This is a genomic window from Streptomyces sp. CA-288835, from assembly GCF_050936385.1.
Classification (GTDB): Bacteria; Actinomycetota; Actinomycetes; order Streptomycetales; family Streptomycetaceae; genus Streptomyces.
This window is the reverse complement of record NZ_JBNJMW010000001.1, coordinates 2,571,565-2,626,756: the sequence shown is the minus strand read 5'-3', so window position 1 is coordinate 2,626,756 and position 55,192 is coordinate 2,571,565. Positions and strand designations below refer to the sequence as shown.

The following is a 55,192-nucleotide window of genomic DNA, read 5'->3' as shown; positions in this document are numbered from 1 at the left end:
CGAACGGGGCCGGCGAGGACGAAGTGATCGTCGAGACCGAGGACTTCACCGTCGACCTGTCCGCCAAGAAGGTCAACCGGGCAGGGCGGGACGTGCGCTTGACCCCGACCGAGTGGCACCTCTTGGAGGTGCTGGTGCGCAACACGGGCCGGCTGGTCAGCCAGAAGCAGCTTCTGCAGGAGGTCTGGGGGCCCTCGTACGGGACGGAGACGAACTACCTGCGGGTCTACATGGCCCAGTTGCGGAGGAAGCTGGAGGGGGATCCTTCGCATCCGCGGCACTTCATTACTGAGCCGGGGATGGGGTACCGGTTTGAGAGGTGAATCGATTCGAGCGTTAGTTCTATGGGTAAGTCCAGGGGGTACGAAGCTGTCAGCGGCCCCCGGTACGCTTCAGACATGAGTGCTGTTCCCCGTTCCGAAAGGCCGCCGGGCCGGTTCCGGCGGATGCTCGACCGGCTCTCCTCGTCGCAGGAGGACCTCGAGTCGGAGGAGCTGCGCGAAGACACCGAGACCGCCGGCTGTACGCGTATCGGTGACGCACATGACCGACAGATAGTGACCGTTACTGGTACCTTGCGCACGGTCACGCTGCGCCCGAGGGCCGGTGTCCCGGCTCTGGAGGCCGAACTGTTCGACGGTTCGGCCGCCCTGGACGTGGTGTGGCTCGGCAGGCGCTCCATCGTGGGAATCGAACCGGGGCGCAAGCTGATCGCATCGGGCCGGATCTCGATGAGCCGGGGCCGCCGGGTGCTGTTCAATCCGAAGTACGAACTCAGACCCCTCGGACGGGAGTAGCCGGTGACGTCGCTCGACAAGCCGACCGAAGACGACGCCCATGACTCGCGGGCGGTGACGGAGGCCGCGCTCTTCGAGGCGTTCGGCGGTCTGCGGGGCATGATCGAGACGGTCTTGCCCGGCCTGCTCTTCGTCACGATCTACACGGTCAACAAGGATCTGCACTCCGCGGCCATCGCGGCGCTCGGGGTCTCCGTGCTGCTCGTCGTGGTGCGGCTGGTCATGAAGGACACCGTCAAGCACGCCTTCAGTGGCGTCTTCGGGGTGGCCTTCGGTGTCGTCTTCGCGATGATGACCGGCAACGCCAAGGACTTCTATCTGCCGGGCATGCTCTACACGTTGGGGCTGGGGCTCGCGTACATCATCACGACGCTTGCCGGTGTGCCGCTGATCGGGCTGATCCTTGGGCCGGTGTTCAAGGAGAATCTGTCCTGGCGGACGCGTAATCCTGGGCGTAAGAAGGCGTACGCGAAGGCCAGTTACGCGTGGGGGGCGATTCTGCTTGCCAAGTGCGCGATTCTGTTTCCGCTGTACTGGTGGGCGGATACCACGCAACTGGGCTGGGTGCTCGTTGCGTTGAAGATTCCGCCGTTCCTGTTGGCGGTTTGGCTGACCTGGGTCTTCCTGGCGAAGGCGCCCGCGCCTATTGATGTGTTCGCCGAGATGGAGGCGGAGGAGCGGGCGGAGAAGGAACGCCAGGCTGCGCAGCGGGCTGGCGTCGAGAAGTAGATCGCCCCCGCCGCCCCTACCCGTCCCATCCCCGGGGCTCCGCCCCTGGACCCCACTGGGGCTGCGCCCCCAGGCCCCCTCGGGGCTGCGCCCCCAGGCCCCCTCGGGGCTGCGCCCCCAGGCCCCCTCGGGGCTGCGCCCCGGACCCCACTCGGGCTCTGCCCGGACCACACTGGGGGCTCCGCCCGTGGACCCGGCTCGGGGCTCCGCCCCGGACCCGCTCGGGCTCTGCCCGGAAACCACTCGGGGCAGCGCCCGAACCCCACTCGGGGCTCCGCCCCTGGACTCCGCTGGGGCTGCGCCCCAGACCCCCATCGGCCTGAACGGCCTCGTCCTCAAACGCCGGACGGGCTGAAAAGAACGCCAGACGGGCCGAATCGGGCCCCCGGGAGAACACTGAATGGGGGCGCCCGGAGAACTCAGGGCGCCCCCATCCACGTACCGCCGGCAATCAGCCGACCGCATCCTCCCGCCGGACCGACAGCAGATCCTCCAGCTGTTCCTCCCTGGCCTGGGCCGCAACGAACAGCAGCTCGTCGCCTGCCTCCAGGGAGTCTTCCCTTGTCGGGGTCAGGACTCGGGTGCCGCGGATGATCGTGACCAAGGACGTGTCCTCGGGCCATTCCACGTCGCCTACCCGGGTGCCTGCCAGGGCCGACTCCGGGGGGAGCGTCAGCTCTACCAGGTTGGCGTCGCCGTGGCTGAAGCGGAGGAGGCGGACCAGGTCGCCTACGCTGACCGCCTCCTCTACCAGGGCCGACATCAGGCGGGGGGTCGAGACGGCTACGTCGACGCCCCAGGACTCGTTGAACAGCCACTCGTTCTTGGGGTTGTTGACGCGGGCGACGACGCGTGGAACGCCGTACTCCGTCTTTGCGAGCAGGGAGACGACGAGGTTCACCTTGTCGTCGCCCGTGGCGGCGATGACGACGTTGCAGCGCTGAAGTGCTGCCTCGTCCAGCGAAGTGATCTCGCAGGCGTCGGCCAGCAGCCACTCCGCCTGCGGCACGCGCTCGACCGAGATCGCGGTCGGCGCCTTGTCGATCAGCAGGATCTCGTGCCCGTTCTCCAGCAGTTCGCCCGCGATCGAGCGGCCCACCGCACCGGCACCGGCAATGGCGACCCTCATCAGTGACCGCCCTCCTCGTCAGGGCCCTTGGCGAACGCCGCCTCGACCTTGTCCACGTCGTCCGTACGCATCATCACGTGCACCAGATCGCCCTCCTGGAGCACCGTTTGGGAGCTCGGCAGGATCGCCTCGCCGAGGCGGGTGAGGAAGGCGACGCGTACGCCGGTCTCGTCCTGGAGCTTGCTGATCCGCTGGCCCACCCATGCCGTCGAGGCGTGTACCTCGGCAAGCTGCACCCCGCCGGTGGGGTCGCGCCACAGCGGCTCGGAGCCCGCCGGGAGCAGCCGGCGCAGCATCTGGTCGGCGGTCCAGCGGACGGTGGCGACGGTCGGGATGCCCAGGCGCTGGTAGACCTCGGCGCGGCGAGGGTCGTAGATGCGCGCCGCGACGTTCTCGATGCCGAACATCTCGCGGGCCACCCGGGCGGCGATGATGTTCGAGTTGTCGCCGCTGGAGACGGCGGCGAAGGCGCCCGCCTCCTCGATGCCCGCCTCGCGCAGGGTGTCCTGGTCGAAGCCGACTCCGGTGACACGACGGCCGCCGAACCCGGAGCCCAGTCGTCGGAAGGCGGTGGGGTCCTGGTCGACCACGGCGACCGTGTGCCCCTGTTGCTCCAGGGTCTGGGCGAGAGCGGAACCGACTCTCCCGCAGCCCATGATGACGATGTGCACGACCGTCCTTCCGATGTCAATTGTTACTGCTCATGGAGTTACTGCTCAAGCTGAACAAGGTCTCCAACAGGGTCTCAGACCGATGCCCAAGCTACACACGCGCGGTCCGCGGAGGGCACCCCTGTGCACGCTCGCCCATGGCCCGTCGTGATCAGCGGCGGCTGATGCTTCGGATGCTGACGACGGTCAGGACACCGAGGCCGAGGAGCGCGGCGGCGGCACCGATGAGTTCCGCGGTGGCAGGCGTCATGAGGTCTCCAGGAGGGCTGGTAGGCGAGGTTTTGTCATATAGACATGGGGATGCCGTCGGTGCCGGAACCCGCTGCATCACTCGTATCTCAATTCACTCGTAGGGCAGACGTCGGGTGGCGGGTGGGCACCCCGTACCCCGACCGCTTACGATCCTCAGCGTGTCCAAACTGACCGACGTGCCCAAACGCATCCTCATCGGGCGCGCACTGCGCAGTGACCGGCTGGGGGAAACACTCCTGCCGAAGCGCATCGCCCTCCCCGTGTTCGCCTCCGACCCGCTGTCCTCCGTGGCGTACGCGCCGGGCGAGGTGCTGCTGGTCCTGTCCATCGCGGGCGTGTCGGCCTACCACTTCAGCCCCTGGATCGCGGCCGCGGTCGTGGTGCTGATGTTCACGGTGGTCGCTTCGTACCGGCAGAACGTGCACGCGTACCCGAGCGGCGGCGGCGACTACGAGGTGGCCAACACCAACCTCGGTCCCAAGGCCGGACTCACCGTGGCCAGCGCGCTGCTCGTCGACTATGTGCTCACCGTCGCCGTGTCGATCTCCTCCGGCATCGAGAACCTCGGTTCCGCGATCCCCTTCGTGGTCGAGAACAAGGTGCCGTGCGCGATCGCCGTCATCGTGCTGCTCACGCTGATGAACCTGCGCGGGGTCAGGGAGTCCGGGAAGCTCTTCGCGATTCCGACGTACGTCTTCGTCGTGGGCGTCTTCTCGATGATCGCCTGGGGCGCGTACCGCGGTCTGGTCCTCGACGACACCATGAAGGCACCCACCGCCGGCTTCGAGATCAAGGCGGAGGAGGAAGGCCTCGCGGGCTTCGCGCTCGTGTTCCTGCTGCTGCGGGCCTTCTCCTCCGGCTGTGCTGCGCTCACCGGCGTCGAGGCGATCAGCAACGGCGTCCCGGCGTTCCGCAAGCCCAAGTCCAAGAACGCCGGGACCACGCTGGCGTTGATGGGTCTGTTCGCGGTCACCATGTTCTGCGGCATCATCGGCCTGGCCATGGCGTCCAACGTACGCATGGCCGAGCACCCGGCGACCGACCTGCTGGAGAACGGCGTCGCGGTCGGCGCCGACTACGTCCAGAACCCGGTGATCTCGCAGGTCGCCGAGGCCGTCTTCGGTGGCGGCAGCTTCATGTTCGTGCTGCTCGCCGCGGCCACCGCGCTGGTGCTCTTCCTCGCGGCCAACACCGCGTACAACGGCTTCCCGCTGCTGGGCTCGATCCTCGCGCAGGACCGCTACCTGCCCCGCCAGCTGCACACCCGCGGCGACCGCCTCGCCTTCTCCAACGGCATCGTGCTGCTGGCGGGCGCCGCCGGTCTGCTGGTGTGGGTCTACGGCGCCGACTCGACCCGGTTGATCCAGCTTTACATCGTCGGCGTCTTCGTCTCGTTCACGCTCAGCCAGACCGGCATGGTCCGGCACTGGAACCGCCACCTGGCCACCGAGCGGGACCAGGCCGTCCGCCGCCGCATGTACCGATCCCGGGCGATCAACACCTTCGGCGCCTTCTTCACCGGGCTCGTTCTGGTCGTCGTACTCGTCACCAAGTTCACGCACGGCGCCTGGGTCGCGCTGCTCGGCATGGTGATCTTCTACGCGATCATGTCCGCGATCCGTAAGCACTATGACCGCGTCGCCGAGGAGATCGCCGCGCCGGAAGGGCCGAGCGACGATGTCGTACGCCCCTCGCGCGTCCACTCCGTCGTCCTGATCTCCAAGATCCACCGCCCGACGCTGCGCGCCCTCGCCTACGCCAAGCTGATGCGCTCGCACACCCTGGAGGCGCTCAGCGTCAACGTCGACCCGGCCGAGACCAAGGCACTGCGGGAGGAGTGGGAACGGCGCGGCATCGACGTACCGCTGAAGGTCCTCGACTCCCCGTACCGCGAGATCACACGGCCGGTCATCGAGTACGTGAAGAACCTGCGCAAGGAGTCCCCGCGTGACGCGGTCAGCGTGATCATCCCCGAGTACGTGGTGGGCCACTGGTACGAGCAACTGCTGCACAACCAGAGCGCCCTCAGGCTCAAGGGACGGCTGCTGTTCACACCGGGCGTGATGGTGACCTCCGTGCCGTACCAGCTGGAGTCCTCCGAGGTGGCCAAGAGGCGGGCCCGGAAGCAGCAGGAGTGGAACGCGCCGGGTGCCGTGCGGCGCGGTCCCGCGGAACAACGGCCCAAGGAGCCCAGCACCCCCAAGGGCTGACAGGGTCGTACGGAGTCGTACGGACTCAGTGTCGAACGGCCGGGCGGGGCCCACGTAGACTGGTGGGCTGTTGTCCGGCCGTTCCCCCTTTTCGCATCTGGAGTCACCCCGCCATGCAGGCAGAACCGAAGAAAACGCCGGCGGGGTCGCTCGTGGGGCAGGAGTACGAGGTCGAGATCGGGCCCGTCGCCCATGGCGGGCACTGCATCGCCCGTACGTCGGAGGGGCAGGTGCTCTTCGTACGGCACGCGCTGCCCGGTGAGCGGGTCGTCGCGCGGGTGACGGAGGGCGAGGAGGACTCGCGCTTCCTGCGCGCGGACGCGGTCACGATCCTGGACGCGTCCAAGGACCGAGTCGAGGCGCCCTGCCCGTACGCGGGCCCCGGCCGCTGCGGCGGCTGCGACTGGCAGCACGCCAAGCCGGGCGCTCAGCGGCGCCTGAAGGGCGAGGTGATCGCCGAGCAGCTGCAGCGGCTCGCGGGCCTGACGCCCGAGGAGGCCGGCTGGGACGGCACGGTGATGCCGGCCGAGGGTGACAAGGTGCCCGCCGGTGAGGTGCCCGCCTGGCGTACGCGCGTGCAGTACGCGGTGGACGATGCCGGGCACGCCGGTCTGCGGCGGCACCGTTCGCACGAGGTCGAGCCGATCGAGCACTGCATGATCGCCGCGCCGGGCGTCAGCGAGCTGGGCATCGAGCGGCGAGAGTGGCCCGGGATGGAGTCGATCGAGGCGATCGCCGCGACGGGCTCCCAGGACCGGCAGGTGATCCTCACGCCACGGCCCGGCGCCCGCCTGCCGATCGTGGAGCTGGACCGGCCGGTGTCGGTGATGCGCGTGGAGGAGAAGGACGGGGGCGTGCACCGCGTCCACGGCCGCCCCTTCGTCCGCGAGCGCGCGGACGACCGCACGTACCGGGTCGGCAGCGGCGGCTTCTGGCAGGTCCACCCGAAGTCCGCGGACACGCTGGTCAAGGCGGTCATGCAGGGCCTGCTACCGCGCAAGGGCGAGACGGCCCTCGACCTGTACTGCGGCGTCGGCCTCTTCGCGGGCGCCCTCGCCGACCGCCTCGGCGACAAGGGCGCCGTGCTCGGCATCGAGTCCGGTAAGCGCGCGGTGGAGGACGCCCGCCACAACCTCGCCGCCTTCGACCGCGTCCGCATCGAACAGGGCAAGGTCGAGACGGTGCTGCCACGCACCGGCATCACCGAGGCCGACCTGATCGTCCTAGACCCACCGCGTGCTGGCGCCGGCAAGAAGACGGTCGGGCTTCTGACGGGGCTCGGGGCGCGGCGCATCGCGTATGTGGCGTGCGATCCGGCGGCGCTGGCACGGGACTTGGGGTACTTCCGGGACGGGGGGTATCGGGTGCGGACGCTTCGGGCGTTTGATTTGTTTCCGATGACGCATCACGTGGAGTGCGTGGCGATTCTGGAGCCAGCCGGGAAGGGCTCCTGACCTCACTCGCTCCCTACATCCGGCAAGGTCCACCGAACCAGGTGATTGCTCTTGCGACGAAGATGCCCGTGTTGCCCATGTCACCTTTCCTTCCTGGGAGTTCGGCATGTTCGGGGGATGCGGGCCGGTAACGTTTCGGCGTCGGTACGAGCAAGACGTCCGGGGGTCCGGTGGTGATGCGGCGCATGACGGCAGCAGCCGTGCTGCTGGCTGCTGCCGTCATGCTGCACTTCGGACTGCCCCACCACTCCTCGGCCACTCCGAGCGCGGTGTCCGCCGGGGCACCCGCCATCGAATCGGAGTACAGGAAGGCGCAGGGTCCGGAGTTGGCCGCGGCTCACGCCGGTACCGAATCGCAGCACCACGAGGCCGCCGACGACGCTCTCGCCATGCCGCCCCGGGCAGTTCACCTCGTCGAGCCGCCGTCGCTCGCCGAGGACGCGACCGCGAACGAGACGCTTGCGTCCCTCGTCATCGTGTCCGGCATGCCGCATCCCCGTGCCGCGAGAGACGTCTGGAACCCCGGCGGCGGACTCGCGCCCGAGCCCGCCACCCTGCAGACCTTCCGCTGCTGATCGGCAGCGTGCTCCGCGCACCGTCCCCACCGTCGGTACGCACCACCGTGGCCGACCGAGCAGTCAACCGACCGCTCACCACGGCTCGTTGACGCGTACCGGACGCGCGCAGCACGCACTCTTCGCGCCCTTCCCTCCCCGAGAGCCCCACGAAGAGTCACGAGGCCGATATTCATGCACACGCTCATTGAGCACGCCCGTACGTTCCCCGAGAAAATCGCCGACCAGCGGGTGCCACAGCATCCCGAGCATCCCGAGCAGTCAGGGCAGTCAGGGCAGTCAGGGCAGTCAGAGCAACCGGAGCGAGGACGCGCCGGCCGCAGCCTGCCCACCGCCCGCTTTGTACGCCGCGCCGCGCTGGCCGTAGGCCTGGCCCTTCTTCCTCTGGCCACGGCCTGCAGCGGGGGTGAGGACGGCGCTGCGGTGGACCGCAGGCCCTCGACCAGCCCCGTTGCTGACGTCGTGGCCCCGGCGAAGGTCGAGGTGATCGCCAACCTGACCGGCTGCAAGCCCAAGATCCGCATCGAGGCGGACCAACTGCGTCAGGGCCTCTGCCACACGAAGAAGGTGGACTACCTCATCACCACCTTCCCCGAGGAGAAGTACAAGCAGACCTGGCTGGACTCCGCCGCCATCTACGGGGGCAAGTACCTGGTCGGCTCCCGCTGGATCCTCAGCGCGAAAGAGCCGGAGATGCTGGAGCAGTTCCGTACCAAGCTCGGCGGGACGATCAAACAACTGAGCGGCATCGGCCCGAATCCGGCCCCGAGCGCGTCGTAGCGGCGGCCGCGTCCCGGCCCGCCCTCGCACCCCCCACACCCCTGCACCCCACACTCCTACGCCCCCACACCGCGGTCCTCGACCGCGACGTACGAGCCCCTGCCCTGGAGGCTGCTTCATGCCCATCGCGTCATGCCGGGCCAGGAAACCGCTGAGCGTCCTGCTCCTGGCCGGAGCCGTGCTGGCCTTCCTGCTCGGCGGTGCCGGAACCGCTTCCGCCCACGCCACCTTGACCGGGAACGAACCGGCCGACGTCTCGGTCCTCAAGACGGCCCCGAAGCAGGTCACGCTCACCTTCAGCGAAGGCGTCAGCCTCTCCGGCGGCTCGCTGCGCGTCCTGTCCCCGAAGAACCTGCGGGTCGACCGGGGTACGGTCACGCGGGCGGGCGGGAAGGCCGACACCGCACGAGTGACGCTGAGTGGCAAGCTGCCCGAGGGCACCTACACGGTGTCCTGGCGGGTCGTCTCCGCGGACGGTCACCCGATCTCCGGCGCGTTCACCTTCTCCATCGGCGAACCATCCGCCGGCTCCGCCATCGCGCCGTCGGCCGAGCCCCCGGACGACACCGCCGCCTCCCGCCTCTACGACACCGTCCGCTACGTCGCGTACGGCGGCCTCGCCCTGCTCATCGGCGTCGCCCTGTTCATCCTCGGGTGCTGGCCGGCCGGCGCGGGTCTGCGCCCGCTGCGCAGGCTGCTGCTTGTCGGGTGGAGGGCGCTGTTCGTCTCCACCGTCGTCCTGCTGCTCCTCCGCGGTCCGTACGAGACCGGCCGGGGGCTCACCGCCGTGTTCGACCTGTCGCTCCTGGGTCAGACCATCACCGGCAGGAGTGGGCTGGCCCTGGGGGCACGGCTGTTGCTGCTCGCCGTGGCGGCCATCCTTGCCGCGCGGTGGGCGACCCGGCTCCGCGGCGGTTCCGACGGGTCGGGTGAGAGCGCGGCCGCTGACGCCGCTGCACCGACGTACGCCCCGTCAGCTCCCCGTGCCGACGCAGCTGATCGGCCCGCCGGGGAACGGCAGTTCGGGTCCGGGGTGTACGGAGCGGGGGTGCTGTTCGCCGTGGGTCTGACCCTCACCTGGGCCGTGGCCGAGCACGCCGCCACCGGTCTCCAGGTCCCGCTGGCGATCCCCGTTTCCGTGCTGCACCTGCTTGCCATGGCGGTGTGGCTGGGTGGTCTGCTCGCGCTGGCCGTCGCCCTGTTCCGGGCACCCGCGGGCACGGTGATCCCGGCAGCGGCGGTCGCGCGCTTCTCCCGGCTGGCGTTCACCGCGGTCGTCGTCCTGGTCGCCACCGGCGTCTATCAGTCCTGGCGTCAGATCGGCTCCATGGAGGCCCTGGCCACCACGGAGTACGGCAGGCTCCTCACCTACAAAATCGCCGCCGTGATCCTCGTGTTGACCGCGGCGGCGTTCTCCCGCCAGTGGACCGCGCAGCTCGGCCACCAGACGCAACCGTCGGAAGCCCTTCCGGCGGGGGTACCTGAGCGCGTCCGCGTCGCGCAGACCGTCGGCGCGGGTGCCTCCTCCGACGGCGACGCGTCCGCGGGCACCGACAACGCCGGACCGCCCGCTCCACGAGACCCCGCCGACAGTCCCGCCGCCTCTGACTCCTCGTCCGGGTCCGACCGCCACCTGCGTGGCCTGCGCCGATCGGTCGCCGTCGAGGCCGTCCTCGGCGTGGTGGTCCTGGCGATCACCACGGTGCTCACCGGCACCCAGCCCAGCCGTGCCGCCGTCCAGAGCGCCGCCGCGACCGCCGCAGCCCAGGAGCCCACGGCGCGGGTGGTGACCATCCCGTTCGACGTCGGCACCCCGAACGGACAGGGCACAGCGCAGATCACCTTCGCACCGGGACGCGTCGGCGACAACACCGTGGAGGCCCTGGTGTACGGGCCCGACGGGGGCCCCTCCTCGGTCCCCGAACTCCGTCTCACCCTCACCCAACGCGCCCAGCGGATCGGCCCGCTGGATGCGAAACTCACTGACCGGGGAGGCTATTGGGCCACCGACCGCCTGCGGCTTCCGCTGCCCGGCACCTGGACCCTGCGGGTCACGGTGCGCACCACCGACATCGACCAGGTCACCGTCTCCGAGAACGTGAACATCAGGCCGTTGCCTCCGACCTGACCCGCTGTTGGTGGTGAGCACGGGTCAGGAACGGGCGCGGGCCGCGATTCCTTGGGCCTGAGGTTCGCATCACCACGCCGAGGGTGCGCAATCAGCCATCGGCGGGTTCGTAGGCGCTGATGACGTACAGGGCCTCGTCGTCGATCGCGTCCTTCTCCCAGTCCAGTGAGATCCGTACCGGGTGCCCGTCGGCCGCGTACTCGGCTTCCGCCGTGTCCGCCTTGTCGCGCCTGGCCTGCTCCAGCTCCTCCAACAGCTCGCCGATGGTGGGCACTTCGCCAGGCAACTGCTTCACCACACGCCGGCCGCTCTCGTCGAGACCGACCGCCTCCGCCACCTTGCCGTCCCGGACCGTCACCCGGAAGGTCCCGATCAGCGACCTTTCCCCTTCGCTGGACTTCAGCGTGTACATGTACGAGGAGGGCTCCTCCCAGGTGGTCTCGCTCTTCGGCTCGGTCCCCTCGGTGGCGCCCGAGGACGTGGGCGTCTCGGTGCCGCAGGCTACAGCCGCACACATCAGTCCACCGATCAGCGCGGCAGCGGAGACAGAGCGGGCACGGGAGCGTACGGCAGTCATGGCGGCCCCTTCGAAGACGGCTACTGCTATGACGCCGGTCGGCCCGCGGACGTTCGCCGGGGCATGCGGCTCCTGCGTCCGCGCGTCCGGGGGCGGATGCGGCTCCGCCCCCGGACACAGTGGTGCGAGGTCAGCTCTGCGACGCCGCGGTGCGCCGCTTCACCAGCCACCACGCGCCGCCGCCCACGGCGAGCAGCGCCACGACGACCCCGCCGATGACCAAGCCCGCCGAGCTACTCTCGTCCTCCTCGGCGGCCGTGGGGTCGGTCTCGGAGCCCGCAGCCTCAGCGGGCGGCTCGGTGGCCGACGGGGTCGGGCTGGTCGTCGCGCTCTCACTGGGGCTGGGACTGGCCGGCTTGGCGCCCGGGGCCGCGGCCTTCAACGTCAGGACCGGCGCGGGCTGTTCGGGCTCCTCGCCGCCGCTGGGCAGCTCGATCCAGCGGGAGACCTCGCCGTCGCTGTATGTCTCGACGGTCTTGAACGCGACCTCCTTCGCATCCGGGAGCTGCCGGACCTTGATCTTGTGCTCGGCGTCGACGCCGGTCTTCAGGGCGGGGCCGCCGACGGTGTATCCGTCGCTGGTGGCCTTCAGCTTCCAGCCCTTGGGCGCCTCGTCGAGCGCCACGTCACCGGGAGCGATGCCTTCGGGCAGTACGACGCGCAGTTCGGTGAAGCCCGCTGAGTCGGACTCGGCCTCGGAGACGAAGCTGAAGGTGACGTTCTCGGCCAGGGCCTGCGGGGTGTCGGCCTCGACCTCCGCGTGCGCGGCGGCCGGTGCGGCCAGGGCGAGCGTGGCCGTCAACGCGGCGGCACCGGCGAGTGCGACACGGCGGCCCGCACGGGCCACCCGGTGGTGGTAGATGGACACAGGGGAACTCCTTGCTGGTACGGGAAGAGCCGGCCCCGCAGACGTCAGGGACCGGTGAGGGACTGGAGGCGCTCCCGCCGCGGTGGTCCCCTGCGCACCACCGCGTGCTCGAGTACGTCATCCCATGCGTGCGCCGCCACCTCGAAGAGGGCCCCCGGCCGCCGGTCGGGCAGCGCGAACACCATGCGGCCGGTGTCGTGGACCAGTCGCGGCCGCATCTGGGCCAGGGCCGCAACGGCCGCCCTGGCCAGCGTCGCAAGCGTGCCGAGGGCGGCCGTCATCCGCGCGTCCGCCCGGTGCAGCAGCCAGGCCACGACCAGCGCGGCGACCACGTGCACGGTCGTCATCGCCGCCCCGGCGTGATGCCACGCGTGACCGTCCCCCGCCTCGGCAGTGACGTGCCCGGCGTGCATCGCGTGTCCCGGCATCGCCGCCGACGTGTCGCCGTCCGCGAAGGACAGCGCGAGATGCAGCACACCCTGCGCCGCCAGGGTGAACGCGACGGTCGCGGCCGGTCCGTAGCGGCGACGTGCCAGCGGCCAGACCGCCGCGAACTGGGCCACGACCGCTCCGCCCACCAGCCGCCAGGGCACCGTCCCTTCGGCGATCGCGTGGTGTCCGAAGGCCGCGAGCACGGTGACGAGCACGGCGAACAGACCGGCCCGCGCGCACGTTCCCGCGCGGCTGGCCCGGCCTGCCCCGGCACGCCCCGCGCGCCCGTTCACGTCATCGCGCTGCACGACCGCCCGTCATCCCCTACCGGTCGGCGCCCGTCCCGGAAACAGCCGCACGATCAGGCCCGCGCACTGATCGCCTCGGCAAGCCGGTCCGGCGTCCGGGTGGAGAGGTAGAGGTACGGGGTGGGGTCGTCGGGGTCGAGGATCTCGACGCGTACCGCGGTGGGGATGAAGCTGCGCATCGCCATGAACGCCCGCAGATCGGCCTTGTACGTCCGCCAGGCCCGCGCTTCCTCGCCGTCGAGGACCTCCGGCTGCCCCAACGCGGTCAGCGGGATGCGGGCGTCCATGACGAACAACGTGTCGCCGGTGACCCGGATGCGTGTCGATCCCTGTGCGCTGACGTACATCCCGGCCAGACAGGTGCCGATGGCCAGGGCGATGAGCGCGGCGATCAGCCCGTAGGGGAGGAAGACCAAGGCCAGGGAGAGGCCGAAGAGGACGGCGATGGCCCACCAGATTCTCGGGGCGGTCAGGCGTTCGTCGTAGACGAGTCGGCTGGGGGAGGTCACGGGCGTTCACCTTGTCGTATACGTCGGGTCGGGTGGGGCTGTTCACAGGGGCAGGAAGGCACTGGCGCGGGCGTGGTGGGCCACGGTCGTGCCGGTGTCGATGTCGTGGAACCAGGCGTGCAGGTGCAGCGACCCGTCGGCCAGCCGGGGCGCGACGCACGGGTAGTTGCTGAGCGCGTCGAGCTGCGTGAGCACGTGCCAGTGCCCGGTGGCGGTCAGGTCTCCGGCGAGCAGGGCCGGACCTTCGTCGGGCTCCGGTATGCCGGACGTGGCCAGGTTGTCGCGCATCGCCTGAGTGACGACGTCGCAGTGCGAGTGGCCGCAGACGATGATGTCCGAGACGTGCAGTTCGTTGACCGCGTACTCCATCGTCCGTCCCTCGCCGGTCGGCGTCTTCGCGTCGTAGGGAGGTATCACCCCTCCGTATGTGCGCAGTTCGAAGAGGTCTCCTGGCTGGGCGGCGGTGATCAGGGCGGGTACGACGCGGGCGTCGGAGCAGGAGATGAACATCGCCCGCGGCCGATGGCGCCGGGCGACGGCGGCCAGGTTCACGGTGTGGGCTGCCGCGCGGGCGCGGAAGACACGTGCCTGGTCGATCAGGTACTGCATGGTGCTGCCTCCCCGTTTGCGTCAGTCGGACAGCCGGTTGTCGATGAGCGCCTTGAACGCCTTGTATGAACCGGGGGTTTGGATCATGGTTCCGTCGAGGAAGAAGGTCGGGGTGCCCTGCACGCCCAGCCCGAGGCCGTCGCGCTGGTCGTCCTGGACGCGTCCGGCGGTCTCCGGATCAGCGAGGTCGGCGTCGAACTTCTTCATGTCCAGGCCGAGTTGCTCGGCGTAGCCGCGGAAGACGGACTCTTTCCACTCCTTTGACTCGCCCCACTCCTTCTGGGTGGTGAAGAGCTTGGTGTACATCTCCTCGAACTTGCCCTGGCGGGCGGCGGCTTCGGCGGCGCGTGCGGCGGGCTCGGCGTTGCGGTGGCCGGGCATGGGGAAGTAGCGGGCGACGAAGGTGACCCGGTCGCCGTACTCCTCGCGCAGCTTCTCCACGACCGGGTACATCGCCCCGCATGCCTCGCACTCGAAGTCCAGGAACTCCACGACCGTGAGCTCGCTCTTCTTCGGGTCGGTGAGGCGATGGCTGCTGTCGCGGACGGGCAGCGCCTCGGCGGCCGGCTGCACATTCACGCCGCCTGCGTCGCGGTCGTCGGGAGAGAACAGCACGAAGGCGCCGAGGACGACGACGAACAGGGCCACGAGCGCCGCGCCGGCGATGAGGTGCTTCTTGACGTTCTTCATGATTCCTCGGTGGGGGCGGAGTTGGTGGTGCGGGCCGGCTGCCGGTCGCGGGCGTGCAGGCTCGCCAGATAGGCGTTGTAGGCGGCCAGCGGGTCGTTCGCGTCGCCGCGGTCGATCTTCCGGTCGACGCGGCGGGCCTCGCGCTGGTCGGAGCGGACCCACTGGATGGCCAGGATGATCGTGGTGATCAGGACGGGGATGTCGCCGGTGGCCCAGGCGATGGCCCCGGCGTCGTACTGGTCGTCCAGCGGATACTCGACCCAGGGCCGGTCGAGCGCCGACCACCAGCCCTCGCCGATCAGCGCGGTCGAGCTCATCAGCGAGATGCTGAACCAGGAGTGGAACGGCATCGTCAGGATCAGCACGAACAGACGGCCCAGATGGGGCGGTCGGTGCGGTCCGGGGTCGATGCCGATGACGACCCAGAAGAACAGCAGTCCGACGGCCAGGAAATGCACCAGCATGAACATATGGCCCAGATGACTGCGCATCAGGGTCTCGAAGAGAGAGCTGTAGTAGACGACGAAGGCGCTGCCGATGAACAGCACGCTCGCCACCACCGGATGCGAGATGACCTTCACGTAGCGGCTGTGCAGCAGCTTGAGGAGCATCTCCCGTGGCCCGTCCGGCTCCCCCTTGGGGGCGCGGGGCAGGGCGCGCAGGGCGAGCGTGGCGGGCGCGCCCAGCACGAGCAGGATCGGCACCGTCATCGCGAGGATCATGTGCTGGCCCATGTGCACGCTGAACAGCACCTTGCCGTAGACCGCCAGCCCGCTCATGGTCGCCAGCACGGTCACCACCAGGCCCAGCAGCCACGAAATCGTGCGCCCGACGGGCCACTTGTCGCCTCGGGCGCGCAGCTTGCGTACGCCTGCCAGGTACAGCAGTGCGGCCGCCGCGGTGCCGAACGCGAACAGCGGGTCGAAGTGCCACTGGGTGAACAGCGGCGTCCACGGGAAGTCGCCGAGCGGCGGAGGCATGGGGAAGCCCAGCAGTTCCTCGGCGGAGGAGAGCGACGCGTCCTCGGCGCCGGGCGCCGGGGTACGCGACAGGCCCACCGCGAGTCCCATCGCGGCGGCCATGAGCAGCAGTTCACCGGCCGCGAGCCGGACGAACTCCCGTCGGCTGCCGTCCGCGAGAGCGGGCAGCGTGCGGCGGCGGTGCCACCAGCCGACGGCACCGAGCAGGGTGAGCGCGACTGCCTTGCCGATGACCATCAGCCCGTACCGGCTGGTGAACACGTCGCCCAGGGACGGGAGCCGGACAGCGGCATTGACGATGCCGCTGGCCGCGACCGCGAGCAGTGCCCAGCCGGCGAGGGGACTGAAACGGCGGGCCGCTGCCGCCGCGTCCGGCTCCCGCCGGGCCGCGAGGACCAGCACGAAGACCAGCCCGCCGACCCACAGGGCCACACCGACCAGGTGCAGCGCGAGGCTGGTGACCGCCGCGTCATGGTTGCCGGAAGCCGAGGAGTGGCCGGTGAACGCGGGCGGCAGCAGTCCGGCGAGGGCGACCAGGAGCGCCAGGCGGGCCCAGCGCGCCGTACCGATGCCCACGCAGAGCGTCGCGATGACGCCTCCGGCAGCCGCCATCAGGGCGTACGACCGCCCTTGGGGGTCCGTGGATACGAAGTCGGCCAGTACGGCGGGGGACAGGACGTCGCCGACCGGCTGGGCGAAAAGGTCGGAGAGCGTGAACACCAGGGTGGCGGCCGAGGCGGCGGCCCACAACGCCCCTGCCGCCGCAGCCCAGTTGAGGTAACGCAGCTGCGTGGGGCCGAGTCTCTTGCCGCCCGGCAGCAGGACGACGACCAGGAGCAGCGAGCCGATGGTGGCCACCGCGGCGGCGTCCGTGACGGTACGGGCCACCGGCAGCCCCCAGGCGGTCACGGCGCCCGCGTCCGGGATCCCGGGGATCTCGACCGTCGCGCCGCCACCGGCCCGCACGGCGGCCACCGTCACGGCGACGGCGAGGCAGACCGATGCGACCAGCACGAGGGACAGAGGCGGCAGCCGCAGGGGCTTGGTGGTGTCAGTGGCCACGGCCGGCTCGCCTCCGCCGCGACACGAACCTGCCCGCAGCCGCCACCGCGACGGCCAGCACACCGGCAGCGAGCAGCATCGTGCCGCCCGCGTCCGAAGACTCCCCGCCGGCCTGTTCCGACTCGGGCTGCCGAGCCGGCACATCGGCCGATTCCGCCGCACGGGGAGACGGGCTGGGACTGTCCGCCTCCTTGACGGTGAAGGTGTACGAGCCCGAGACCGGATGGCCGTCGGCGGAGACGACCCGATAGCCCACGGTGTAGCGGCCGGCTGGAGAGCTGGTGTCGAGGGGAATGCTGACGGTCCTGCCCTCGACCTGCGGACCGCCCTCGGCGGCCGGGGCGCCGTCCGGGCCGGTGACGGCGAGCTTGGAGTACTTCTGGGCCATCGCGTCGCTGAAGGACAGCGTGACGCGCGGGGGCAGTCCGGCGAGTGTGGCGCCCGCGCCCGGACTGGCGGTGTCGAGTTCGGTGTGGGCTGCGGCCTGCGGGACGGTGATGGCCAGGACCGCCAGAGCGGCGGGTGCGACGAGGGTACGTGCCGCCGTGCGGACGGCACGCCGGTCGGTGACGTTCATGACGCGGGACTCTCTGTGGCCCCGGCGACGTGGTCGCCGGGTGGGAGGGACCGGCCCGCCGGGCGGCCCTCGCGTCAGACCCGTCAGGGCATGCAGGGGGCGCCGATCGGCGTCGGCCGGAGAAGGGCGAAGGGACCGTGCCCGGTGGGCGGCGGAGCCCTGCCCTCGTTCAACCGCACCAGCAGCGCCGACATCGGCGGCGAGGTGCTGTCGGGGAGCGCGATCTGCGGACCGGTGCCGTGACGGCCGTTCAGCAGCGGCCAGACGAACACCAGCAGACGTCGTACGGCCGCCAGCAGCGGCCTGCTCTGCCACAGCAGCCGCTCCGTGACGCCCATCAGACGGGCGGCGAGCAGCAGGGTGACCAGGTGCCCGGCGAGCAGCACACCGGGCGGCTGCCCGGACACCGCGGCGTGCTCGACCAGCCAGGACGAGCCGCCGAAGGTGCCGTCCTGTCCCGTCACCGCCACGCAGGCACCCGGCAACGAGTACGCGACGTGGTAGGCGAGTTGAGCGAGCGCGAGCACGCCCAGCAGCTGCGTGTCCGTCAGCCGATGCCGCGTCAGAACCGCCGCGCCCGGCCCGGCCACCGCCGCCATCCCGGCCACGATGACCCACCGAGGCGCATGCCCCTGCGACAGGACATGTCCGGCCAGCGGCAGCAGCACACACAGGACCGCCAGCACCCCGGCCCGAAGTCCGCGCAGCGCACCGGAAGCCGGCGAGGCGGCTTCTGTCGGGTGGGGCGGTCGCATCAGGTCGGGGCTTTCGGGAGTGCGTCGCTGGTTCGGACGGGGAGCGGATGGCGGCCTACGGGACGTCAGAACCCGTACGCCCTTGAAGCGTACCCACCGACTCGCCCACTGGTTCACGACAGGGTGGGGCTCGCGACGCCGTCACTTGGCAACGATCACTGCTTGATGAGTTTCCGCAGGTCAGAGGCTTGCTAACGGACATGACAACGGTCACCGATGCAGCCTTTGCCCACCCGGTTCACGGCGTGCTTCTCTGACCCAGGAAGCCACCGGAATCGGGGAGGACACGATCATGAGCGGTCACAGTCACAGCCACGGCGCAGGCGGTCACGCGGGAGGCCGGCACCGGTGGCGGCTGGCGGTGTCCTTCGGCTTGATCGGCTCCTACTTCCTGGTGGAGCTGGCCTATGGGCTGCTGTCGGGCTCGCTGGCCCTGCTGTCGGACGCCGGGCACATGGCCGCCGATGTGGTGGCACTGGGTGCGGCCCTCGTGGCGACCCGCATCGCCACCCGTTCCGACCCCACCGGCCGTCGCACCTACGGCTCCTACCGGGCGGAGGTGTTCGCCTCTTTGCTGTCGGTGCTGCTGATGCTCGGCGTGGCGGTGTACGTGGTCGTCGAGGCGATCGGCCGGATCGGCGCTGACGCGGAGGTGTCGTCCGGTCCGATGCTCGTCGTCGGGGCGATCGGCCTGGTGGTCAATCTGGTGGCGCTGTTCCTGCTGCGTTCGGGGGCGGCCGAGAGCCTGAACGTCAAGGGCGCCTACATGGAGGTGGTGGCCGACACCGCGGGCTCGGTGGGGGTGATCGTGGCCGGCTGGCTGGTGGCCGCGACCGGGCAGCCCGTCTGGGACACCGTGGTGGCTCTCGCCATCGGCGTCTTCGTGGCCGTGCGTGCCATCGCTCTGGGGCGTGAGGTCCTGGCGGTTCTCGGGCAGCAGGCACCGGCAGGCATGGAACCGGCTGCCGTGGCCGACGATCTGGCAGCCGTCGACGGCGTACGGGACGTGCACGACCTGCACCTGTGGACACTGACCTCCGGCATGCACGTGGCCACCGCCCACCTGGTCACCGACGACCACACCGATGGCCACGACGTGCTGGACCGGGCCGGCGATCTGCTGCGCGAGCGCCACGGTGTCGCTCACGCGACCTTGCAGGTCGAACCGGTCGGGCACGTCGGTTGCGACAAGCTCGGCTGGTAGGGCCCCGCGGAGGGCTTGTGGTCGGGTGCCGGGTGCCGGGTGCCGGGTGCCGGGTGCCGGGTGCCGGGCGGCGGGCGAGGGCGGCTCCGGGCGCGGCCGGGAATACAGGGTTTCCTGAATTCAGGAATCCGTGTACCGTCGAAGAGTGCTGACCATCGCCTCCGACATCGACGCCCTGGCCCGCTTCGGCCGCGCGCTCGCCGACCCGATCCGCTGCCGCATCCTGCTCGCACTCCGGGAGGCCTCCGCGCACCCGGCGGACCTGGCCGACCGGCTGGAGATCTCGCGCACCCGGCTCTCGAACCACCTCGCCTGTCTGCGCGACTGCGGCATCGTCGTCGCCGTCCCAGAAGGGCGACGCGTGCGCTACGAGCTGGCCGACGTCCGCCTTGGCCACGCGCTGGACGACCTGCGCGGCGCGGTCCTCGCCGTCGAGGCCGACCGTACCTGCCCGGACGCCGAAGAGGAGGGCTGCTGCTGATGACCACGTCCATCACCCTCGGGCCCGCGCCGACCCGACGGGCCCAACTGGCCCGGCGCATACGCCTGCTGGTCGCGGCCACCATCACGTACAACGTCATCGAGGCGATCGTCGCCATCACCGCCGGCACCCTCGCCTCCTCCACCGCCCTGATCGGCTTCGGCCTGGACTCGGTCATCGAGGTCTCCTCGGCGGCGGCCGTGGCCTGGCAGTTCTCCGCTGCGGACCACGCCATTCGCGAGGCCCGCGAGAAGACCGCGCTGCGCATCATCGCGCTGTCCTTCTTCGCCCTCGCCGCGTACGTCACCGTCGACTCCGTCCGCGCCCTGACCGGCACCGGCGAAGCCCAGCACTCCACCCCGGGCATTGTGCTGGCCGCCCTCTCCCTGGCGGTCATGCCGTTCCTGTCCGCCGCCCAGCGCCGCGCGGGACGCGAACTGGGCTCCGCCTCCGCCGTGGCCGACTCCCGGCAGACCCTGCTGTGCACCTACCTGTCGGCCGTCCTCCTCGTAGGCCTGCTCGCCAACTCTCTCCTCGGCTGGACCTGGGCCGATCCCATCGCCGCCCTCGTCATCGCAGCCATTGCGGTCAAGGAAGGCCGAGGGGCCTGGCGCGGCGAAAACTGCTGCGCGGTGCCCATCCGAGGTATCAACGAGTCCGAGGAACAGGACAGTTGCGGCTGCGGCCCGGGCTGCTCGTGCTGCGCCCCGGCGAAGGAGGCGGGTCCCCGGTGACCGGCTGGGCCTGGGCAGCCCTGGCGCTGTACGGGATCTGGCTGCTCTCCGCCTTCGGCGTACGCACACTCATCCAGCGCCGTCGCACCGGCGACTCGGGCTTCCGCGGCCTGTCGGGCACTCCCGGTTCGGCCTCCTGGTGGGCCGGAGTCCTGTTCGTCGTCGCTCTCCTCGGCGCCGCCGCCGCACCGGCCGCGACCCTGGCGGGCCTGCCGGTCCTCGTCAACGAGGCCCCCGCCGTGCACGGGCCCGGCGCGGTGATCGCCCTGCTCGGCGTCGCGGGCACGTTGGTCGCCCAGAGGGCCATGGGAGCGTCGTGGCGCGTGGGCGTGGACCAGGCCGAGCACACCACCCTCGTCCGCGGCGGCCCCTTCGCTCACGTCCGCAACCCGATCTTCACCGCCATGGCCGTCACCGGTCTCGGACTCACCCTGATGGTGCCGAATGCCCCGGCGCTCGCCTCCCTCACCGCCCTGGTGATCGCCGTCGAACTGCAGGTACGCGTGGTGGAGGAGCCCTACCTCAGGGCGGTACACGGCCCTGCCTACCTCGACTACGCGGCAACCGCGGGCCGCTTCCTCCCCGGCATCGGACGGCTGCGGGCCGAGGCCACGAAGGACGCCCCGTAGCCGCAGCAGTACGTCAGGGCCGGGCGAGCAGCCGTACGCGCCAGTGCGCGTGATGGTCCCCAAGGCAAGGCGCGCAGACCCTCGGTCGCCCTCCTTTCCTCAGCCCCGCAGCCGCGGGCGGGCCGGCACCGCCCTGGTAGCCGGGGGATCGGGAACCCCCGGCCACCAGGGCTCGACGGACGGCCGTATCAACGCGGCGCCGAACCGCGCTCCTTGAGCATGTCGGCCATGAGCCTCATCTCCGACTGCTGGCCCTCGACCATCCCCTGCGCCAGTTGCCGCTCCTGGGAGACCTCGCACTGCTCGGCGCAGGCGCGGGCCATGGTGACGCCGCCCCTGTGGTGGTCGGTCAGCAACTGGAGGTAGAGGACCTCGGCGTCCTTGCCCTGAGCCTTGCCGAGCTGGTCGAGTTCGGCATCCGTGGCCATGCCGGGCATGAGGGAGCCGCCCTTCGACTCGTGGCCCATGTGGCCATCACCCTTCATCCAGGCCATGTAGCCGTCGGCGGACGTCTTCGGCAGGCCCCACAGGTCGAGCCAGCCGATCAGCATGCCGCGCTGGTTGGCCTGGGTCTGCGCGATGTCGTACGCGAGGCGGCGCACGTCCTCGTCGTCGGTGCGGTCGCGGATGATGAAGGACATCTCGACGGCCTGCTGGTGGTGGACGGCCATGTCGCGGGCGAAGCCCGCGTCGGAGGAGGCGGTGGTGGGCACGTCGGACGTGTCCTCGCCACCGGGAGCGGCCACCAGCCAGAACACCAGCCCCAGGGCGACGAGAACCGCCACCGCGGCGACGGCCCATGGGACGGGGGAGGGCTGGCGGACGGGTGCGTCGTCGGAAGCGGTCACGTCCGGTTCCGTCACAGTCGTATCGCTCATCAGACGGTGAGGCCTCCTGCGCAGGCGGCGCCGGGTTCGGGGGTCTGTGAGCCCTGGACGTACTTGGACAAGAACTGCTCGACCCTGGGGTCGGAAGCCTTGTCCACGCTGAGCTGCGTGCCCCAGGCCGACAGCATGATGGTGCCGGACTGGTCCTCGCTCGGGCTCATCAGCGTGTACGGGGTGCTGGAGACCTTGTCGCTCAGTGCCTTGACGTCGGCGTCGGCGGCCTTGTCGTTGTACGTGATCCAGACCGCGCCGTGCTCGAGCGAGTGGACGGCGTTCTCCTTGGTGATGGGCTTGGTGTAGACGGTGCCGTCGCAGGTCATCCACGCCTGATTGTGGTCGCCTCCGACGGGCGGGTTCATCGGGTAGTCGACGGCGCCCTGGACGTGGTTCTGGCCGAGCTTCTTCTTGTCCCAGGTCTTCTCGCCGCGCACGGGCTTCTTCTTCGCGGCGGCCTGCTGCTCGTCCTTCTCGTTGGCGCTGTTGAGGGCGTACCCGCCCCACCCGACCAGCCCGGCGACGATGACCGTGCTGAGGGTGATGGTGATGATGCGGTTACGGCGCTCGCGGGCCTTCTCGGCGCGGCGCATCTCCTCTATCTTGGCCCGCCGCGCCTCGGCGGCCGCCTTCTTGCTCGTCTTGCTCATGGCTGTGTGTTCCTCGTCCCCGCCGCGCGGTGTCGTCGCGCGGCGGTGGGTGCAGGTGTGGGAGTCGATGGGCGGAAGCCGGCTGCCCGTGCGCGAGCGCGCACGGCGCCGGGCATCCGTCTAGGTCCGTTGCACCTGGAGGACGTGGAGGTCGGGAGCGTGACAGGTCGGCGCGGGTCCCGGGGAGCGTGAGGCGGTGTCCGGCAGCCGGGGAAGGTCCGGCATTCGGGACAGGACCGCTGGGAGGGGCTGGGCGGGAGTGGCGAGGACGGCTCGCAGACTCTCGGTGGCCCGGCGGCAGCACGCATCGCCGGGCAGGCAGTCGGACGAGTGCGCGGCTGTGGTCCCGTGATGTCCTGCCGGTGCGCCCGCCGGGATCGCAGCGGCGGACACGGTGGTCATGGAGGCGATGGCCGGGGCGCTCTGGCCGTGGGCCGTGACCCCCAGACAGATCGCCAGCGCTGCGAGCAGCACGGACACGGCAGGGCAGAACGCCGCGACCCGCGTAGTCCACCGCGTTCCGCGGGCCGTGTGCTGTCTCCGGCTCTCCATCACAGGTGATGTTAGGCGGTTCCTGTGGAGGAGTCGGCGCGTTCGCCTGGACGCTCAGCGGCGCACGAGAAACAGCATTCTCAGCAGGGGTTCCGTCGAGTCGTGGAGGAGGGTAAGGCGGCTGGAGTCCAGGGCGAGGTCACGCGGACGCCGGGTGGGGACTAGCGTCGTGGGTGTCGTCAGGGCGTACCCGGTGGTGGCGCCCTGTGAGAGTGGCGACCGATGGTCAGGATCACCCAGCAGCAATTCCCAGGGAGTACAAAAAATGGCGAAGATCCTTTTCGTGATGACCGGCGCCGATCAGTGGACGCTGGCCGACGGGAGCACGCATCCCACCGGGTTCTGGGCCGAGGAGGCCACCGTCCCCTACGAGGCGTTCAAGGCTTCCGGGCACGAGGTGACCGTGGCCACGCCCGGTGGTGTCGTGCCGCCCGTCGATCGCGCCAGCCTGAGCCCCGAGGTCAACGGGGGTGCGGAGAACGCGGCGGCGGTTCGGGGTGTCGTGGAGGGCGCCGCCGAGTTCCGTAGTCCGGTCGCGGTGGCCGATGTGCGTCTCGATGACTTCGACGCGGTGTACGTTCCCGGCGGGCACGGGCCGATGGAGGATCTGGCGGTCGACGCCGACTCCGGGCGTCTGCTCGCCCGGGCGGTGGAGAGCGGCATGCTGGTGGGCGTGGTGTGCCACGGGCCTGCCGCGTTGCTGGCCGCGACGAAGGATGACGGTGCCAACGCGTACGCCGGTTACCGGGTCACCGCCTTCACCAACGCCGAGGAGCGGCTGGCCGGCACCGCGGAGAAGGCCAAGTGGCTGCTCCAGGACCGGCTCATCGAGGCCGGGCTGAAGGTCGAGGTCGGTGAGCCTTGGGCGCCGCACATCGAGGCCGACCGGAACGTCGTCACCGGGCAGAACCCCGCCTCCTCCGGCACGCTCGCGGCCGAGCTGCTCAAGAGGCTCGGCTGAGCCGAACAGGGCCGGCCAAGGCCGACCACGACCAACGCACCGTACATACAGGGAAGTTGACGTCATGACCGACCAGCTCACCGTGGGCGTCCTGGGCACCGGGATCATGGGTGCCGCGATGGCCCGTAACCTCGTCAAAGCCGGGCACACCGTACGTGTCTGGAATCGTACCCGCGCCAAGGCCGAGCCCCTCGCGGGCGACGGGGCGCAGATCGCCGGTACTCCCGCCGAGGCGGTGACCGGTGCCGATGTCGTCCTGACCATGCTGTACGACGGGCCGGCCGCCCTGGAGGTCATGCGCGAGGCCGCGCCCGCGCTGCGTCCGGGCATGGCGTGGGTGCAGTCCACCACCGCCGGGATCGAGGGCGTCGGTGAGCTGGCCGGTTTCGCCCGCGCCCACGAGCTGGTCTTCTACGATGCGCCCGTGCTGGGCACCCGGCAGCCCGCCGAGGCCGGCCAGTTGCAGGTTCTGGCCGCGGGGCCGGTCGAGGGCCGGGACGCGGTGACTCCCGTTTTCGACGCGGTGGGCGCCCGTACGGTGTGGACCGGTGAGGACGGCGCGGCCGGCAGCGCGACCCGGCTGAAGCTGGTGGCGAACAGCTGGGTTCTCGCGGCGACGGCGGCGACCGGGGAGGTACTCGCGCTGTCCCAGGCGCTGGGTGTGGACCCGCAGAGTTTCTTCGACGTCATCGACGGCGGCCCGCTCGACATGGGATATCTGCGGGCCAAGGCCGGGCTCATCCTGGGCGGTCAGCTCTCCCCGGCCGCGTTCGCGGTGGCGACCGCCGCCAAGGATGCCCGGCTGATCGTCGAGGCGGGCGAGCAGCACGGCGTACGCCTCGACGTCGCCGCCGCAAGCGCCGCCCGCATGCAACGCGCCGCCGCCCAGGGCCACGCCGACGAGGACATGGCGGCCGCGTACTTCGCCAGCTTCGACGCCGACTCCGAACCGTCTGTCGCACCCGGCGAGGGCTCGTCTGCCTGAGGGCGCGTACCGTCGCGTGCGGCGCCGGGTCCGACCCGGTTTCGCACGCGATGCCGCGTCCGGCGAGGACGGTCCACTTGAGGCCGCGTACCGCCGCGTGCGGCGCCGGCTCCGAACCCCCGATCCCGACGAGGACGCGTCCACCTGAGGCCGCGAATTGCCGCGTGCGGCGCCGACTCCGAACCCGCTCTCGAACCCGACCCCGCACCCGGCGAGGACCCATCCACCTGAGTCCGCGTACAACCGCGTACTCAGGCCCCGGAGCCGTACCCAATCCCCATCACGCCCCCCGTCACCCCGCCACCGGAACCCCCTTCGTCCGGAACACCTTCCGTTCCGCGTCCACCGCGAACACCTCGCAACCCTCCCGCGCGGCGGCCCAGTCGATGCCCTCTGGGCCCATCGCGAAGGCCGCCGTTGCCGTGGCGTCCGCTTCTGTGAGGGAGGGGGCCACGACCGTCACACTCAGGAGGCCCGTGGCCGGGAGGCCGGTGCGGCCGTCGAGGATGTGGTCGCCTCGTTCGTAGCGGGCGGAGGTGGCCACGGCGTGGTCCGTTACGTCCAGGATCGTGCACAGCTTGTCGGGCTGTTCGGGGTGTCGTACGCCCACTCGCCATGGGCCGCCGGCCGCGACCACGTCGCCGCCGGCGTTCAGGCAGAAGCGGGACGCGCCGGTCGCCGTCACCAGGTCCGCCGCCCGCTGTACCGCCCAGCCCTTGACCATGGCGCAGGGATCGAGGCCGCGACCGGGCAGCCGTACGTCGAAGGCGCCCCCGGTCGCGACCCGGTACCGCTCGCACAGGTCGAGGATCTCCGCCAACTCCGGGCTCACCTCGCTCAGTTCGAGCTCACCCCGGTCGAGCCGCGACACCTCGCTGTCGGGCTTGAAGGGGCTGAACCTTTCGTCGACCTCGCGCAGCCAGGCGAAGGCCCGGTCCGCGGCCTCGGCGGCGTTCCCTTCTCCCTCGTCCATCCGTACGGAGATCGGGAACCCCATGATGTGCTCGACCCGGCGCACGCGCAGCCCCTCAGCCCTTCGCGTCGATCGCGGCCTGGAGGGACGTGACGTAGCCCTCGCTGGTGATCGTGGCGCCGGACACCGTGTCGATGTCGGCGCTCTGCGCCTCGAGCGTCTCCTCGATCAGCTTCGGCACGGCGGCCTCGGTCTGCGGATGGTTCGGCTGCTGCAGCATCCGTACGGAGCTGATCGTGTCGCCCTCGAAGGTCACCTCGACCTGCACAGGGCCCTTCTCGGTGTTGAGCGTCGACCCCGCGATGACCTGGTTCGACGTGCCCGAGCCGGAGGACCCCGAAGAGCCCGAGCCCGACGAAGCAGACGCGGAAGGCGCCGGTGCCGCGACCTCGGTGCTCGACGACGCGGTGTCGGTCGACGGTGCGTAACGCCAGACCGGGATCAGGGCCGCGGCGCTCAGGACCAGGACAGGTAGTGCTCGTTTCATGGTGTGGTCCCTCTTATCCGGCCAGGCTGAAGCGTTCGAAGTGGATCTGCTGCTTGGGCACGTCCAGGTCGCGCAGGGTGCGCAGGACGGCGCCGGTCATGCCGGGCGGGCCGCAGACGTAGACGTCCCGGTCGGTGATGTCGGGGACGAGCCGGGTCAGTTCGGTCGCCGACAGCTTGTCCGGCGTGGCCGGGCCGCTGACCAGGAACAGGTGGGCGCCCTTGGCGTGGGCCAGTTCGCGCAGCTCGTCGTAGAGCACCGCGTCCTGGTCCGTGGCCACCCGGTAGATGACGGCGGCGTGGCCGTGCAGGTCCTCCAGCAGGGCCCGGATCGGGGTGACGCCGACGCCGCCCGCGATGAGCAGGGCGTCGGGCCGGGTGCGGTGCATCGTGGTGAAGGCGCCGTAAGGGCCCTCGGCGAACACCCGCGTGCCGACCTTCATATGCCGAAGCGCCTTCGTGCCGTCGCCGGCCGCCTTCGCGGTCAGCCTGAGGCTCCGGCCGTCGGGGGCGGCGGACAGCGAGAAGGGGTTGGCCTGCCACCAGCGGCCCTTGGTCATGAACCGCCACAGGAAGAACTGGCCGGCCCGCGCGGGCAGCCGGTCCAGATCGCGGCCGGTGATGTAGACCGACACGACGTTGTCGGACTCGGGGACGACGGCCGAGACGCGCAGCTGGTGCCGCCAGTTGCGCCACAGCGGCAGTACGAGCCGGCCCACGAAGACCGAGCCGAGCGCGACACCCCACAGCGCGTACCAGTACGCCGTGGCCGTCGAGTTCGTCGCAAAGGTCGTGCCGGCCGCGACCTGGTGCGTGAACGCCAGCACCACCGCGACGTATGTGTAGAGGTGGATGAAGTGCCAGGTCTCGTACGCCAGCCGACGCCGGGCCCAGCGTGCCGAGACCGCGCCGATGACGATGATCAGCCCCAGGGCGACGATCGCGCGCAGCACGCCCTCGACGGTCTCGGCGAGGTCCACGAGCTGACTCACCGGGTCCATCGACGAGGACTGCGCATAGCCGAAGGTGATGAACACGCCATGCCCCAGCAGCGACCACAGGAGGCCGAAACCGACCCAGCGGTGCCAGGAGGTCAGCCGGTCCATGCCGATCCGGTGGTCGAGCCACGGCAGCCGGGCCACGAGCAGCAGCTGGAAGGCCATCAGGAGGGCGGCGTACAGGCCGGTCAGCCGCCCCAGGACGATGAGGGCGTTCGAGTTGAAGCCGGCCTGGATGAAGAACGCGGTCACCACGGCGAGGTTCGCGGCCAGCAGGGCGTACAGGCCGGTGCGGGCCACCACCTTGGGGCGTATCGCCGGTGTGGGGGGTCTGACGTGTTGGACAGTCGTCACGGGACGGCAACTCCTCGATCAGTGATCCGGGGATACCGAGCCTGCCTGGTGGGAGCTGTCGTTTAGCTGTCTGACAACTTTCAAGTTTTTATCGATGTGAGTCTTAGAGAGCGGACGGCTATGGCGTCAGGAGCCATGTGAAGCACTATGAGCGAGTGGAAAAAGTACGTCTTCTCGTGGTGGACGACGATCCGCCCATCGCCGACCTGGTCGCCACCGTCGCCCGCTATGAGGGCTGGGACGCGGTCACCGCGTACTCCGGTGAGGAGGCGCTGCGTCAGGCCACGGAGTTCCACCCCGACATCGTGGTGCTCGACCTGATGCTCCCCGACCTGGACGGATTCGGTGTCCTGGACCGGCTCCGGCTGTCCGGGACGATGGTGCCGGTCGTGTTCCTCACGGCCCGCGACGGCGTCGCCGACCGGATCGCGGGCCTCACCCGGGGCGGTGACGACTACCTGGTCAAACCGTTCGCGGTGGAGGAGCTCATGGCCCGGCTGCGCACCGTACTGCGCCGCAGCGCGGGACCCGGCTTCCAGCGCTCCGTGCTCCAGGTCGCCGACCTGACGATGGACGAGGACACCCGCGAGGTGCGGCGCGGCGAGAAGCTGCTGACGCTCACCCCGACCGAGTACGAGGTGCTCCGCTATCTGATGCGCAAGTCGCCGACCGTGCTGACCAAGGCGCAGATACTCGACCACGTCTGGGAGTACGGCTTCGGAGGCCGCTCCAACGTGGTGGAGCTGGTCGTCAGCCGGTTGCGCCGCAAGCTCGACGGGCCTGACGAGGGCGTCGACGGCCGGACTCCGCTGATCCACACCGTGCGGGGCGTCGGGTATGTGGTGCGGCAGGTCGCCGAGTGATCGGCCGGCTGAAGTGTGGCTATCGCAGGATGCGCCTGGGTACCCGGCTCGCGCTGGGTCTGGGTGTGCTGTCCCTGATGGTGTTCGCGGTCGTCGGTACGGCGCTGACGACGTACATGCGGGACTACCTGTCGACGCAGCTCGACGAACAGCTGGCGCAGGGACAGATCGCCCAGTCCAAGAACATCGAGGAACACGGCACGCTCACGGGAAAGAAGTACTACAGCTGGTTCTACGCCGTGTACGACGTGTCGGGCGGCAAACCCGTGCTCCGCAAGCCCGAGGACCCCGGTGACCTGCCGAAGGACGTCGGCAGCTTCACCGCGGTGGCCCGCGCGCAGATGTCCTCGGAGAAGGAGGTCCTGCGCACCGACGATCTCGAGGGCAAGGGCAGCTACCGGCTGCGCGCCTGCGAGTTCGAGCCCGGCACCATCCTGGTCAGCGCCGCGCCCATGCACGGCATCGACGACACGGTGGGCCGGCTGGTCCTGATCCAGGCCGTCGCCTTCGGGCTCGCGCTTCTCGCGCTCGTGGTGTCGGGCCGGGGGATGCTGCGGCGCGGTCTGAAGCCGCTGAGCGACATAGCGCACACGGCCCGCGGCATCACCTCGCACGACCTGACGGACTCGGCACGGCTCCCGGTACGCCACGACGGGCGCAGCGGCGGCCCCGAGGTCGAGGAGCTGCGCACCGCGTTCAACACGATGCTGGAGCACATCGACGACTCGCTCGCCGTCCGCACGGAGGCCGAAAAGCGGCTGCGCCGTTTCGTCGCGGACGCCTCGCACGAGCTGCGTACGCCCCTGATGTCGGTCCGCGGCTACGCCGACCTGTTTCAGTACGCGGCGGCCAACGATCCCGAGGAGCGCGACAAGCACCTGGCCCGGCTGCGGACCGAGGCCGCGCGGATGGGCGTACTGCTGGACGACCTGCTGCTGCTCGCCCGCCTGGACGCCGCCGATGTGGAGGCGCCGCTGCGGCTGGAAGAGGTGGACCTGGTGGAGCTGGTGCAGCAGGCGGCGGACGCCTTCCGCGCGGGCCGGACGGACCACCCGATGACCGTCACGGCCGGTCCCGACCCGGTCAGGCTGCGGCTCGACCCGCTGCGCATCCGGCAGGTGCTGGACAACCTGCTGTCCAACGCCGCCGTGCACACCCCGGCCGGTACGAAGGTGTCGGCCGAGGTGTGCGTCGAGTCCGGCATGGCGGTCGTACGGGTCACCGACGCCGGACCGGGCATCCCGGCCGCCGACCAGCACCGGGTCTTCGACCGCTTCTACCGCGTCGACAAGGCCCGCAGCCGCGACCGGGGCGGCAGCGGCCTCGGCCTCGCGGTCGCGCGCTCACTGGCCCGCGCCCACGGCGGCACCCTCGATCTGACCAGCTGCCCGGGCTCGACGACGTTCACGATCAGGCTGCCGCTCGGGCGGACGACCGGAGAGTAAACGAAATCGTTGACAATCTTGTTCGCCTAGATTTACGGTCGACAGGCACTCACTCAGGGAGAGACCGTGGCGAACGAGGCCAGGCCGAGCAGCGGAGAGCAGGCCAAACAGCACGCGCTGGCGCGGCTGCGGCAGGCGATCCTGCGCGGCGAGATGTCACCGGCCCAGCGGCTGGTGGAGAACGAACTCGCCGAGCAGTTCGGTGTGACACGGGCCAGTGTGCGCGCGGCACTGATCGATCTGGCGGCCGAAGGTCTGGTCGAGCGGATCCCCAACCGCGGCTCACGGGTCCGCCTGGTCACGGTCGAGGAAGCGGTCGCCATCACCGAGTGCCGCATGGTCCTCGAAGGGCTGTGCGCGGCCAAGGCCGCCGCCGTGGCCACCGACGACCAGCTGACCGAACTGGCCGACCTCGGCACGGCGATGAGCAAGGCCGTCGCCGACGGCGAACCGATGACCTACTCCGGGCTCAACCAGGAACTGCACGCCAAGATCCGCCAGTTCTCCGGCCAGCAGGTCGCCGGGGAACTCCTGGACCGGCTCAACGCCCAACTCGTGCGCCACCGCTTCCAGTTGGCGCTGCGCCCCGGACGCCCCCAGCAGTCCGTGAACGAACACCTGGCCATGATCGAGGCCATCAGGTCCCGAGACGCCCAGGCCGCCGACGCGGCCGCCCGCGCCCACCTCGCGAGCGTGATCGACGCGCTACGTGAGGGAGATTGACGGCGATGACGACCGGCGGGCCCGAGGAGGTGCGCTGCATGCTGATGCGCGGCGGCACCTCCAAGGGCGCGTACTTCCTCGCCGGGGACCTTCCCTCCCAACCCGCCGTACGCGACGACCTGTTGCTGCGCGTCATGGGCAGCCCCGATCCACGCCAGATCGACGGGCTCGGCGGTGCGCACCCCCTGACCAGCAAGGTGGCCGTGGTGTCGGCCTCTGCCGACCCCGCCGCGGACGTCGACTACCTGTTTCTCCAGGTCGGCGTCGAGACCGGCGAGGTGTCCGACCGTCAGAACTGCGGCAACCTCCTTGCCGGTGTCGGCCCCTTCGCCGTCGAGCGCGGGCTCGTCGCCCCCGCGGACGACGAGACGTCCGTACGGATCCGCATGCTCAACACCGGGGGACTGGCCACCGCGACCTTCCCCACCCTTCGTGGACGTGTCGACTACACCGGCTCCGCCGAGATCTCCGGCGTGCCGGGCACCGCCGCTCCCGTGGTCCTCGAATTCCCGCCGGACGGAAGCCCGTTGCTGCCCACCGGCAAGGTGCGCGACACCCTCACCGACATCCCGGTGACCTGCGTGGACAACGGCATGCCGACCGTACTGATCGCCGCCTCCTCCCTGAAGATCACCGGCTACGAGGACCCGGAGGACCTGGAGAAGGACCAGGCCCTCGCCGACCGGCTCCGTGAAATCCGCCTGGCGGCAGGCCAGTTGATGGGCCTCGGCGAGGTCGAGGGCAGCACCGTGCCCAAGCTCAGCCTGCTGGCCCGGCCCATACACGGCGGCGCGGTGATGACCCGCACCTTCCTCCCGGTCCGCTGCCACGCGTCCATCGGCGTCCTGGCCGCCGCGAGTGTCGCCGCCGGGCTGCGGATCGAGGGCGGCGTAGGCCAGGACGTGGCCGAACTCCCGGTGGCGGGGGAGCGGTTGCGCATCGAGCACCCCACCGGGTTCCTCGACATCGAGGCCGGCGTCGACGTCGACGGCCCTCGCCCGGTGGCCCGCCGGACCGCTGTCGTACGTACCGCACGGAAGATCTTCGACGGCACCGTCTTCGCTCGCCCGGCAGGCACCGCGTCCCCTTCCTGAACAACTCCCTTTCCAAGGAGCCCCGATGACACCGCCCCTCGGAGACATCGCCCACCTAGGCCACGTCGAACTCCTGACCCCCGACCTGGACCGCAGCCTGGCCTTCTTCACCGACTACCTCGGCCTGACGATCAACGGCGAACGCGGCGACTCCGTCTACCTCCGCACCTGGGACGACTACGAGCACCACAGTCTGGTCCTCACCGCCCACGAGACCTCCGGAATCCGCCGCACCGCACTGCGCACCTCCAGCGAGGAGGCCCTGCAACGCAGGGTCAAGGAGCTGGCGTCCGCCAGCCACGAGGGCAACTGGACCGAGGACGAACCCGGCCTCGGCCCGCTCTACATCACCACCGACCCGGACGGCCACGAGATCGCCCTGTACTGGGAGTCCGAGTGGTACCAGGCCCCGGAGGCGCTCAAGCCGGGCCTGAAGAACCAGCCCCAGGCCAAGCCGGGCCACGGCGTGGCCGTTCGCCGCCTCGACCACGTCAACTACCTCGCCGCCGACGTCGCCGCGAACGCCGACTTCCAGCAACACGTCCTCGGCGCCCGCCCGACCGAGCAGATCCGGCTCGACAGCGGCAGGATCGCCGCGCAGTGGCTGACGTTCACCAACAAGTCGTACGACGTCGTCTACACCGAGGACTGGACCGGCTCCCGCGGCCGGCTGCACCACATCGCGTTCGCCACCGACACCCGCGAGGACATCCTCCGCGCCGCCGATCTCGCCCTGGACACGGGCGTGTTCATCGAGACGGGCCCGCACAAGCACGCCATCCAGCAGACGTTCTTCCTGTACGTATACGAGCCGGGCGGCAACCGCGTCGAACTGTGCAACCCGCTCACCCGCCTCGTCCTGGCCCCCGACTGGCCCCTGATCACCTGGACCGAGGAAGAGCGCAAGAAGGGCCAGGCCTGGGGCCTGAAGACCATCGAGTCCTTCCACACGCACGGCACCCCACCGGTCGAGTAACTCCCCACGCTCTCCTACGCGTTGACGGCCCGCCGCACATGGTCCGCCATCAGCGCGTAGACCGGCCGGGCGGCCTCGGCGTCCCTGAGGTCGTAGCCGTGGTCGGCCTTGAGTACGACGTGGTGCTCGGCCAGCGCCCCTGCCTTGTACAGCCGCCCGGCGTACAGCTCGCTCTCGGCTCGCAGGAGGTCGTACTCCGCGGTGATGACGAGCGCCGGGGCGATGCCCGTGAGGTCGGCGGTGTCCGCCGGGTTGGCCGGAGAGACCAGGCGGTCGGTGCGCTGGGCCGGGTCCGGCACGTACGCGTTGTCGAAGATCTCGGCCATCCACGGGCGCAAGGCCGGCTTGGGGATGTGGGCCTTCTTGTCCTTGGCGCTCGTCGCGAGGTCCAGCGGCGGATAGTGGAGGACCTGGAGCGCGATCGCGGGCCCGCCCGCCCCGAGGGCCTGACGTGCCACCGCCGCCGCGAGACCGCCGCCGGCGCTCTGCCCGCCCACGGTGAGACGGCTGCCGTCCCAGCCGTGTTCGGCGCCGTGCGCGGCCACCCAGCGGACGACCTCGTACGCCTGCTTCGGCGCGGCGGGGAACGGATGCTGCGGCGCGACGACGTAATCCACGTTGATCACGACCACGCCCGCCTCCGCGGCGAGGTAACGACACAGCGCGTCGTCCATCTCCGCCCCCGGCAGCACATATCCGCCGCCGTGGAAGTTGACGTGGACCGGCGGGAGTACGCCACCCTCGACCTTGGGCATGTACACCACGACCGGGGCCGGAGCTATGGACGTCGGTACCGTCAACTCGCGGACGTCGCGCGGAAACTCGGGAAGCCGCGCACGCCACGAGGCCGCGGAACCCCGCCCGCTGGACCGCCCGATCGCGAGGCCGAGCAGACGCTGCATGAGCTTCGCGGCGAAGGAGGCCACCGCCGGCCTGGCCAAGAGGGACATACGGCTCCGTTCCAGGACTGTTTCTCGTCGAGTTCTTGTCGAGGTCAATCATCAGGTTTCCTGGCGATTGACGGGTGGGGGCGATAGTAGCCGTGGATGCCGTGGAACGACATCGCCGGGGACCGGTCCCGTATGCCCGCGGGCACACTGGCGCCGGGGTGCGCGGCGGAGGGGGACGCGCACCCCACCCGACCTACTCCCCGACACCGAGAACACAGATGGAGGCCACCATGGACCAGCTCGCGAGTCTGGCGCGCGGTGTCGCCGAAGCCAGTCCAGGCACCCTGCACGCACGCTCACTGACCGGCGGTATCAGGGTCCCGCCCCGACCGGGCCTGACGATCCGCTTCGGCCGCGGTGAGGAAACGGACGTGGACCTCGCGGTGGGCGAGGACGACCTGCGGGTCAGCCGCCGGCACGGCGAACTCACGTACCGCGCGAGCCAATGGTGGCTGCGCAACACCGGACAGCAGCTCGTCCGCCTGCCGCAGGGGCGCCTGATGCACACCAGCACCGAACCCATCCCGCTCACCCCCGGCTACACCCCGCTGTTCGTGCGGGGCTCGGGATACCGGGAACACTTGGTGGAGCTGTATGTGACGGGCCACGACGCCCCCGGCCTCGTACCGCGCCGCCAGGCGAGCACCGTGAAGCCGCACATCTGGCCGCTCTCCCCGGAGGAGCGGCTGCTGCTGGTCGTGATCGGCCAGCACTACCTGCTGTACGAGGACGGCCCGCGCCCCTTGTCCTACCGTCGGGCCGCCCGCCTGCTGGAGTGCCTGCGCCCGGACGACCACTGGACCGAACGCCGCATCGAGCACAAGATCACGGAGGTCCGCAAGCGTCTCCACGACGGCGGCTTCCCCTACCCGCTGATCCACGACAAGGACTCCGGGGCACCCACCGACAACAACCTCCTGCACAACCTCCTCAGGGGGCTGGTCGAATCGACCACCCTCGTCCCGCCGGACCTGGAAATGATCGACTAGACGTACGGAACCGGCACTTGCTGGGCGTAGGCCCAGTCCGCCATTGCAGATGCGAGGCAGCACCGCCTAATCTGGCGCACATGCAGTCCTACACCATCGGGCAGGCGGCCCGGATGCTCGGTGTCAGTGCCGACACCGCGCGCCGCTGGGCGGACGCCGGCCGTATCGCGACGCACCGCGACGAAGGCGGCCGTCGCCTCGTCGACGGGCGTGATCTGGCCGCGTTCTCCGTCGAGCTCGCGCAGAGCGGCACCGGTGAGGAAGAGCACCCGTACACCTCGGCGCGCAACGCGTTCCCCGGCATCGTCACCGCCGTGAAGCTGGGTGATGTCGCGGCCCAGGTCGAGATACAGGCGGGCCCGCACCGCCTGGTCTCCCTGCTGACCCGAGAGGCCGTCGAGGAGCTGGGCCTGGAGGTCGGTATGCAGGCCACCGCCCGCGTGAAGTCGACCAATGTGCACATCGACCGTGCCTGATCAAGCGCTGGGCTCGGCCCCCGGCACCTCCCGCCGCCCTCGCAAGGAGCACCACGGCATGTCCCTCCTCCGCCCAGGGCGCCGCGTCGCCGCCGTATTCACCGCCGCCGCGCTGTTCGGCTCGCTCGCCGCCTGCGGCGACGACGCCAACACCGAGCAGACAGGCGGCAGTTCGGACACGGCCAACCTCACCGTGCTGGCCGCCTCCTCCCTGACCGACGTCTTCAAGAGCGCGGGCGCGGCGTACGAGAAGGAGCACCCGGGTACGAAGCTGACCTTCTCCTTCGCCGGATCCCAGGAACTGGCCGCGCAGGTGAGGCAGGGTGCCCCCGCCGACGTACTCGTCACGGCCGACACCCAGACGATGAACGGGCTGAAGGCCGACATCGGCACGCCGACCGTCATCGCCAAGAACCGCCTGGTCATCGCCGTAGGCGCGGGAAACCCGAACAAGATCGCGGGCCTAGAGGACCTCGCGGACAGCAAGACAAAGGTCGTCCTCGCGGCACCCGAGGTGCCGGTCGGCCGCTACAGCAGGCAGGTCCTGGCCGACCGGAACATCACGGTGAAACCGGTCTCCGAGGAGCCCAACGTCCGCGCCGTGCTCAGCAAGGTCGAACTCGGCGAGGCGGACGCGGGCATGGTCTACAAGACCGACGCGGCCACGGCCCCCGACAAGACCGACGCGATCACCATCCCCGACGACCAGAACGCCATCGCCTCCTACCCCGCCGCCACCCTCAAGGAGTCTCAGCACTCCGCGGCGGCCACGGCCTTCGTGAAGTGGCTGTCCTCGCCGCAGGCCCAGAAGATCCTCCGCACCGCGGGCTTCGAGAAGCCCTGACGATTCGATGAGCCGTAGCCAGTCATGAAAGTCGTACGCCGCGCCGAGCCGGGCCCCGGGACCGGCCGCGCCCGCTCCTCCCGTACTTCCCGTACGCCCCTCACCCTCGCCCTCCCCGCCCTGCTGGCCATCGCCTTCCTGCTCCTCCCGCTGGCCGGCGTCCTCGCCCGTACCGAATGGGGTGAGCTGGGCGGGCATCTGACCAGCCCGGGCACCAGCGAGGCGCTGAAGCTCTCCATCGTCGTCTCGTTCTGGTCGCTGGGCCTGTCGCTCGTGCTCGGTGTTCCGCTGGCCTGGCTGCTGGCGCGCGTACCGTTCCCCGGCAAGGCCCTCGTCCGCTCGCTCGTCCTGCTGCCGATGGTGCTGCCGCCCACCGTCGGCGGCGTCGCGCTGCTGCTCGCCTTCGGGCGGCGTGGGCTGCTCGGGCCCTGGCTGGAGGACACCTTCGGCATCACGCTGCCGTTCCACACCTCGGGCGCGGTCGTGGCCGCCACGTTCGTCTCGATGCCCTTCCTGGTGATCAGCCTCGAAGGGGCGATCGCCGGACTTCGACGCGGTTACGAGGAGACCGCCGCGTCCCTGGGCGCCTCGCCGCTACGGGTGTTCGGCACGGTGACGCTGCCCATGGTGGCCCCCGGCCTGGTCGCCGGAGCCGCACTGACCTGGGCGCGTGCCCTCGGCGAGTTCGGCGCCACCATCACCTTCGCGGGCAACCTTCCGGGCTCGACGCAGACCTTGCCCCTCCAGGTGTACCTGCTGCTCCAGGACAACCCTGAGGCCGCGACCTCCGTCTCGCTGCTGCTGCTCGCCATCGCGATGGCGGTCCTCGTCGCCCTGCGCGGCCGCTTCACGGGCACGCCGGGCAGCGCTCGCCCGCACCCGCCCAAGCCGCCGGCGGAGGAAGGGAGTTCACCCACCGACACCGCCGAACCCCCGGCTTCGTACAAAGAAGTGGACCAGGAACGCTGGTCCCTGCACGCTGAAGTCACCGGCTTCACCCAGCTCGTCCTGGACGCGGACCCCGGCACCACCATCGCCGTCGTCGGCCCCAACGGCGCGGGCAAGACCACCCTGCTGCGAGCCCTGCTCGGCCTGACCCCCCGGGCCCACGCCGCTCTGCGCCTCGGCGACACCGACGTCACCCCGCTGCCCCCGCACCGCAGGGCAGTCGCCTGGGTTCCGCAGGACGGCGCGCTCTTCCCGCACCTGACCGCACTCGCCAACACGGCGTACGGCCCCCGCGCCCACGGCGTCCCGCGCGCCGAGGCCCGTCGCGTCGCGCAGGACTGGCTCGACCGGCTCGCGGTGGGCCACCTCGCGCACCGTAAACCCGCCCAGCTGTCCGGCGGCCAGGCCCAACGCGTCGCTCTGGCAAGGGCCTTGGCCGTACGTCCCCGGCTCCTCCTCCTCGACGAACCGCTCGCCGCGCTCGACCAGACCACCCGCGCCCAGGTACGGCACACCCTGCGCCGCCACCTCGAAGGCTTCGGCGGGGTCTGCCTGATCGTCACCCACGATCCCGTCGAGGCGGTGTCGCTAGCGGACCGCGTGCTCGTACTCGACGAGGGCCGCGCCGTCCAGGACGCCCCGCCCGCCGAAGTCACCCGGCATCCGCGCTCACCGTGGGTGGCCCGCATGCTCGGCCGCAACGCCTGGCCCGGCACGGCGACCGCCGACGGCCTCCAACTCGCCGACGGCGGCGGCCGGTTGGTGATCGCGGACCCACTGCCGACGGGCACCGAAGCCCTCGCGATCATCGCCCCCGAAGCGGTCGGCGTCCACCGGGAGCGGCCCAGCGGCAGCCCCCGCAATGTCTGGCCCGGCACCGTCCGCGAAATCACCGCCACCGGCAGCAGACTCCGCGTCCTCATCACCTCGGACCGGGCACCGGACGTGATCGCGGAGATCACCCCCCAGGCGGCCACCGAACTCGGCCTCGCGGACGGAGTGTCGGTATGGACGAGCATCAAGGCGACGGAGACGACGGTCGTCGCCCTGTGACCCCGGCCAAGGGATCACGGCAGGGGCAGCGGAGCCGAGGAAACCCTCGTCAACCTGACCGCGCACACCTTCAACTCCGGCTGGAACGACACCGGATCGACCGCGTCACTGGTCACCGCGTTGATGCTCAGGTGGTCCCCGAAGAGATCGTTCCAGTGGAACGGCGCGAAGCAGCACCCCGGCCGGACCCGGTCCGTCACCACGGCGGGCAGCACGGCCCGCCCACGCCGTGAGGCCACTTCGACCACGTCACCATCGGTGATGCCCAACTCCCGCGCGTCCTGCGGATGCAGCTCCACGAACGGCCCGGGGTTGAGCCTGTTGAGCTTGGCGACCTTGCCCGTCTTGGTCAGTGTGTGCCACTGGTGCTGCAGCCGCCCGGTGTTCAGTACGAAGGGGAAGTCGTCGTCGGGCATCTCGGCGGCCGGGATGTGCGGCCGCGCGTGGAACACCGCCCGCCCGCTTGCCGTGGGAAAGGACAGCTTCCCGTCCCCGTCCACGTACCGGATGGGATTCCGGTCCGGTCCCAACTCCCGCGCGGCCGGCCACTGCACGGACCCCGCCCGCAACCGCTCGTACGTCACACCGCGCAGATCCCACCCGGTCCGCGGATTCCAGGCGCGCTTGATCTCCTCGAAGACATCCTCCGCGCTCTCGTACCAGAACCCCTTCTCGTACCCCATTTCGCAGGCCACCCGCGCGATGATCCGCCAGTCCGCGAGCGCCTCGCCGGGTGGGTCGGCGGCGGGTGAGGCGAGGGTGAGATTGCGTTCGCTGTTGATGAGGACGCCCTCGGTCTCCGTCCACATCGCGCCGGGGAGTACGACATCGGCGTACGCGTTGGTCTCGGTCTCCGCGAAGACGTCCTGCGTGACGACGAACTCGGCGGCCTCCAGCCCCTCGATGACGGTCCTGCGGTGGGCGACCGAGGCGACGGGGTTGGTGCAGATGATCCAGCAGGCCTTGATCGCGCCGTCCGCCATCCTCCGGAACATCTCGACGGTGCCCCGCCCGACACCGTCCTTCCGGAGCGAGTCCGGGGGCAGCCCCCACAGCTCCTCGACGAAGGCGCGGTCCTCGTCGACGAGAACGGACCGTTGCCCCGGCAGACCCGGCCCCATGTATCCCATCTCGCGGCCGCCCATGGCGTTCGGCTGCCCGGTGAGCGAGAAGGGGCCGGAACCCGGGCGGCAGATCGCACCGGTCGCCAGATGCAGGTTGACCAGGGCATTCGTATTCCACGTGCCGTGCGTGGACTGGTTGAGGCCCATGGTCCACAGGCTCATCCACTCGCCCGCCCGGCCGATCAGCGAGGCGGCTTCGCGGATGTCGGCCTCCGGGATGCCGGTGATCTCGGCGACGGTGGCGGGCGGATAGCCGGCGAGGAAGCCGGGCATCGCCTCCCAGCCCTCGGTGTGCGCGCCGATGAAGGCGGGGTCGGTGTGGCCGTTCTCGTACAGGAGGTGCAACAGCCCGTTCAGCAGGGCGAGATCCGTACCGGGCTTGATCTGCAGGTACAGGTCGGCCTTCTCGGCGGTGGCGGTACGGCGCGGATCGACGACGATGAGCTTCGCGCCCGCCTTGACCCGGTCCCTCATCCGCAGAAAGAGAATCGGATGGCAGTCGGCCGTGTTCGAGCCGATGACGAAGAAGACGTCGGCCTTCTCGAAGTCCTGATACGAGCCGGGCGGACCGTCGGCGCCCAGGGAGAGCTGGTAGCCGGCGCCCGCACTCGCCATGCACAGCCGGGAATTCGACTCGATCTGGTTCGTCCCTACGAAACCCTTGGCCAGCTTGTTCGCCAGGTACTGGGCCTCCAGGCTCAGCTGCCCGGAGACATAGAGGGCGAAGGCGTCCGGACCGTGCTCGTCGATGATCGCGCGCAGCCGCCGCGCGGTCTCGGCGATCGCCGCGTCCACGGGCGCGGGCACCGGCTCCGCACCGCGCTCGTCCCGTACGAGGGCGGTGCCGAGCCGCCCGGGCGCGGCGAGCATGTCGGCCGTGGTCGCGCCCTTGGTACAGAGCCGTCCGAAGTTCGCGGGGTGCGTCTTGTCGCCGGACGCCTTCAGGACCGTACGCCGTCCGTCGGGGCCCATCCCGATGTCGAGGACCATTCCGCAGCCGACGCCGCAGTACGAACACACGGTCCGCACCTGTGCGTTGCTGCTCTCAGGGCCCTGTGCGGCCACGGCGGGCCCTTTCTGGTCGTCTGGTCGCTGCTGGTCGTCTGGTCGGTGTCCGGCGGGCTGTCCCGCGGTTGCCTGTTGATACGCAGCCCGATGCTTGAGCGTTTAATGACTGGCCGCCGTCCGGCGCTGGAAACGTGATGTGCGGCACGACCGGGTCGCGGCCCGTGTCGCTGTTGGGCCGAACGGGTGAGCATGCGCAAGAATTGCCCGGTGCAGGCAATCAGTGCGAGTCAGGTCGGGGGGAGCCGGTGAACGGCCACGACGTCACCGATGAACAGTGGGAAGGGCTCGCCCAGGTCGTCCCGCTGCGCGGCCGCGACGCCTGGCCCTCGGCGGTCGACCACAGGTCGATCCCCGACGCGGACACCGAACCGCGCCGCCGCTTCGTCGTGCTCCGGGTCAATGTCTTCGGTGACGCGCGCGAGGTCGCCGAGACGCTGATGGCCGGTATCCCGGTCCTCCTCGACCTCACCGGCGCCGAACGGGAAGTCGCCAAGCGCGTACTGGACTTCAGTACGGGCGTGGTCTTCGGCCTTGCGAGCGGCATGCACCGTGTCGAGCGGAACGTGTTCCTGCTGACGCCGCCGGGCACCGAGGTGGGCGGACTGATGGAGGGCGCGGGGGTCCCCGGCGCCTGACGATCACGCGCTTGACCTGCTGATCCCTCGATCGTAGGAAGGTCTGGCGGGCGGAACGGTTCGGCAGGCCGGCGGAAGCCTACGGTCCGGATATGACCGTGCCCTTCCCGAGCGCCGCCGCCGCGGATGCCGATGCCGATGTCGTGCCCGCCGAAGACGCCGCTTGTGGCGGGCCGACCTGCCTGGAGCGGCGGCCGAGCGTCACCGCGCTCCGCCTTTCGGCCTTCGCCGCACACCGGCGCGCGGAGTTCCCGCTCGGACCGCTGACCCTCTTCGCGGGGCCCAGCGGCAGCGGCAAGAGCAGTGCGCTGCGGGCTTACGAGGCGCTGGCGCGACTGGGCGGCGGGGCCGCGTTGGGCGAGGTGTTCCCGGATCCTGCCGCCTGCGTTCCGGAGCGGGCCCGGCCCGATGCCGGGCGGCGGCGGGGTTTCCGCATCGGCTGCACGGTCGACGGTCCGGCGGGAGTCGTACGACTCGACCTTGCGGTGCAGGCCGAGCCCGAACTCCGCATCGTCGGCGAGCGGTTGACGACCGGCGGGGTCACCCTGCTGGCGACGGCCCTCCGCGACCCGAACCGCCCCACCGTGCAGGCGGCCTGGCACACCGCGGGCTCGTCCACCGTGACCCGTGCTCCGTTCCCCGACGACCGGCTCGGCACCGCGCTGCTCCCCCTGCGCGTGTCCGGGCGGACCGACGGCCAGCGCCAAGTCCTCGCCGCCGCCGAGCAGATGGTGGTCGCCCTGCGCTCGGTCTTCGCCTGCGACCCGGTGCCGCGGAGCATGCGCGCACCTGTACCGCTCGGCGCGGGACGCCTGCTGCCCGGCTGCGACAACCTGGCCGAGGTGCTGTGGCGTACGCGGTCGGAGTGCGGACGGCGGCATGGGCTGCTGGTGGCGGCGGTACGGGAGGGGTGTGCGGGGCGGGTTGTGGACGTACTGGCCGAGGAGGTGTCGTCCGGCGCCGGACAGGGATCGGTCACGGTGCCGACGGCTCGGGCGGCCCGGGCGGCCCAGGTGGTCAAGGCTGGCCGGGCGTCACCGGCGGTCGGGGCGGTCCGGGCGGTGCTGGACCGCGGCGACGGACTGCGGACGCCTCTGGGACTGCTGGGGGACGGGGAGTTGAGGTACCTGGCCCTTGCCCTGGTGCTGCTCACCGGGCCGGGTGTGCTGGACGTCGACACGGCGGGGGAGGTGCCCGAGGCGCTCCAGACGCTCACGGTTCTGGCCGACGGCTTCGACCGCGATCTGGACGGGCGCCAGCGGCACCAGCTCGTACGGCTGGCGGCGCGGATGTGCGAGCGCGGGCACATCCGGCTGGTGGGGGCCGTGAGCGACGCGTCATGGGCCTCGGGAGTGGACGGGGTCACGGTGGTACACCTTGAGCCGTGACAGAACTTGATGTGGCCCGGCTCCAGCGCAGACTGGCCGAGTTCGCGGCGGCGCGGAACTGGCAGCAGTACCACACCCCGAAGAACCTGGTCGCCGCGCTCAGCGTCGAGGCTTCCGAACTCGTGGAGATCTTCCAGTGGTTGACTCCGGAGCAGTCGGCCCGGGTGATGTCCGACCCGAAGAAGGCGTTCCGCGTGACGGACGAAGTCGCGGATGTCCTGGCGTACTTGCTCCAGCTGTGCGAGGTGCTCGACATCGATCCCCTCGCGGCGCTCTCCGCGAAGATCGACCGGAACGAGGAGAGGTTTCCGGCAGGGGAGTCCTGACGCCCTCTTCGTCACTCTCCGGAGTCATCGAGTTGTCCACAGTCGAATTATTGTCCGCAGATTTCCGGCTTCCTCTGGCCTTTTGCCCCAAGGGGCTTCACTCTGGGTAGTGGCAGGTGGAGTTCGGGCAGGCGTGTGAAGAGCGCGTCGGGACAGACGAGGACAGCGCATGGACGCGGTGCGGCTCATCGGTGCGAGCAGATGTGCCCTGATGGGAAGTGAGGACGCGCGGGGCATCATGGCGGAGGCCTGCCAGGCACAGGCCCTCGCCCAGGCGATAGGCAGCCGCCTCGCCATGTCCGGCCCTCCCGAATTACGGGGCGAGGCGGTGGGGTTGACCGAGCTGGCGAGCAGAGGCTGCAGCGTCCTGGACGTGCCCTCGGCGAGAGCGGGCACCCTGCGCGCCGCACAACTCACGGAACTGGGCGACGCCCGCCAAGCGCTCGTCGACCTCGGCGGCCTCCTGGGGGAGGTGGGCATCGCCCTCGTGAGCATCGCGTCGGCGGCGGACGAGGCGATGTACTGGCAGTGCATGGAAGCGATCGACGCGGCGGACGAGTCCCGCGACAGGGTGTTGGAGATGCTGCGGCGGCTGGCGGTGCGGGACGAGGCTGAGCAGGAGCGGGGGTCTGCGGCGTAGACGCAGTTGATCTCGACCGCGGGCGGTCAGTAGTTCTCCCAGCGGTCAGTAGTTCTCCCACTCGTCCAGCACGTACTCCAGCACGGCCGGGTCCATCAGCGTGCTCGGCCGTACGTCCTGGCGGCGACGGTCCACGGGGAACACCGCGGCGGCCTTCAGGACCGCCTCGTCCAGGTAGCGCAGTTGCGGGGCGTCCGATGCCAGCCGCAGCGGTGGGGACGTGCCGCCGCCGGGGGTGGCCAGGACGTAGCCCCAGTTGCCGAAGCTCGGTACGTCGACCTGGAACTGGTTGGTCGCGTAGCCCGCCGTCTCGATCGTCTTCGCGATCGACCAGTACGTCTTCGGCGCGAAGAACGGCGACCCGCTCTGCACCATCACCCTGCTCTGCGGCGTCAGGACCTGGCCGAGCAGGTGGTAGAACTCCACCGAATACAGCTTGGCCAGCGCCGCCGTGTCCGGGTCGGGGAAGTCGATGACGACCGCGTCGTAGTGCTGCCGGTTGCCGCGCAGCCAGTTGAAGGCGTCGGCGTTGACGACCTTGACCCTCGGGTCGTCCAACGCCTTGTCGTTGAGGTCGCGCAGAGGCTTGAAGTCGCGGCCGAGCCGGGTCATCGCCGGGTCCAGTTCCACGAGCGTGACGTGCTGGACGTCGTCGTAGCGCAGCACCTCGCGCAGGGCGAGCCCATCGCCGCCGCCCATGATCAGCACATTGGCGCGGGAGCCGGCGAGAGCAGGGTGGACGAGGGACTCGTGGTAGCGGTACTCGTCGACGGAGCTGAACTGGAGGTCGCCGTTGAGGAAAAGGCGCATGTCCGGTTCACCGGTGAAGGCGGTGGAGCGGGTGACGACGATCTCCTGGTACGGCGTCGTCTCCGTGTGGACGATCGGGTCCCGGTACATCTGCTGGCGCGCGGTCACCTCCAGGTCGTCCGCGAACGCGTACGTCGTACCGAGCACGGTCAGGACCGCCGTGACACCGGCCAGCAGGGCGCCCTGCACCCAGCGCCGCATCTGCCGGCGGAAGATGAACACCACCACGATGACCCCGGCCACCGCGTTCACCGCACCGACCACCAGCGTGCCCTTCAACTGGCCGAAGGTGGGCAGGAGCCACAGCGGGAAGCCCAGGCCGCCGACCAGCGCCCCGATGTAGTCGACGGCGAACATGTCGGCGACCGCGCTGCCCGCCTCCTGCTTCCGGATCCGCTGGAGAAGGGTCATCAGCAGCGGGATCTCGGCACCGATCAGCATGCCGACGGCCACCGCGACCACGATCATCGCCGGGGTGTACAGCTGGAGCCAGGCGAACGCCGCGTACAGCACCAGCACCGACAGCCCGCCGACCAGCGCCAGTACACCCTCCACGAGCGCGAACGCGCCCACCGGGCGGCGGCGCAGGGGTTTGGCGGCGAGCGAGCCCAGCCCCATGGCGCACACCATCACGGAGATCACCACGGAGGTCTGGAGCACCGAGTTGCCGATGAGGTAGCTGCCCAGCGCGGTCAGAGCCAGCTCGTAGACGAGGCCGCAGGCCGCGCAGAGGAAGACGGCGAACAGCAGCAGGAAGCGAGCCCCGCGGGTGTGCCGGACGGCCGGGGGGCGGGAGGGCGCCGTGGTGGTTTCGCGGCCTTGCGCGGCGGTGGCGCTCATCGAGGGGCTTCGTTACGAGATCGCCGCGCCGACCATGAACCCGGTGCCCAGGTACATGCCGGCCTGGACCCAGGCGGCGGGGTGCGGACGGTCGTCCTGGTCGTCGAGGACGACCGCGCCCATCTGGCCCGGCGTGACCACGCCGATCACGATGCCGACGACGGTCATCACCAGCACCCCGGCCAGGCCGTACAGCAGCGTGCTGATCAGGCCGTAGCCGAGGCCCTGCTCGGACTCGCTCGACTCGATGGCCTTCATGATGACCAGGCCCACGGCGACGGACTGGCTGCCCAGCAGGACGGCCGCGCCGCGGTTCCGGTCGGTCCACACCACGTGGTACAGCTTGCCCGGCGTGACGAGGTCGAGGGCGATGAAGCCGACGGCCATCACGACGAGGCCCACGACTCCGTAGAGCAGGGACTGGCCGGTCGACTCGAAGATCTCGGTCACTGCGTTGCCTTTCTTGGGGCGGGGTCGAGGCGTGATCAGGTGCTGTGCGGGAGGAACGGGGGATGCGTCAGGGGGGTGGTGATCCGGCGGGTCACCGGGCGTTACTTCCCCTACTTGCCCTCGCCGGGGCCGCCGCCGCGGAAGCTCGCGCTGTCCGGGTCCGGCCAGAAGGTGAGGTGCCGCTTGTGGCGGCGGTAGCCGTCGCGGTAGTCATCGATCTCGATCAGGCTGCCGCTCCGGTGCGGCGAGACAGTGACCATGTCGTCGCCGTAGCGCAGGAACTCCATGCTGTCGCCGGAGGTACGGTCCTCTGCCGCCCGCTCGGTGTGGATCGCCTGGGCGACCTCGCTCGGCGTGCTGTTCGAGTCGCGCCAGTCCGCCCCGGTCTCCGTGTACGTCTTACTGATCCACTCGCGCGGGGCCGCGTCGTCGTCCCCGTCGCCGGAGCAGGCGGTGAGCAGGGTCGCGGCCAGCGCGGCCGCCACCGCTGCGCGGACGAGTCGGGCGCTGTTCATCGGGCCTCCAGCCGGCTGTACGTCGATACGATCTGGCCGTTCTGCGGATACGTGTGCCAGGTGCGCCAGACGAGCCCGGCGCCGCACGGTCCCTCGACGGTCTCGACGACCACCGCGGTGACCGCCTCCGGCGAACCGGGAAAGACTCCGCACAGGCTGTGCTCGGCGTCGGCGGCCTGACCGAGGACCTGCGCCACCTCGGCACTGAACTCCTCGGGAGTCAGCCGGCGGGTGCTGGCGCTGAACTCATAATCCCAGCCCGGCAGTTGACGGGCGCAGGTCTCGGGCAAACCCCTCACCGCGCCCTGCAGACAGGCCACCGTCTCCCTCACAGGACCGGCGAACACCTGGTGCGAGGCCCCGAGCAGCCGCAGCCGCACATCCAGCCCGCCAAGCGACACCACACGTTCTGCCAGCGCCGGACGCTCCGTCAGGTCCAGCGAGAAGCAGAGTTGATCCGCATCCGTGTCCAGATAGGGGGCGCCCAGGGAAACGGCGTACACACGGCCCCCCGGTCGTTACTTGCCATGATCAGCGCCCGAGTATGGCACATGGGTTACTGGGGCTTGAGGGATGGGCCGTCACTTTCGCGACGCGAGCAACTGGAACCCCTGGCGTCGACCGGTATCCGGCCGTGCAGGATGGAGGCATGGATCTTCGAATCTTCACCGAACCCCAGCAAGGCGCCAGCTACGACACTCTTCTCGCCGTGGCCAAGGCCACAGAGGACCTCGGCTTCGATGCCTTCTTCCGCTCCGACCACTATCTCCACATGGGCGACGTGGACGGCCTCCCCGGCCCCACCGACGCCTGGATCACCCTCGCCGGACTCGCCCGCGAAACCAAGCGCATACGGCTCGGCACACTTATGACGGCCGCCACCTTCCGGCTGCCCGGCGTCCTGGCGATCCAGGTCGCGGGGGTCGACCAGATGTCCGGCGGCCGAGTCGAACTGGGCCTGGGTACGGGCTGGTTCGAGGAGGAGCACAAGGCGTACGGCATACCGTTCCCGAAGGAGAAGTTCGCCCGCCTGGAAGAACAGCTGGCGATCGTCACGGGCCTGTGGGCGACGGAGGCCGGCCAGACCTTCAGCCACCACGGCACGTACTACGACCTGACCGACTCGCCCGCGCTGCCCAAGCCCGCACAGACGAAGCTCCCGGTGATCATCGGTGGCACGGGCGCGAGCCGTACGCCGCGCCTCGCCGGCCAGTACGCCGACGAGTACAACATCCCTTGGTCGTCGACTGAGGACAGCGAGCGCCAGTTCGGCCGCGTACGCGCGGCGGCGGAGGAGGCAGGGCGTAAGGGCGACGACCTGGTCTACTCCAACGCCCTCGTCGTCTGCGCCGGCAAGGACGACGCGGAGGTCGCCCGCCGTGCCGCCGCGATCGGCCGTGAGGTGGACGAGCTGAAGACCAACGGCCTAGCCGGCTCCCCGGCCGAGATCGTCGACAAGATCGGCCGGTACGCGGAGATCGGCACCCAGCGGATCTACCTGCAGATCCTCGACCTCGACGACCTGGACCACCTGGAACTGATCTCGTCGAAGGTCCAGTCCCAGCTGTCGTAAGGAAAGAAGGAAAGCACCCCCGCCCGTCGGCGGGGGGCCTGCTTTCCTGCTTTCCGTCCGTTCTTTGCCTCAGTAATCCAGTACCGCCACGACCCCACCAGCACAGATACTCGACCTGTGTTCCTGACGATCTCCACCACCGGCACCCCAGGGCGCCCCGCGACCGACCTCGGCTTCCTGCTGCACAAGCACCCCGAGAAATCGCAGGCGTTCTCCACCTCCTACGGCACGGCGCACGTCCTCTACCCAGAGGCGAGCCCCGAGCGCTGCACGGCCGCGCTGCTGCTGGAGGTCGACGCGGTGGCGCTGGTGCGGCGCGGCAAGGGCAAGGGGCGTGGGGGTGCGCCGGACGCCGCGCTCGCTCAGTACGTCAACGACCGGCCGTACGCCGCCTCGTCGCTTCTCGCCGTGGCGCTGAGCAGCGTGTTCTCCAGCGCGATGAAGGGCATGTGTCGCGCGAAGCCCGAACTCCCGGAGCAGGCACGGCCGTTGCGTATCGAGGTGCCCGCACTGCCCGCCCGAGGCGGCGCCGAGCTCGTCCGCAAACTCTTCGAACCGCTCGGCTGGACGGTGACAGCGGAACCTGTCGCGCTGGACGCCGAGTTCCCGGAGTGGGGCGAGTCCCGCTACGTAAGCCTCGTACTCGAAGGCGAACTGCGGCTGGCCGAAGCCCTGCGGCACCTGTACGTCCTCCTCCCGGTCCTCGACGACGCCAAGCACTACTGGGTCGCGACCGACGAGGTCGACAAGCTGCTGCGGGCCGGCGAGGGCTGGCTGCCCGAGCACCCGGAGCACAAGCTGATCACCAGCCGCTATCTGTCCCGCCGTTGGTCGTTGACGCGGCAGGCCATGGAGCGCCTGGAGCTCGTACGGCTGGCCGAGGCGGACGACAGCGACGTCGAGGAGATCGACAACGCCGTCGACGAGACGCAGGACACGGATGAGAAGCCGGTACCGCTCGCCGTGCGGCGGCGGGACGCGATCGTCGAGGCGCTGCGGGCCGCCGGGGCCGGGCGGGTGCTCGATCTCGGCTGCGGGCAGGGCCAGTTGGTGCAGGAGCTGCTGAAGGACATCCGGTTCACCGAGATCGTCGGTGTCGATGTGTCGATGCGCGCGCTCACCATCGCCTCGCGGCGGCTCAAGCTGGAGCGGATGGGGGACCGGCGGGCCGAGCGCGTGAAGCTGCTGCAGGGCTCGCTCGCGTACACCGACAACCGGCTCAAGGGGTACGACGCCGCCGTGCTCAGCGAGGTCATCGAGCACGTCGACCTGCCGCGGCTGTCCGCCCTGGAGTACGCCGTGTTCGGCTCCGCCCGCCCGAAGACCGTGCTCGTGACGACGCCGAACGTCGAGTACAACGTCCGCTGGGAGACCCTCCCCGCCGGGCACACCCGGCACGGCGACCACCGCTTCGAGTGGACACGCGAGGAGTTCCGTACCTGGGCGAGGGCGGTGGCCGAACGGCACGGATACGACGTCGAGTTCGCGCCCGTCGGAGACGAGGACCCCGAGGTGGGTCCGCCGACTCAGATGGCCGTCTTCACGATTACGACATCCACGACGACAGCAGCGAAGGAGGAGAAGGCCGCATGACCAGCAATGACGTGACCAGCAATGACACCAAGGGTCGTACTCTGCCCGTCACCGACCTCTCCCTCGTCGTGCTCATCGGCGCCTCCGGTTCCGGCAAGTCCACCTTCGCCCGCAGGCACTTCAAGCCGACCGAGGTGATCTCGTCCGACTTCTGCCGCGGCCTCGTCGCCGACGACGAGAACGACCAGAGCGCCAGCGGGGACGCCTTCGACGTACTTCACTACATCGCGGGCAAGCGGCTCGCGGCGGGCCGACGCACCGTGGTCGACGCGACCAGCGTGCAGCAGGAGAGCCGTAAGTCGCTGGTCGAACTGGCCAAGAAGCACGACGTGTTGCCCATCGCCATCGTGCTCGACGTACCGGAGGAGGTGTGCGCCGAGCGCAACGCCGCGCGCGCGGACCGGGCCGGCATGCCGCGCCGCGTCATCCAGCGCCACATCCGCGAACTGCGCCGCTCCATACGGCACTTGGAGCGCGAGGGCTTCCGCAAGGTGCACATCCTGCGCGGTGTGGAGGAGGTCGAGAGCGCGTCGATCCGTACCGAGAAGCGGTTCAACGACCTGACCCACCTCACCGGGCCCTTCGACATCATCGGCGACATCCACGGCTGCGCCTCCGAACTGGAGTCGCTGCTCGGCAAGTTGGGCTATGCGGACGGAGCCCACCCCGAAGGCCGCACCGCCGTCTTCGTCGGCGACCTCGTCGACCGCGGCCCCGACTCCCCGGGCGTGCTGCGCCGCGTCATGGCGATGGTCGCGTCGGGCGACGCACTGTGCGTGCCCGGCAACCACGAGAACAAGTACGGGCGTCACCTCAAGGGCCGCAAGGTCCAGCACACGCACGGGCTCGCCGAGACGATCGAGCAGATGGAGGGGGAGAGCGAGGAGTTCAAGAAGCAGGTGCGGGAGTTCATCGACGGGCTCGTCAGCCACTACGTGCTCGACGGCGGCCGGCTCGTCGTCTGCCACGCCGGTCTGCCCGAGAAGTACCACGGCCGTACGTCGGGCCGGGTGCGCTCGCACGCGCTGTACGGCGACACCACCGGCGAGACGGACGAGTTCGGGCTGCCGGTGCGCTACCCGTGGGCGGAGGAGTACCGGGGCCGCGCGGCGGTCGTGTACGGCCACACTCCCGTCCCCACCGCGACCTGGCTCAACAACACCATCTGCCTGGACACCGGTGCCGTCTTCGGCGGCAAGCTGACCGCACTGCGCTGGCCGGAGCGCGAGCTCGTCGACGTACCGGCCGAGCGGGTCTGGTACGAGCCGACGAAGCCGCTGCGGACCGAGGCGCCGGGCGGGCAGGACGGGCGGCCGCTTGACCTCGCGGACGTGCACGGGCGCCGGATCGTCGAGACCCGGTACGCGGGGCGGGTGTCGGTCCGCGAGGAGAACGCGGCGGCGGCCCTCGAGGTCATGAGCCGTTTCGCCGTGGACCCTCGGCTGCTGCCGTACCTGCCGCCGACGATGGCCCCGACGGCGACCTCGCGTGTGGACGGCTACTTGGAGCATCCCGCCGAGGCCTTCGCCCAGTACGCGGCGGACGGTGTCACGCGGGTCGTGTGCGAGGAGAAGCACATGGGCTCGCGGGCGGTGGCGCTGGTGTGCCGGGACGCGGAGGTGGCTCGCGAGCGCTTCGGGGTCGACGGGCCGACCGGCTCGCTGTACACCCGTACCGGGCGCCCCTTCTTCGACGACCCCGCCGTCACCGAGGAGATCCTCGGGCGGGTGCGCAGCGCCGTCACCGAGGCCGGGCTGTGGGAGGAGCTGGCCACCGACTGGGTGCTGCTGGACGCCGAGTTGATGCCGTGGTCGCTCAAGGCGTCGGGGCTGCTGCGCAGTCAGTACGCCGCTGTCGGAGCCGCTTCCGGGGCCGTGTTCCCGGGTGCGGTCGCCGCGCTCGAAGGGGCGGCGGCGCGCGGTGTCGACGTACAGGATCTGCTGGTGAAGCAGCGGGAACGGGCTGCCGATGCCGCCGCGTTCACCGACGCGTACCGCCGCTACTGCTGGACCACGTCCGGCCTGGACGGCGTGCGGCTCGCGCCCTTCCAGATCCTCGCCGTGCAGGGGCGGAGCCTGGCCGCTCTGCCGCACGACGAACAGCTCGCGCTGATCGACCGCTTCGTGTCGAGCGACGCGTCGGGGCTGCTGCAGACCACGCGACGGCTGTTCGTCGACACGGGCGATCCGGACTCGGTGCGGGCCGGTGTCGACTGGTGGCTGGAGATGACCGGGCGCGGCGGCGAGGGCATGGTCGTCAAGCCGGTCGGGGCCGTGGTGCGGTGGGGGTCCCCCCGCTCGAGCGAAGCCGAGAGTGGGGGAACGGAGGGGCGGCTGGTGCAGCCCGGCATCAAGTGCCGGGGCCGCGAGTACCTCCGGATCATCTACGGCCCGGAGTACACGCGCCCGGAGAACCTCGACCGCCTCCGGGGCCGCTTCCTCAACCACAAGCGCTCGCTGGCGATCCGGGAGTACGCCCTGGGCCTGGAGGCCCTGGACCGGCTGGCGGAGGGCGAGCCGCTGTGGCGCGTTCACGAGGCGGTGTTCGGGGTGCTGGCGCTGGAGTCGGAGCCGGTGGACCCGCGGCTGTGACGGTCAGCGGCTGTGACGGTCAGGTCAGCAGACCAGTCGCAGCCGCTCCCGGCACACGCCCAGCCGGACCGTCTGCCCCCAGGTCAGCTCGACCGCGTCCGTCTCCATCCCGTCCCCGAAGGCGACCAGCCGTTCGGACTCGACGGTGAGGCGGAGACGGGTCGCGGCGGCGAGTTCCCCGGCCACCAGTGACGTACCGGTGGCCGGGGACGGCCAGGCCTCCCGCACGAACCACAGCAGCCGTTCCTCGGTAGGGCCGGGCAACCGCAGCCGCGTGCCCCGCTCCTGCCACACGGACCGGATCCATCCGGTCGCCCCGGTCCCGGTGCCGACGATCACCCCGGAGGAGGCCTGGGCCTCGACGACACCCCCGTCGTCCTCGAGGCCCAGGCGGTATCGGGCCGTCTGGTGGCCGGCGGCACCCAGGTAGATCTCGTTCAGCGCCACGAGCCGCTGTGTGTCGTCGGCGACGGCCTCGACCATGGTGAGTTCGTCGAAGTCGCTCCTTCCGGATTGCGTGGACGCGAACAACTTGCCCGCGGCCTCGGGGCGATGGCGCACCAGGACGCCCGGATTGCGGCCGGGGTCGGTGTCGATGCCGACCACCGGCTGCCCGGCGAGGTACTTGGCGACGTTCGCAACCAGCCCGTCCTGTCCGACCACGACCACGACGTCCTCGGGGGCGAACAGGAAGCGGTCCAGGTCGGCTCGTTCCACGCGGGTCTGACGCCAGGTCAGGGGGATGGCCGAGGTCACCTCCGTCAGCGCCTGTCGCGTCCGGCGGTGGCGTTCGGCGATCTCCTGGATGTCCCGGCCACGGGAGGAGAGGAAGAACGCGGCCTGGCCGTGCGTGCCGTGCCGGGCCACCAACTCCTCGTACTCCGTGATGCGGTGGACGAGGACGACCCGGGGAGCGAGGCTCACGCCTGCTCCTGCGTACCGAGCCTGGCGAGCAAGCCCGTCAGCACGTCCGGCGACACCGTCACGCTGTCGATCCGCGGCAGGTTCTCCGCCAGTCGTGTCCCGGTGAGGGCGTGCAGCGTCGTCACGTCCACCTCCGCGTGCACCCGCAGCCAGGCCGCCTGTGCCTGCGCCCGCGCCTCACCGACCTCGCGCGCTCCCTCGGCCTCGGCCCGGGCCAGCCGTACGGACCGGGTGGCCTCCGCCTCCGCGAGCCGCACCGTCCGTGCCGCCTCCGCTTCGGCCCTGACCGCGTCGGCCGCCGCATGCTCCTCGGCTTCGCGCCGTGCGTTCGTCCCTCGCTGGTCCACCAACTGCTCCTCGCGGCGGGCGAGTTCGATCTGGCTGTCCAGTTCGTTCTCGGCGATCGCGCGCTCCCGCTCGACGGCCACCGCCCGCCGCTCGTAGGTCGCCCGGTCCGCCTCCTGCTGGATCTGCTCGCGGGCCGGCGTGCGCAGCGCCCGCTCCACCTCCGGTTCCGGGCGCAGCGCGATGACGCGTACGGCGACCACCTCGATGCCGGTCGCCGGTAGCCGGGGCTCCCCGCCCAGTCCCGCCGCGATCCGCTCCCTCACCGCCGTCACTCCGTCGACCAGCGCCGCCGACAGCGGCGTGCGGGCCAGCACGTCCAGCGCGTGCTGCTGTGCCGTCTCCGTAAGGAGCGTCCCCAGCTGCTCCAGCGGTGTGCCCCGCCACGCGCCGGTGTCCGGGTCGATGGAGAAGTCCAGGCGCGCGGCGGCCATCGCCGGGTCGCTGATCCGGTAGGTGACGGTCGCCTGGACGGCCACGTCCTGGAAGTCGGACGTACGGGCATGGAAGGTCATCGCCAACTCCCGGTCGTCGACCGGGACTTCGGAGAGCGCGGCGGTCAGCGCCCGGAACCAGAAGCTGAGCCCGGGGCCGTCGTGCAGCAGTTTTCCGCCGCGGTGATGGCGGATGTGCGCCGTGGGCGCGCCGCGCAGATGGCGCCAGCCGAGGCGCCGGGTGATGTCGGCCATGAAGCCCCCTCTTTTCGTCATGGAGACGGTAACCAGGGATCACGCTTGTCGTCAAGGTGACGAAAAAGGAAGAAGGTGGGCGGTGGGGTGAACGCGGCCCCCGGTGGTCAAGATGGAGGCATGGGATTCCAAGTCGACTCCGAGGCCGGGCGGCTCCGCCGCGTCATCCTGCACCGGCCTGATCTTGAGCTCAAAAGGCTCACCCCCAGTAACAAGGACGCCCTGCTCTTCGACGACGTGCTGTGGGTGCGCCGGGCGCGAGCGGAGCACGACGGGTTCGCGGACGTGCTGCGTGACCGCGGGGTCACCGTCCACCTCTTCGGCGACCTGCTCACCGATGTGCTGGGGATCCCGGCCGCCCGGGAGCTCGTACTGGACCGCGTCTTCGACGAGAAGGAGTACGGGCCGCTCGCCACGGACCACATCCGGGAGGCCTTCGACGCCATGCCGGCGGGCGAGCTGGCCGAGGCCCTGGTCGGCGGCATGACCAAGCGGGAGTTCCTGGACGCGCACGCGGAGCCGACGTCCGTGCGCTTCCACGTCATGGAACTCGACGACTTCCTGCTCCGCCCGCTGCCCAACCATCTCTTCACCCGCGACACCTCCGCCTGGATATACGACGGGGTCTCCATCAACGCCATGCGCTGGCCCGCCCGCCAGCGCGAGACCGTGCACTTCGAGGCGATCTACCGGCATCACCCGCTGTTCGAGAAGGAGACCTTCAACATCTGGTCGGAAGGCCAGGCGGACTACCCCTCCACCATCGAGGGCGGCGACGTGCTGGTGATCGGCAACGGCGCCGTGCTCATCGGCATGAGCGAGCGGACGACACCGCAGGCCGTGGAGATGCTCGCGCACAAGCTGTTCGCCGCCGGTTCGGCGACCACGATCGTGGCGCTCGACATGCCCAAGAGACGGGCCCTGATGCACCTCGACACGGTGATGACGATGGTCGACGGCGACATCTTCACGCAGTACGCGGGACTCGGCATGCTCCGCTCGTACACCATCGAACCGGGTGTGGGCGACAAGGAACTCAAGGTCACCGACCATCCGCCGGAGCACATGCACCGCGCGATCGCCGCTGCGCTCGGGCTGAGTGAGATTCGCGTACTGACCGCGACGCAGGATGTGCACGCGGCTGAGCGGGAGCAGTGGGATGACGGGTGCAACGTCCTTGCGGTCGAGCCGGGGGTGGTGGTCGCTTATGAGCGGAACTCGACCACCAATACCCACCTGCGCAAGCAAGGTATTGAGGTGATCGAGATCCCGGGGAGCGAGCTGGGGAGGGGGCGGGGCGGGCCGCGGTGTATGAGCTGTCCGGTGGTGCGCGATGCGGT

General features: G+C 70.5%; 56 protein-coding genes (2 of these 56 running past the window's edge). 31 read left to right on the top strand and 25 right to left on the bottom strand.

What is annotated here, in order from left to right; translation table 11 throughout:
* The 3 genes from ACQEVY_RS11890 to ACQEVY_RS11880 form a co-directional block, all read left to right on the top strand.
* Positions 1 to 323, top strand: the end of a protein-coding gene (locus tag ACQEVY_RS11890; RefSeq protein ID WP_189324733.1) for a response regulator. It extends 361 nt beyond the left edge of the window; the window shows 323 of its 684 coding nt (coding positions 362–684); its start codon lies beyond the left edge, outside the window; the stop codon is at positions 321 to 323.
* Between the two features lie 75 nt (positions 324 to 398).
* The gene (locus ACQEVY_RS11885; RefSeq protein ID WP_328768128.1) at positions 399 to 797 is read left to right on the top strand and encodes an OB-fold nucleic acid binding domain-containing protein; all 399 of its coding nucleotides are present in this window, start codon (positions 399 to 401) and stop codon (positions 795 to 797) included.
* A gap of 3 nt (positions 798 to 800) precedes the next feature.
* Complete coding sequence (locus ACQEVY_RS11880) at positions 801 to 1,526, top strand: DUF3159 domain-containing protein (RefSeq protein ID WP_165342140.1); 726 nt, start codon at positions 801 to 803, stop codon at positions 1,524 to 1,526.
* Between the two features lie 451 nt (positions 1,527 to 1,977).
* Here the strand turns inward: ACQEVY_RS11880 and ACQEVY_RS11875 are convergent, their stop codons facing one another.
* Together ACQEVY_RS11875 and ACQEVY_RS11870 are read right to left on the bottom strand one after the other, a co-directional pair.
* Positions 1,978 to 2,655, bottom strand: a complete 678-nt coding sequence (locus ACQEVY_RS11875) for a potassium channel family protein (RefSeq protein WP_033318827.1) — start codon at positions 2,653 to 2,655, stop codon at positions 1,978 to 1,980.
* Entirely contained in the window at positions 2,655 to 3,326 is a 672-nt protein-coding gene (locus ACQEVY_RS11870; RefSeq protein ID WP_432947614.1) for an NAD-binding protein, read from the bottom strand. Before ACQEVY_RS11870 ends, ACQEVY_RS11875 begins: the two co-directional genes overlap by 1 nt.
* A gap of 410 nt (positions 3,327 to 3,736) precedes the next feature.
* Here ACQEVY_RS11870 and ACQEVY_RS11865 point away from each other — a divergent pair, with 410 nt between their 5' ends.
* From ACQEVY_RS11865 to ACQEVY_RS11845, 5 genes are all read left to right on the top strand, one after another.
* Complete coding sequence (locus ACQEVY_RS11865; RefSeq protein WP_432947612.1) at positions 3,737 to 5,788, top strand: APC family permease; 2,052 nt, start codon at positions 3,737 to 3,739, stop codon at positions 5,786 to 5,788.
* A 113-nt stretch (positions 5,789 to 5,901) separates the two neighbouring features.
* On the top strand, positions 5,902 to 7,242 hold the full coding sequence (locus tag ACQEVY_RS11860; RefSeq protein WP_432947610.1) for a class I SAM-dependent RNA methyltransferase: 1,341 nt from the start codon (positions 5,902 to 5,904) through the stop codon (positions 7,240 to 7,242).
* Between the two features lie 185 nt (positions 7,243 to 7,427).
* Entirely contained in the window at positions 7,428 to 7,817 is a 390-nt protein-coding gene (locus ACQEVY_RS11855) for a hypothetical protein (RefSeq protein WP_432947608.1), read from the top strand.
* A gap of 174 nt (positions 7,818 to 7,991) precedes the next feature.
* Positions 7,992 to 8,597 carry a hypothetical protein gene (locus ACQEVY_RS11850; protein ID WP_432947606.1) on the top strand — a complete coding sequence of 202 codons (606 nt, stop codon included), beginning with the start codon at positions 7,992 to 7,994 and terminating at the stop codon, positions 8,595 to 8,597.
* A 118-nt stretch (positions 8,598 to 8,715) separates the two neighbouring features.
* Positions 8,716 to 10,725, top strand: coding sequence for a copper resistance CopC/CopD family protein (locus tag ACQEVY_RS11845; RefSeq protein ID WP_432947604.1), 2,010 nt, complete (start codon positions 8,716 to 8,718; stop codon positions 10,723 to 10,725).
* 91 nt (positions 10,726 to 10,816) lie between these two features.
* Here the strand turns inward: ACQEVY_RS11845 and ACQEVY_RS11840 are convergent, their stop codons facing one another.
* The 9 genes from ACQEVY_RS11840 to ACQEVY_RS11800 all read right to left on the bottom strand — a co-directional run bounded on the left by ACQEVY_RS11840 (position 10,817) and on the right by ACQEVY_RS11800 (position 18,092).
* Positions 10,817 to 11,302: a DUF6174 domain-containing protein gene (locus tag ACQEVY_RS11840; protein WP_432947602.1), complete on the bottom strand. Its 486-nt coding sequence runs from the start codon at positions 11,300 to 11,302 to the stop codon at positions 10,817 to 10,819.
* 130 nt (positions 11,303 to 11,432) lie between these two features.
* A complete protein-coding gene (locus ACQEVY_RS11835) occupies positions 11,433 to 12,164 on the bottom strand; it encodes a DUF1775 domain-containing protein (RefSeq protein WP_432955179.1) in 732 nt (243 codons plus the stop codon).
* 50 nt (positions 12,165 to 12,214) lie between these two features.
* Positions 12,215 to 12,910 (bottom strand): hypothetical protein, encoded by a 696-nt coding sequence (locus ACQEVY_RS11830; RefSeq protein WP_432947600.1) that lies wholly within the window; start codon positions 12,908 to 12,910, stop codon positions 12,215 to 12,217.
* Between the two features lie 53 nt (positions 12,911 to 12,963).
* Entirely contained in the window at positions 12,964 to 13,419 is a 456-nt protein-coding gene (locus ACQEVY_RS11825) for a DUF3093 domain-containing protein (RefSeq protein ID WP_432947598.1), read from the bottom strand.
* Between the two features lie 42 nt (positions 13,420 to 13,461).
* Positions 13,462 to 14,028 carry a carbonic anhydrase gene (locus ACQEVY_RS11820; RefSeq protein WP_432947596.1) on the bottom strand — a complete coding sequence of 189 codons (567 nt, stop codon included), beginning with the start codon at positions 14,026 to 14,028 and terminating at the stop codon, positions 13,462 to 13,464.
* A gap of 21 nt (positions 14,029 to 14,049) precedes the next feature.
* Entirely contained in the window at positions 14,050 to 14,718 is a 669-nt protein-coding gene (locus ACQEVY_RS11815) for a DsbA family protein (protein ID WP_432947594.1), read from the bottom strand.
* On the bottom strand, positions 14,715 to 16,760 hold the full coding sequence (locus ACQEVY_RS11810) for a cytochrome c oxidase assembly protein (protein WP_432947592.1): 2,046 nt from the start codon (positions 16,758 to 16,760) through the stop codon (positions 14,715 to 14,717). Before ACQEVY_RS11810 ends, ACQEVY_RS11815 begins: the two co-directional genes overlap by 4 nt.
* Positions 16,750 to 17,337 (bottom strand): copper resistance CopC family protein, encoded by a 588-nt coding sequence (locus tag ACQEVY_RS11805; protein ID WP_432947590.1) that lies wholly within the window; start codon positions 17,335 to 17,337, stop codon positions 16,750 to 16,752. The genes ACQEVY_RS11810 and ACQEVY_RS11805 overlap by 11 nt, the downstream gene beginning before the upstream one ends.
* Before the next feature lie 83 nt (positions 17,338 to 17,420).
* Positions 17,421 to 18,092, bottom strand: a complete 672-nt coding sequence (locus tag ACQEVY_RS11800) for a hypothetical protein (RefSeq protein WP_432947588.1) — start codon at positions 18,090 to 18,092, stop codon at positions 17,421 to 17,423.
* Between the two features lie 292 nt (positions 18,093 to 18,384).
* Between ACQEVY_RS11800 and ACQEVY_RS11795 the strand changes: the two genes are divergently transcribed.
* From ACQEVY_RS11795 to ACQEVY_RS11780, 4 genes are all read left to right on the top strand, one after another.
* Positions 18,385 to 19,296 carry a cation diffusion facilitator family transporter gene (locus ACQEVY_RS11795; RefSeq protein ID WP_432947586.1) on the top strand — a complete coding sequence of 304 codons (912 nt, stop codon included), beginning with the start codon at positions 18,385 to 18,387 and terminating at the stop codon, positions 19,294 to 19,296.
* A gap of 145 nt (positions 19,297 to 19,441) precedes the next feature.
* A complete protein-coding gene (locus ACQEVY_RS11790; protein WP_432947584.1) occupies positions 19,442 to 19,777 on the top strand; it encodes an ArsR/SmtB family transcription factor in 336 nt (111 codons plus the stop codon).
* Entirely contained in the window at positions 19,777 to 20,511 is a 735-nt protein-coding gene (locus ACQEVY_RS11785; RefSeq protein ID WP_432947582.1) for a cation transporter, read from the top strand. The genes ACQEVY_RS11790 and ACQEVY_RS11785 overlap by 1 nt, the downstream gene beginning before the upstream one ends.
* A complete protein-coding gene (locus ACQEVY_RS11780; protein WP_432947580.1) occupies positions 20,508 to 21,140 on the top strand; it encodes a methyltransferase family protein in 633 nt (210 codons plus the stop codon). Before ACQEVY_RS11785 ends, ACQEVY_RS11780 begins: the two co-directional genes overlap by 4 nt.
* A 188-nt stretch (positions 21,141 to 21,328) precedes the next feature.
* Here the strand turns inward: ACQEVY_RS11780 and ACQEVY_RS11775 are convergent, their stop codons facing one another.
* The 3 genes from ACQEVY_RS11775 to ACQEVY_RS11765 form a co-directional block, all read right to left on the bottom strand.
* The gene (locus tag ACQEVY_RS11775) at positions 21,329 to 22,018 is read right to left on the bottom strand and encodes a DUF305 domain-containing protein (RefSeq protein WP_432947578.1); all 690 of its coding nucleotides are present in this window, start codon (positions 22,016 to 22,018) and stop codon (positions 21,329 to 21,331) included.
* Entirely contained in the window at positions 22,018 to 22,671 is a 654-nt protein-coding gene (locus tag ACQEVY_RS11770; RefSeq protein ID WP_432947576.1) for a DUF3105 domain-containing protein, read from the bottom strand. The genes ACQEVY_RS11775 and ACQEVY_RS11770 overlap by 1 nt, the downstream gene beginning before the upstream one ends.
* Positions 22,672 to 22,791: 120 nt before the next feature.
* Positions 22,792 to 23,223 carry a hypothetical protein gene (locus ACQEVY_RS11765; protein ID WP_432947574.1) on the bottom strand — a complete coding sequence of 144 codons (432 nt, stop codon included), beginning with the start codon at positions 23,221 to 23,223 and terminating at the stop codon, positions 22,792 to 22,794.
* A gap of 265 nt (positions 23,224 to 23,488) precedes the next feature.
* Between ACQEVY_RS11765 and ACQEVY_RS11760 the strand changes: the two genes are divergently transcribed.
* The gene (locus tag ACQEVY_RS11760) at positions 23,489 to 24,184 is read left to right on the top strand and encodes a type 1 glutamine amidotransferase domain-containing protein (RefSeq protein WP_432947572.1); all 696 of its coding nucleotides are present in this window, start codon (positions 23,489 to 23,491) and stop codon (positions 24,182 to 24,184) included.
* A gap of 64 nt (positions 24,185 to 24,248) precedes the next feature.
* Entirely contained in the window at positions 24,249 to 25,169 is a 921-nt protein-coding gene (locus ACQEVY_RS11755) for an NAD(P)-dependent oxidoreductase (RefSeq protein ID WP_432947570.1), read from the top strand.
* Between the two features lie 292 nt (positions 25,170 to 25,461).
* On the opposite strand, the gene ACQEVY_RS11750 is transcribed toward ACQEVY_RS11755, so the two are convergent.
* Genes ACQEVY_RS11750 through ACQEVY_RS11740 form a run of 3 tightly spaced genes read right to left on the bottom strand, consistent with a single transcriptional unit; the run spans position 25,462 to position 27,980 of the window.
* Positions 25,462 to 26,187, bottom strand: a complete 726-nt coding sequence (locus ACQEVY_RS11750; RefSeq protein ID WP_432947568.1) for an FAD:protein FMN transferase — start codon at positions 26,185 to 26,187, stop codon at positions 25,462 to 25,464.
* A gap of 10 nt (positions 26,188 to 26,197) precedes the next feature.
* Positions 26,198 to 26,629: an FMN-binding protein gene (locus ACQEVY_RS11745; protein ID WP_432947566.1), complete on the bottom strand. Its 432-nt coding sequence runs from the start codon at positions 26,627 to 26,629 to the stop codon at positions 26,198 to 26,200.
* Between the two features lie 13 nt (positions 26,630 to 26,642).
* Complete coding sequence (locus ACQEVY_RS11740) at positions 26,643 to 27,980, bottom strand: ferredoxin reductase family protein (protein ID WP_432947564.1); 1,338 nt, start codon at positions 27,978 to 27,980, stop codon at positions 26,643 to 26,645.
* A 155-nt stretch (positions 27,981 to 28,135) separates the two neighbouring features.
* Between ACQEVY_RS11740 and ACQEVY_RS11735 the strand changes: the two genes are divergently transcribed.
* The 5 genes from ACQEVY_RS11735 to ACQEVY_RS11715 all read left to right on the top strand — a co-directional run bounded on the left by ACQEVY_RS11735 (position 28,136) and on the right by ACQEVY_RS11715 (position 33,081).
* Positions 28,136 to 28,843 carry a response regulator transcription factor gene (locus ACQEVY_RS11735; protein WP_432947562.1) on the top strand — a complete coding sequence of 236 codons (708 nt, stop codon included), beginning with the start codon at positions 28,136 to 28,138 and terminating at the stop codon, positions 28,841 to 28,843.
* Positions 28,840 to 30,288, top strand: a complete 1,449-nt coding sequence (locus tag ACQEVY_RS11730; protein ID WP_432947560.1) for a sensor histidine kinase — start codon at positions 28,840 to 28,842, stop codon at positions 30,286 to 30,288. Before ACQEVY_RS11735 ends, ACQEVY_RS11730 begins: the two co-directional genes overlap by 4 nt.
* Before the next feature lie 66 nt (positions 30,289 to 30,354).
* Entirely contained in the window at positions 30,355 to 31,011 is a 657-nt protein-coding gene (locus tag ACQEVY_RS11725; protein WP_432947558.1) for a GntR family transcriptional regulator, read from the top strand.
* A 5-nt stretch (positions 31,012 to 31,016) separates the two neighbouring features.
* Positions 31,017 to 32,105 (top strand): 4-oxalomesaconate tautomerase, encoded by a 1,089-nt coding sequence (locus tag ACQEVY_RS11720; protein WP_432947556.1) that lies wholly within the window; start codon positions 31,017 to 31,019, stop codon positions 32,103 to 32,105.
* A gap of 25 nt (positions 32,106 to 32,130) precedes the next feature.
* On the top strand, positions 32,131 to 33,081 hold the full coding sequence (locus tag ACQEVY_RS11715) for a catechol 2,3-dioxygenase (RefSeq protein WP_432947554.1): 951 nt from the start codon (positions 32,131 to 32,133) through the stop codon (positions 33,079 to 33,081).
* 14 nt (positions 33,082 to 33,095) lie between these two features.
* On the opposite strand, the gene ACQEVY_RS11710 is transcribed toward ACQEVY_RS11715, so the two are convergent.
* A complete protein-coding gene (locus ACQEVY_RS11710) occupies positions 33,096 to 34,031 on the bottom strand; it encodes an alpha/beta hydrolase fold domain-containing protein (protein ID WP_432947552.1) in 936 nt (311 codons plus the stop codon).
* 230 nt (positions 34,032 to 34,261) lie between these two features.
* On the opposite strand from ACQEVY_RS11710, the gene ACQEVY_RS11705 reads away from it, so the two are divergent.
* The 4 genes from ACQEVY_RS11705 to ACQEVY_RS11690 all read left to right on the top strand — a co-directional run bounded on the left by ACQEVY_RS11705 (position 34,262) and on the right by ACQEVY_RS11690 (position 38,341).
* Entirely contained in the window at positions 34,262 to 35,020 is a 759-nt protein-coding gene (locus ACQEVY_RS11705) for an FHA domain-containing protein (RefSeq protein WP_432947550.1), read from the top strand.
* Between the two features lie 80 nt (positions 35,021 to 35,100).
* Positions 35,101 to 35,496, top strand: coding sequence for a TOBE domain-containing protein (locus ACQEVY_RS11700; RefSeq protein WP_432947548.1), 396 nt, complete (start codon positions 35,101 to 35,103; stop codon positions 35,494 to 35,496).
* Between the two features lie 58 nt (positions 35,497 to 35,554).
* Complete coding sequence (gene modA / locus ACQEVY_RS11695) at positions 35,555 to 36,340, top strand: molybdate ABC transporter substrate-binding protein (RefSeq protein ID WP_432947546.1); 786 nt, start codon at positions 35,555 to 35,557, stop codon at positions 36,338 to 36,340.
* A 24-nt stretch (positions 36,341 to 36,364) separates the two neighbouring features.
* The gene (locus ACQEVY_RS11690) at positions 36,365 to 38,341 is read left to right on the top strand and encodes an ABC transporter permease (RefSeq protein ID WP_432947544.1); all 1,977 of its coding nucleotides are present in this window, start codon (positions 36,365 to 36,367) and stop codon (positions 38,339 to 38,341) included.
* Between the two features lie 14 nt (positions 38,342 to 38,355).
* On the opposite strand, the gene ACQEVY_RS11685 is transcribed toward ACQEVY_RS11690, so the two are convergent.
* The gene (locus ACQEVY_RS11685; protein WP_432947542.1) at positions 38,356 to 40,530 is read right to left on the bottom strand and encodes a molybdopterin oxidoreductase family protein; all 2,175 of its coding nucleotides are present in this window, start codon (positions 40,528 to 40,530) and stop codon (positions 38,356 to 38,358) included.
* A gap of 248 nt (positions 40,531 to 40,778) precedes the next feature.
* Between ACQEVY_RS11685 and ACQEVY_RS11680 the strand changes: the two genes are divergently transcribed.
* From ACQEVY_RS11680 to ACQEVY_RS11665, 4 genes are all read left to right on the top strand, one after another.
* A complete protein-coding gene (locus tag ACQEVY_RS11680; protein WP_432947540.1) occupies positions 40,779 to 41,168 on the top strand; it encodes a cell division protein SepF in 390 nt (129 codons plus the stop codon).
* A 92-nt stretch (positions 41,169 to 41,260) separates the two neighbouring features.
* Positions 41,261 to 42,556, top strand: a complete 1,296-nt coding sequence (locus ACQEVY_RS11675; RefSeq protein ID WP_432947538.1) for an ATP-binding protein — start codon at positions 41,261 to 41,263, stop codon at positions 42,554 to 42,556.
* Positions 42,553 to 42,882 carry a nucleotide pyrophosphohydrolase gene (locus ACQEVY_RS11670; protein WP_432947536.1) on the top strand — a complete coding sequence of 110 codons (330 nt, stop codon included), beginning with the start codon at positions 42,553 to 42,555 and terminating at the stop codon, positions 42,880 to 42,882. The genes ACQEVY_RS11675 and ACQEVY_RS11670 overlap by 4 nt, the downstream gene beginning before the upstream one ends.
* A 169-nt stretch (positions 42,883 to 43,051) precedes the next feature.
* Positions 43,052 to 43,522, top strand: coding sequence for a DUF6099 family protein (locus ACQEVY_RS11665; protein ID WP_432947534.1), 471 nt, complete (start codon positions 43,052 to 43,054; stop codon positions 43,520 to 43,522).
* 45 nt (positions 43,523 to 43,567) lie between these two features.
* Here the strand turns inward: ACQEVY_RS11665 and ACQEVY_RS11660 are convergent, their stop codons facing one another.
* The 4 genes from ACQEVY_RS11660 to ACQEVY_RS11645 all read right to left on the bottom strand — a co-directional run bounded on the left by ACQEVY_RS11660 (position 43,568) and on the right by ACQEVY_RS11645 (position 46,640).
* The gene (locus ACQEVY_RS11660) at positions 43,568 to 45,172 is read right to left on the bottom strand and encodes a polyamine aminopropyltransferase (RefSeq protein WP_432947532.1); all 1,605 of its coding nucleotides are present in this window, start codon (positions 45,170 to 45,172) and stop codon (positions 43,568 to 43,570) included.
* 12 nt (positions 45,173 to 45,184) lie between these two features.
* Complete coding sequence (locus ACQEVY_RS11655; RefSeq protein ID WP_432947530.1) at positions 45,185 to 45,622, bottom strand: DUF350 domain-containing protein; 438 nt, start codon at positions 45,620 to 45,622, stop codon at positions 45,185 to 45,187.
* A 110-nt stretch (positions 45,623 to 45,732) separates the two neighbouring features.
* A complete protein-coding gene (locus tag ACQEVY_RS11650; RefSeq protein WP_432947528.1) occupies positions 45,733 to 46,137 on the bottom strand; it encodes a DUF4247 domain-containing protein in 405 nt (134 codons plus the stop codon).
* Entirely contained in the window at positions 46,134 to 46,640 is a 507-nt protein-coding gene (locus ACQEVY_RS11645; RefSeq protein WP_432947526.1) for a DUF2617 family protein, read from the bottom strand. The genes ACQEVY_RS11650 and ACQEVY_RS11645 overlap by 4 nt, the downstream gene beginning before the upstream one ends.
* Before the next feature lie 146 nt (positions 46,641 to 46,786).
* On the opposite strand from ACQEVY_RS11645, the gene ACQEVY_RS11640 reads away from it, so the two are divergent.
* The 3 genes from ACQEVY_RS11640 to ACQEVY_RS11630 all read left to right on the top strand — a co-directional run bounded on the left by ACQEVY_RS11640 (position 46,787) and on the right by ACQEVY_RS11630 (position 51,894).
* The gene (locus tag ACQEVY_RS11640; RefSeq protein ID WP_432947524.1) at positions 46,787 to 47,710 is read left to right on the top strand and encodes an LLM class F420-dependent oxidoreductase; all 924 of its coding nucleotides are present in this window, start codon (positions 46,787 to 46,789) and stop codon (positions 47,708 to 47,710) included.
* A 117-nt stretch (positions 47,711 to 47,827) separates the two neighbouring features.
* Positions 47,828 to 49,303, top strand: coding sequence for a 3' terminal RNA ribose 2'-O-methyltransferase Hen1 (locus tag ACQEVY_RS11635; protein WP_432947522.1), 1,476 nt, complete (start codon positions 47,828 to 47,830; stop codon positions 49,301 to 49,303).
* On the top strand, positions 49,300 to 51,894 hold the full coding sequence (locus tag ACQEVY_RS11630) for a polynucleotide kinase-phosphatase (protein ID WP_432947520.1): 2,595 nt from the start codon (positions 49,300 to 49,302) through the stop codon (positions 51,892 to 51,894). The genes ACQEVY_RS11635 and ACQEVY_RS11630 overlap by 4 nt, the downstream gene beginning before the upstream one ends.
* A 24-nt stretch (positions 51,895 to 51,918) precedes the next feature.
* Here the strand turns inward: ACQEVY_RS11630 and ACQEVY_RS11625 are convergent, their stop codons facing one another.
* Together ACQEVY_RS11625 and ACQEVY_RS11620 are read right to left on the bottom strand one after the other, a co-directional pair.
* Positions 51,919 to 52,818 carry a hypothetical protein gene (locus ACQEVY_RS11625; RefSeq protein ID WP_432947518.1) on the bottom strand — a complete coding sequence of 300 codons (900 nt, stop codon included), beginning with the start codon at positions 52,816 to 52,818 and terminating at the stop codon, positions 51,919 to 51,921.
* Positions 52,815 to 53,852, bottom strand: a complete 1,038-nt coding sequence (locus ACQEVY_RS11620; RefSeq protein ID WP_432955177.1) for an SPFH domain-containing protein — start codon at positions 53,850 to 53,852, stop codon at positions 52,815 to 52,817. The genes ACQEVY_RS11625 and ACQEVY_RS11620 overlap by 4 nt, the downstream gene beginning before the upstream one ends.
* Before the next feature lie 120 nt (positions 53,853 to 53,972).
* Between ACQEVY_RS11620 and ACQEVY_RS11615 the strand changes: the two genes are divergently transcribed.
* On the top strand, positions 53,973 to 55,192 hold the 5' portion of the coding sequence (locus tag ACQEVY_RS11615; protein ID WP_432947516.1) for an arginine deiminase. It continues 4 nt past the right edge of the window; the window shows 1,220 of its 1,224 coding nt (coding positions 1–1,220); it begins with the start codon at positions 53,973 to 53,975; its stop codon lies off the right edge, out of view.

Bases quoted from the DNA above. Each gene is read 5' to 3' on its own strand.
- ACQEVY_RS11885 (WP_328768128.1), top strand. From the start codon at position 399: ATGAGTGCTGTTCCCCGTTCCGAAAGGCCGCCGGGCCGGTTCCGGCGG.
- ACQEVY_RS11875 (WP_033318827.1), bottom strand. From the start codon at position 2,655: ATGAGGGTCGCCATTGCCGGTGCCGGTGCGGTGGGCCGCTCGATCGCG.
- ACQEVY_RS11860 (WP_432947610.1), top strand. From the start codon at position 5,902: ATGCAGGCAGAACCGAAGAAAACGCCGGCGGGGTCGCTCGTGGGGCAG.
- ACQEVY_RS11855 (WP_432947608.1), top strand. From the start codon at position 7,428: ATGACGGCAGCAGCCGTGCTGCTGGCTGCTGCCGTCATGCTGCACTTC.
- ACQEVY_RS11850 (WP_432947606.1), top strand. From the start codon at position 7,992: ATGCACACGCTCATTGAGCACGCCCGTACGTTCCCCGAGAAAATCGCC.
- ACQEVY_RS11845 (WP_432947604.1), top strand. From the start codon at position 8,716: ATGCCCATCGCGTCATGCCGGGCCAGGAAACCGCTGAGCGTCCTGCTC.
- ACQEVY_RS11840 (WP_432947602.1), bottom strand. From the start codon at position 11,302: ATGACTGCCGTACGCTCCCGTGCCCGCTCTGTCTCCGCTGCCGCGCTG.
- ACQEVY_RS11820 (WP_432947596.1), bottom strand. From the start codon at position 14,028: ATGCAGTACCTGATCGACCAGGCACGTGTCTTCCGCGCCCGCGCGGCA.
- ACQEVY_RS11815 (WP_432947594.1), bottom strand. From the start codon at position 14,718: ATGAAGAACGTCAAGAAGCACCTCATCGCCGGCGCGGCGCTCGTGGCC.
- ACQEVY_RS11805 (WP_432947590.1), bottom strand. From the start codon at position 17,337: ATGAACGTCACCGACCGGCGTGCCGTCCGCACGGCGGCACGTACCCTC.
- ACQEVY_RS11800 (WP_432947588.1), bottom strand. From the start codon at position 18,092: ATGCGACCGCCCCACCCGACAGAAGCCGCCTCGCCGGCTTCCGGTGCG.
- ACQEVY_RS11795 (WP_432947586.1), top strand. From the start codon at position 18,385: ATGAGCGGTCACAGTCACAGCCACGGCGCAGGCGGTCACGCGGGAGGC.
- ACQEVY_RS11785 (WP_432947582.1), top strand. From the start codon at position 19,777: ATGACCACGTCCATCACCCTCGGGCCCGCGCCGACCCGACGGGCCCAA.
- ACQEVY_RS11775 (WP_432947578.1), bottom strand. From the start codon at position 22,018: ATGAGCGATACGACTGTGACGGAACCGGACGTGACCGCTTCCGACGAC.
- ACQEVY_RS11770 (WP_432947576.1), bottom strand. From the start codon at position 22,671: ATGAGCAAGACGAGCAAGAAGGCGGCCGCCGAGGCGCGGCGGGCCAAG.
- ACQEVY_RS11765 (WP_432947574.1), bottom strand. From the start codon at position 23,223: ATGGAGAGCCGGAGACAGCACACGGCCCGCGGAACGCGGTGGACTACG.
- ACQEVY_RS11760 (WP_432947572.1), top strand. From the start codon at position 23,489: ATGGCGAAGATCCTTTTCGTGATGACCGGCGCCGATCAGTGGACGCTG.
- ACQEVY_RS11755 (WP_432947570.1), top strand. From the start codon at position 24,249: ATGACCGACCAGCTCACCGTGGGCGTCCTGGGCACCGGGATCATGGGT.
- ACQEVY_RS11745 (WP_432947566.1), bottom strand. From the start codon at position 26,629: ATGAAACGAGCACTACCTGTCCTGGTCCTGAGCGCCGCGGCCCTGATC.
- ACQEVY_RS11720 (WP_432947556.1), top strand. From the start codon at position 31,017: ATGACGACCGGCGGGCCCGAGGAGGTGCGCTGCATGCTGATGCGCGGC.
- ACQEVY_RS11715 (WP_432947554.1), top strand. From the start codon at position 32,131: ATGACACCGCCCCTCGGAGACATCGCCCACCTAGGCCACGTCGAACTC.
- ACQEVY_RS11710 (WP_432947552.1), bottom strand. From the start codon at position 34,031: ATGTCCCTCTTGGCCAGGCCGGCGGTGGCCTCCTTCGCCGCGAAGCTC.
- ACQEVY_RS11705 (WP_432947550.1), top strand. From the start codon at position 34,262: ATGGACCAGCTCGCGAGTCTGGCGCGCGGTGTCGCCGAAGCCAGTCCA.
- ACQEVY_RS11700 (WP_432947548.1), top strand. From the start codon at position 35,101: ATGCAGTCCTACACCATCGGGCAGGCGGCCCGGATGCTCGGTGTCAGT.
- modA (WP_432947546.1), top strand. From the start codon at position 35,555: ATGTCCCTCCTCCGCCCAGGGCGCCGCGTCGCCGCCGTATTCACCGCC.
- ACQEVY_RS11690 (WP_432947544.1), top strand. From the start codon at position 36,365: ATGAAAGTCGTACGCCGCGCCGAGCCGGGCCCCGGGACCGGCCGCGCC.
- ACQEVY_RS11675 (WP_432947538.1), top strand. From the start codon at position 41,261: ATGACCGTGCCCTTCCCGAGCGCCGCCGCCGCGGATGCCGATGCCGAT.
- ACQEVY_RS11665 (WP_432947534.1), top strand. From the start codon at position 43,052: ATGGACGCGGTGCGGCTCATCGGTGCGAGCAGATGTGCCCTGATGGGA.
- ACQEVY_RS11660 (WP_432947532.1), bottom strand. From the start codon at position 45,172: ATGAGCGCCACCGCCGCGCAAGGCCGCGAAACCACCACGGCGCCCTCC.
- ACQEVY_RS11650 (WP_432947528.1), bottom strand. From the start codon at position 46,137: ATGAACAGCGCCCGACTCGTCCGCGCAGCGGTGGCGGCCGCGCTGGCC.
- ACQEVY_RS11640 (WP_432947524.1), top strand. From the start codon at position 46,787: ATGGATCTTCGAATCTTCACCGAACCCCAGCAAGGCGCCAGCTACGAC.
- ACQEVY_RS11630 (WP_432947520.1), top strand. From the start codon at position 49,300: ATGACCAGCAATGACGTGACCAGCAATGACACCAAGGGTCGTACTCTG.
- ACQEVY_RS11620 (WP_432955177.1), bottom strand. From the start codon at position 53,852: ATGGCCGACATCACCCGGCGCCTCGGCTGGCGCCATCTGCGCGGCGCG.